General features: G+C 69.2%; 46 protein-coding genes and 4 pseudogenes (1 of these 50 running past the window's edge). 29 read left to right on the top strand and 21 right to left on the bottom strand.

Going from position 1 to position 57671, the window contains the following annotated elements; translation table 11 throughout:
* Window positions 1–957 precede the first annotated feature (957 nt).
* The 5 genes and pseudogenes from ACWD1Z_RS26490 (at window position 958) to ACWD1Z_RS26510 (ending at window position 7674) form a co-directional block, all read left to right on the top strand.
* Window positions 958–1613: pseudogene (locus ACWD1Z_RS26490) on the top strand (class I SAM-dependent methyltransferase).
* 105 nt (window positions 1614–1718) lie between these two features.
* The gene (locus ACWD1Z_RS26495; protein WP_451122088.1) at window positions 1719–2246 is read left to right on the top strand and encodes a phosphatase PAP2 family protein; all 528 of its coding nucleotides are present in this window, start codon (window positions 1719–1721) and stop codon (window positions 2244–2246) included.
* A gap of 512 nt (window positions 2247–2758) precedes the next feature.
* The gene (locus ACWD1Z_RS26500; protein WP_451122089.1) at window positions 2759–3577 is read left to right on the top strand and encodes a DUF2382 domain-containing protein; all 819 of its coding nucleotides are present in this window, start codon (window positions 2759–2761) and stop codon (window positions 3575–3577) included.
* Window positions 3578–4215: 638 nt separating this feature from the next.
* Window positions 4216–4656 (top strand): Lrp/AsnC family transcriptional regulator, encoded by a 441-nt coding sequence (locus ACWD1Z_RS26505; protein ID WP_451122090.1) that lies wholly within the window; start codon window positions 4216–4218, stop codon window positions 4654–4656.
* A 51-nt stretch (window positions 4657–4707) separates the two neighbouring features.
* Entirely contained in the window at window positions 4708–7674 is a 2967-nt protein-coding gene (locus ACWD1Z_RS26510; RefSeq protein ID WP_451122091.1) for an aminotransferase, read from the top strand.
* Between the two features lie 461 nt (window positions 7675–8135).
* Here ACWD1Z_RS26510 and ACWD1Z_RS26515 read toward each other — a convergent pair whose 3' ends face one another.
* Window positions 8136–8645, bottom strand: a complete 510-nt coding sequence (locus ACWD1Z_RS26515) for a DUF4396 domain-containing protein (RefSeq protein ID WP_451122092.1) — start codon at window positions 8643–8645, stop codon at window positions 8136–8138.
* 653 nt (window positions 8646–9298) lie between these two features.
* Here ACWD1Z_RS26515 and ACWD1Z_RS26520 point away from each other — a divergent pair.
* The 8 genes from ACWD1Z_RS26520 to ACWD1Z_RS26555 all read left to right on the top strand — a co-directional run bounded on the left by ACWD1Z_RS26520 (window position 9299) and on the right by ACWD1Z_RS26555 (window position 17173).
* On the top strand, window positions 9299–10192 hold the full coding sequence (locus ACWD1Z_RS26520) for an NAD-dependent protein deacetylase (RefSeq protein WP_451122093.1): 894 nt from the start codon (window positions 9299–9301) through the stop codon (window positions 10190–10192).
* Between the two features lie 734 nt (window positions 10193–10926).
* Window positions 10927–12159, top strand: coding sequence for a tannase/feruloyl esterase family alpha/beta hydrolase (locus ACWD1Z_RS26525; protein WP_451122094.1), 1233 nt, complete (start codon window positions 10927–10929; stop codon window positions 12157–12159).
* A 268-nt stretch (window positions 12160–12427) separates the two neighbouring features.
* Window positions 12428–12988: a DUF2625 family protein gene (locus tag ACWD1Z_RS26530; protein ID WP_451122095.1), complete on the top strand. Its 561-nt coding sequence runs from the start codon at window positions 12428–12430 to the stop codon at window positions 12986–12988.
* 492 nt (window positions 12989–13480) lie between these two features.
* Window positions 13481–13945, top strand: coding sequence for a hypothetical protein (locus ACWD1Z_RS26535; RefSeq protein ID WP_451122096.1), 465 nt, complete (start codon window positions 13481–13483; stop codon window positions 13943–13945).
* A complete protein-coding gene (locus ACWD1Z_RS26540) occupies window positions 13945–14520 on the top strand; it encodes a helix-turn-helix domain-containing protein (protein ID WP_451122097.1) in 576 nt (191 codons plus the stop codon). Before ACWD1Z_RS26535 ends, ACWD1Z_RS26540 begins: the two co-directional genes overlap by 1 nt.
* A gap of 9 nt (window positions 14521–14529) precedes the next feature.
* Complete coding sequence (locus ACWD1Z_RS26545; RefSeq protein ID WP_451122098.1) at window positions 14530–15594, top strand: threonine aldolase family protein; 1065 nt, start codon at window positions 14530–14532, stop codon at window positions 15592–15594.
* 234 nt (window positions 15595–15828) lie between these two features.
* Complete coding sequence (locus ACWD1Z_RS26550; RefSeq protein ID WP_451122099.1) at window positions 15829–16344, top strand: hypothetical protein; 516 nt, start codon at window positions 15829–15831, stop codon at window positions 16342–16344.
* Between the two features lie 223 nt (window positions 16345–16567).
* Window positions 16568–17173 (top strand): dihydrofolate reductase family protein, encoded by a 606-nt coding sequence (locus ACWD1Z_RS26555; protein ID WP_451122100.1) that lies wholly within the window; start codon window positions 16568–16570, stop codon window positions 17171–17173.
* A 302-nt stretch (window positions 17174–17475) separates the two neighbouring features.
* On the opposite strand, the gene ACWD1Z_RS26560 is transcribed toward ACWD1Z_RS26555, so the two are convergent.
* Both ACWD1Z_RS26560 and ACWD1Z_RS26565 read right to left on the bottom strand, forming a co-directional pair.
* Window positions 17476–18594, bottom strand: coding sequence for a fatty acid desaturase family protein (locus ACWD1Z_RS26560; protein WP_451122101.1), 1119 nt, complete (start codon window positions 18592–18594; stop codon window positions 17476–17478).
* A 7-nt stretch (window positions 18595–18601) separates the two neighbouring features.
* Entirely contained in the window at window positions 18602–19657 is a 1056-nt protein-coding gene (locus tag ACWD1Z_RS26565; protein ID WP_451122102.1) for a ferredoxin reductase, read from the bottom strand.
* Between the two features lie 86 nt (window positions 19658–19743).
* On the opposite strand from ACWD1Z_RS26565, the gene ACWD1Z_RS26570 reads away from it, so the two are divergent.
* The 3 genes and pseudogenes from ACWD1Z_RS26570 (at window position 19744) to ACWD1Z_RS26580 (ending at window position 22334) form a co-directional block, all read left to right on the top strand.
* On the top strand, window positions 19744–20883 hold the full coding sequence (locus ACWD1Z_RS26570; RefSeq protein ID WP_451122103.1) for a helix-turn-helix domain-containing protein: 1140 nt from the start codon (window positions 19744–19746) through the stop codon (window positions 20881–20883).
* A gap of 21 nt (window positions 20884–20904) precedes the next feature.
* Window positions 20905–21105 (top strand): annotated as a pseudogene (locus ACWD1Z_RS26575) (transposase); the annotation flags it as partial.
* Between the two features lie 131 nt (window positions 21106–21236).
* Window positions 21237–22334 carry a MerR family transcriptional regulator gene (locus ACWD1Z_RS26580; protein ID WP_451122235.1) on the top strand — a complete coding sequence of 366 codons (1098 nt, stop codon included), beginning with the start codon at window positions 21237–21239 and terminating at the stop codon, window positions 22332–22334.
* Between the two features lie 877 nt (window positions 22335–23211).
* On the opposite strand, the gene ACWD1Z_RS26585 is transcribed toward ACWD1Z_RS26580, so the two are convergent.
* The 3 genes from ACWD1Z_RS26585 to ACWD1Z_RS26595 form a co-directional block, all read right to left on the bottom strand.
* Window positions 23212–24204: a fibronectin type III domain-containing protein gene (locus tag ACWD1Z_RS26585; RefSeq protein ID WP_451122104.1), complete on the bottom strand. Its 993-nt coding sequence runs from the start codon at window positions 24202–24204 to the stop codon at window positions 23212–23214.
* A 140-nt stretch (window positions 24205–24344) separates the two neighbouring features.
* On the bottom strand, window positions 24345–25904 hold the full coding sequence (locus ACWD1Z_RS26590; protein WP_451122105.1) for a PQQ-dependent sugar dehydrogenase: 1560 nt from the start codon (window positions 25902–25904) through the stop codon (window positions 24345–24347).
* A 242-nt stretch (window positions 25905–26146) separates the two neighbouring features.
* Window positions 26147–26818: a lytic polysaccharide monooxygenase auxiliary activity family 9 protein gene (locus ACWD1Z_RS26595; protein ID WP_451122106.1), complete on the bottom strand. Its 672-nt coding sequence runs from the start codon at window positions 26816–26818 to the stop codon at window positions 26147–26149.
* Between the two features lie 285 nt (window positions 26819–27103).
* Between ACWD1Z_RS26595 and ACWD1Z_RS26600 the strand changes: the two genes are divergently transcribed.
* Window positions 27104–28129: a LacI family DNA-binding transcriptional regulator gene (locus ACWD1Z_RS26600; protein ID WP_389420819.1), complete on the top strand. Its 1026-nt coding sequence runs from the start codon at window positions 27104–27106 to the stop codon at window positions 28127–28129.
* Between the two features lie 180 nt (window positions 28130–28309).
* Here ACWD1Z_RS26600 and ACWD1Z_RS26605 read toward each other — a convergent pair whose 3' ends face one another.
* Both ACWD1Z_RS26605 and ACWD1Z_RS26610 read right to left on the bottom strand, forming a co-directional pair.
* Window positions 28310–28972, bottom strand: a complete 663-nt coding sequence (locus ACWD1Z_RS26605; RefSeq protein WP_451122107.1) for a response regulator — start codon at window positions 28970–28972, stop codon at window positions 28310–28312.
* A complete protein-coding gene (locus ACWD1Z_RS26610; protein ID WP_451122108.1) occupies window positions 28969–30258 on the bottom strand; it encodes a sensor histidine kinase in 1290 nt (429 codons plus the stop codon). The genes ACWD1Z_RS26605 and ACWD1Z_RS26610 overlap by 4 nt, the downstream gene beginning before the upstream one ends.
* 303 nt (window positions 30259–30561) lie before the next feature.
* Between ACWD1Z_RS26610 and ACWD1Z_RS26615 the strand changes: the two genes are divergently transcribed.
* Window positions 30562–32049, top strand: coding sequence for an alpha/beta hydrolase (locus ACWD1Z_RS26615; RefSeq protein ID WP_451122236.1), 1488 nt, complete (start codon window positions 30562–30564; stop codon window positions 32047–32049).
* 575 nt (window positions 32050–32624) lie between these two features.
* On the opposite strand, the pseudogene tnpA reads toward ACWD1Z_RS26615, so the two are convergent.
* Window positions 32625–32991 (bottom strand): annotated as a pseudogene (gene tnpA / locus ACWD1Z_RS26620) (IS200/IS605 family transposase).
* A 41-nt stretch (window positions 32992–33032) separates the two neighbouring features.
* Between tnpA and ACWD1Z_RS26625 the strand changes: the two are divergent.
* The gene (locus ACWD1Z_RS26625) at window positions 33033–34241 is read left to right on the top strand and encodes an RNA-guided endonuclease InsQ/TnpB family protein (protein ID WP_451122109.1); all 1209 of its coding nucleotides are present in this window, start codon (window positions 33033–33035) and stop codon (window positions 34239–34241) included.
* A gap of 35 nt (window positions 34242–34276) precedes the next feature.
* Here ACWD1Z_RS26625 and ACWD1Z_RS26630 read toward each other — a convergent pair whose 3' ends face one another.
* Together ACWD1Z_RS26630 and ACWD1Z_RS26635 are read right to left on the bottom strand one after the other, a co-directional pair.
* Entirely contained in the window at window positions 34277–35365 is a 1089-nt protein-coding gene (locus tag ACWD1Z_RS26630; RefSeq protein WP_451122110.1) for a glycoside hydrolase family 43 protein, read from the bottom strand.
* A 330-nt stretch (window positions 35366–35695) separates the two neighbouring features.
* A pseudogene (locus tag ACWD1Z_RS26635) lies at window positions 35696–35868 on the bottom strand (RNA polymerase subunit sigma); the annotation flags it as partial.
* Between the two features lie 585 nt (window positions 35869–36453).
* Here ACWD1Z_RS26635 and ACWD1Z_RS26640 point away from each other — a divergent pair.
* The 6 genes from ACWD1Z_RS26640 (at window position 36454) to ACWD1Z_RS26665 (ending at window position 43140) form a co-directional block, all read left to right on the top strand.
* On the top strand, window positions 36454–36564 hold the full coding sequence (locus ACWD1Z_RS26640; RefSeq protein WP_451122111.1) for a keywimysin-related RiPP: 111 nt from the start codon (window positions 36454–36456) through the stop codon (window positions 36562–36564).
* Window positions 36565–36590: 26 nt separating this feature from the next.
* A complete protein-coding gene (locus ACWD1Z_RS26645; RefSeq protein WP_451122112.1) occupies window positions 36591–38429 on the top strand; it encodes a lasso peptide isopeptide bond-forming cyclase in 1839 nt (612 codons plus the stop codon).
* 27 nt (window positions 38430–38456) lie between these two features.
* Entirely contained in the window at window positions 38457–38711 is a 255-nt protein-coding gene (locus ACWD1Z_RS26650) for a lasso peptide biosynthesis PqqD family chaperone (protein WP_451122113.1), read from the top strand.
* Window positions 38708–39151 (top strand): lasso peptide biosynthesis B2 protein, encoded by a 444-nt coding sequence (locus tag ACWD1Z_RS26655; protein ID WP_451122114.1) that lies wholly within the window; start codon window positions 38708–38710, stop codon window positions 39149–39151. Before ACWD1Z_RS26650 ends, ACWD1Z_RS26655 begins: the two co-directional genes overlap by 4 nt.
* Before the next feature lie 53 nt (window positions 39152–39204).
* Window positions 39205–40947, top strand: coding sequence for an ABC transporter ATP-binding protein (locus ACWD1Z_RS26660; RefSeq protein ID WP_451122115.1), 1743 nt, complete (start codon window positions 39205–39207; stop codon window positions 40945–40947).
* Window positions 40948–41169: 222 nt separating this feature from the next.
* A complete protein-coding gene (locus ACWD1Z_RS26665; protein ID WP_451122116.1) occupies window positions 41170–43140 on the top strand; it encodes a discoidin domain-containing protein in 1971 nt (656 codons plus the stop codon).
* 115 nt (window positions 43141–43255) lie between these two features.
* Here the strand turns inward: ACWD1Z_RS26665 and ACWD1Z_RS26670 are convergent, their stop codons facing one another.
* The 10 genes from ACWD1Z_RS26670 to ACWD1Z_RS26715 form a co-directional block, all read right to left on the bottom strand.
* Window positions 43256–43720: an SPW repeat protein gene (locus ACWD1Z_RS26670; RefSeq protein WP_451122237.1), complete on the bottom strand. Its 465-nt coding sequence runs from the start codon at window positions 43718–43720 to the stop codon at window positions 43256–43258.
* A 184-nt stretch (window positions 43721–43904) separates the two neighbouring features.
* Window positions 43905–45293, bottom strand: coding sequence for a cellulase family glycosylhydrolase (locus tag ACWD1Z_RS26675; RefSeq protein WP_451122117.1), 1389 nt, complete (start codon window positions 45291–45293; stop codon window positions 43905–43907).
* Window positions 45294–45383: 90 nt separating this feature from the next.
* Window positions 45384–47450: a cellulase family glycosylhydrolase gene (locus ACWD1Z_RS26680; RefSeq protein ID WP_451122118.1), complete on the bottom strand. Its 2067-nt coding sequence runs from the start codon at window positions 47448–47450 to the stop codon at window positions 45384–45386.
* Window positions 47451–48382: 932 nt separating this feature from the next.
* Entirely contained in the window at window positions 48383–48955 is a 573-nt protein-coding gene (locus tag ACWD1Z_RS26685) for a hypothetical protein (protein WP_451122119.1), read from the bottom strand.
* Window positions 48956–48974: 19 nt separating this feature from the next.
* Complete coding sequence (locus tag ACWD1Z_RS26690; RefSeq protein ID WP_451122120.1) at window positions 48975–49193, bottom strand: hypothetical protein; 219 nt, start codon at window positions 49191–49193, stop codon at window positions 48975–48977.
* 352 nt (window positions 49194–49545) lie between these two features.
* Window positions 49546–49830, bottom strand: coding sequence for a DUF3253 domain-containing protein (locus ACWD1Z_RS26695; RefSeq protein WP_451122121.1), 285 nt, complete (start codon window positions 49828–49830; stop codon window positions 49546–49548).
* Between the two features lie 221 nt (window positions 49831–50051).
* On the bottom strand, window positions 50052–50429 hold the full coding sequence (locus ACWD1Z_RS26700) for a hypothetical protein (protein ID WP_451122122.1): 378 nt from the start codon (window positions 50427–50429) through the stop codon (window positions 50052–50054).
* Between the two features lie 46 nt (window positions 50430–50475).
* Entirely contained in the window at window positions 50476–50844 is a 369-nt protein-coding gene (locus tag ACWD1Z_RS26705; protein WP_451122123.1) for a hypothetical protein, read from the bottom strand.
* A gap of 118 nt (window positions 50845–50962) precedes the next feature.
* On the bottom strand, window positions 50963–51385 hold the full coding sequence (locus ACWD1Z_RS26710; RefSeq protein WP_451122124.1) for a hypothetical protein: 423 nt from the start codon (window positions 51383–51385) through the stop codon (window positions 50963–50965).
* 123 nt (window positions 51386–51508) lie between these two features.
* On the bottom strand, window positions 51509–54811 hold the full coding sequence (locus ACWD1Z_RS26715) for an AfsR/SARP family transcriptional regulator (protein ID WP_451122125.1): 3303 nt from the start codon (window positions 54809–54811) through the stop codon (window positions 51509–51511).
* 292 nt (window positions 54812–55103) lie between these two features.
* On the opposite strand from ACWD1Z_RS26715, the gene ACWD1Z_RS26720 reads away from it, so the two are divergent.
* From ACWD1Z_RS26720 to ACWD1Z_RS26735, 4 genes are all read left to right on the top strand, one after another.
* Window positions 55104–55769 (top strand): M15 family metallopeptidase, encoded by a 666-nt coding sequence (locus ACWD1Z_RS26720; protein ID WP_451122126.1) that lies wholly within the window; start codon window positions 55104–55106, stop codon window positions 55767–55769.
* Between the two features lie 133 nt (window positions 55770–55902).
* Window positions 55903–56385 carry an RNA polymerase sigma factor gene (locus ACWD1Z_RS26725; protein ID WP_451122238.1) on the top strand — a complete coding sequence of 161 codons (483 nt, stop codon included), beginning with the start codon at window positions 55903–55905 and terminating at the stop codon, window positions 56383–56385.
* A gap of 178 nt (window positions 56386–56563) precedes the next feature.
* Entirely contained in the window at window positions 56564–57439 is an 876-nt protein-coding gene (locus tag ACWD1Z_RS26730) for a C40 family peptidase (protein ID WP_451122127.1), read from the top strand.
* A gap of 91 nt (window positions 57440–57530) precedes the next feature.
* Window positions 57531–57671, top strand: the 5' end (the start) of a protein-coding gene (locus ACWD1Z_RS26735) for a M23 family metallopeptidase (RefSeq protein ID WP_451122128.1). Its footprint extends 630 nt past the window's final position; the window shows 141 of its 771 coding nt (coding positions 1–141); it begins with the start codon at window positions 57531–57533; its stop codon lies beyond the right edge, outside the window.

The raw sequence follows: 57671 nt of genomic DNA on the forward strand, positions 1-57671 counted from the left end.
ACCGACGACACCGCCTTGCCCACCGAACTGACCGCATAGCCTCAAAGACGAGATCACCGAGTGGCCGTCGATACACCACTCCAGCGGACGTGACCTCGATTGCAGCGCCGTTGAGACGCGCGTCATCGGAGATCCGGCGGTGCATCAGTGTCGTATTGCCGGGTTAGCGACCACGGCTTGGCCGACTCGACTCAAGCCGCTGGAGGTATTCGATGCGCTTCCGCGCCTGTTCGGGCGTCTCGTCCTGAGTCCAGGCTTCGCGCTCCTGGGCGGTGCGAGGGCTGGCCGAAGGGGTGTGTCCCTGGTTATCGGTCACCTCGAACCGGCCAACTTGCCCATCCCTGTCATCAGCGTCCTGGTTCGCCGTCGCCGAAAGGATCGGCAGGTAAACGATCCCAACTCCGGCAACGACGCTGACGAGTACAGCTCTTCGGCGCATGGCCACCTCGGTCTGCCTCTGGAACTGAGGAGGGGACAGTCTATCGACGCCAGGTATCTCTTGGCGACACCTGTTAACACGGCGTTCAGGACGTCAAGCAGGGCCAGTTCACTGCAAGTGAAGACAGTTCTGCGTGGCTCTCTCCTGCCGCTAAGCAGGCGCCCGCAGCGGCGGCTACGAGGGTGTCCACCGCTACAGCACGGCACAGGCTGACGCCACGGAATGGCGTGACCGGCTCGAGCAGGCTAGCGGCCAGGACACCAGGAAGAAGGCCCGGACCTCCTCGACAAGGCCAACGGGAGTTGAGCATCCATTACTTCGTCCTGAACAGCCAGCTGCTGCACTGGCTCTGCTTGCCTACCGAAGCACTGCACGGCTCACCCGCGGCGGACGATAAAGGACCGGGCGAATAGGTGTCCTGCAACTCGCTTCCTTGGCTGCGTCCGGCAGTCCGGGAGCGAGTGATCGCCGTTCCGGAACAGGGTGTGCGTGCCGCAGGGACTTGATGGACTGGGGCGATGAAGATCTTGTCGCCTCGCGTCCTGCAGGCTCTTGAACGGTTCAACGCCGCTTACCCCTGGGATCACAATGCTCACTACCATCGCTGGGTCCTGAGGCAGTTGCCGAGACGCTTCAACCGCGCCCTGGACGTCGGTTCTGGCAGTGGTGATCTTGCAAGGCTCTTGGCCGAACGAGCCTGCGCTGTGCAGGCCGTCGATTCCGATCCGGTGATCACAGCCAGGCCCAGAAACTGACGCCGCCCGGGCTCCCCGTCACCTTCACCGTCGCGGATGCAGTGGCCGAGCTTCCTGCCGGCCCTTACGACGTCATCACGTGCGTCGCCACGATCCACCACTTGCCGTTCACCCAGGCGCTCACCCAGTTCCGCCGTCATCTTGCTCCGGGAGGGACCCTTGTGATCGTCGGCCTGTCTCGCGCCCAGACCCCCGTGGACCACCTGCTCGGTGTAGCCGCCATTCCGGCCAACGCCGCCATGGGCTGGCTGAAGAACAAAGGTCATCCCTCGCAACGGCCCATCTCCATGACAGCCCCTACTCGCACAGCGGACATGACCTTTGCCGACATCATCCGTGAGGCCAGAAACGTCCTCCCCGGCGCACAGCTGCGACGACGGTTGTTCTGGCGCTATACGCTTGTATGGAATCAGCTCTGAGTGACCCGTGGCTTCCTCGACCACCCGCCGCCCGAACAACTCCTGCCTCACTTGCCCAGACGGATGATCTTAGTGTAGGCGCGCTGCTGCGGACACTTGCAGGTCATGAAGGTGATAGCAGGGCTTCGTGATGCTGACCGGGTGCTGACCCAGCAGGCCGCCCACCGGATTGGGCCGGGTGCCGGCAGGATGTTGTCGGCGGCCGAGGAGAGCACAAAGCTGTGGTGCGGGGCAGCCGTGGTGATGGCCGCGGCCGGCGGGTGGCGCGGACGGACGGCGGCGACCGCCGCAATGTCGGCCATGGCGCTGGCCCAGCCGGTCTCCAACGGACTGAGCAAACAGCTCGCCGACCGCGACCGGCCACCCGAGGAGTGGTTCCCGCACGATGAGGTCGACGACCGGCCCGAGTCGTCATCGTTCCCTTCCGGGCACACCGCCGTCGTCGCCTTCAGCGCTGCTCTTGCCCCGATCCGGCCGGCCGCCGGGGCGGTGTGTGCCCTGCCGGCCGCCCTGGTCGCCATCGAGCGCGTGCAGTCCGGCGCCCACTACCCCACCGACGTCGCCGCGGGCGCCGCAATCGGCCTGGCCGCTGCCGCACCGGTGCACCGGCCGCCGCGGCTTGTGCTGCGCTAGTGGAGCTGACCGATCCAGCCCTTCGACGGCCACAACAGTCCCGTACAGAAGTGCCCAGCCGCTCCTCGTGCGCGGGCGGAACCTGTCCCGGCCGAGCGGGGCGTAGCTACGGTGCCGGGTGAGGGGTGACGGGCACGGGTCGGTCCCCGATCCCCCGCACCAAGTGCAAGGTCGCGGTCGCAGACCGGATCGCGCCGCCGGGCTGGGCAGCATGCCGGTGGACCCCACCACGCAGCGTGTACGGGTGCAGCGGCGGGCTGCTCGCCGGGAGCACGCCTCGGGTCGATCTCGTAGGGCGTCGCCGCCTCCACCCACCGATCTCGGCATGATGAGAGCTGGCTCTGCGCCGTGGGCGGTCCCGGCCCTTACTGGGTGCTTGGTGCTTCCCGTCGACCTGCACGGCGCCACAGGAGAAGACCCTTTATCGGACGTAATAAGCCAGTTTGGGCGCCTTTGGGATGGTGCACCCGTGCAGGGTTAGCCGAGCGCGACTGAGAAAGGATGAGGTCCCTGTGATCACCCAGGAGCAGATCCCGACCGTGATGGACCACCCGGTTTACGACGCCGACGGCAACAAGATCGGTGAGGCGAAGCACGTCTTCCTCGACGATGTCACCGGCCGCCCGGAGTGGGTGAGTGTCAAGACCGGCCTGTTCGGCATGAACGAGTCGTTCGTGCCGATTCGCGAGGCGTCGGTGGTGGAGGACCACCTGGATGTGCCCTACCCCAAGGACAAGGTCAAGGACGCGCCCAACGTCGACGTCGACGCCGGCGGGCACCTCTCCGAAGAGGAGGAGCACCGGCTGTACGAGCACTACGGCATCGCCTGGGACGAGGCCTGGGAGCAGGCCAACCAGCCCGGCGAGGCCGGCTGGGCCCACACCGGACAGGCCGGGACGACCAGTACCTCCGCGGGGCCAGGCATGTCCTCCGGCACGGGTGGCGATGACGCCATGACGCGCTCGGAGGAGCACATGCACGTGGGCACCGAGCGCCAGGAGGCGGGCCGGGCCCGGCTGCGCAAGTACGTCGTCACGGAAGAGGTGCAGCAGACCGTTCCCGTGCACCGCGAAGAAGTCCGCGTCGAGCGCGAGCCGATAACGGACGACAACCGCGATGCGGCCCTGTCCGGGCCCGACATCAGCGAGGCCGAGCACGAGGTCACCCTGCACGAGGAACGCCCCGTGGTGGAGACCGAGACCGTCCCGGTGGAGCGGGTACGCATGACGACCGAGGAACACACCGACGAGGAAACGGTCCGGGGCCAGGTCCGCAAGGAGGAGATCGACACCGACGGCATCGACGACGAACACGACAGCCGCGGCATGTAGGGCCTGCTGCCAGCCGCGTGTGCAGAGCGTCGGCCCGCCCGGATCCTGCTCGGGCAGGCCGACGCCTGTGTGCCCCCAGATCCCAACCGGCGGGCACATGCCGCCGCAGACCCCACTGGGCGCTGGATCGAGCAGGTGCCCACCGTGGGTGCCATCGCAGCACGGGCCCGCCGGGAAGGGCCTGCGCAAGGGCCCTTCAACGTGTTCGGCGCGGTGCTCATCACCTCTGGACTCTCCTTCACACGCCAGGAGACGCACGAGTCAGCACCCAGCGATGGATCAGCCGCACTGGCTCGGCAGTGCCTTGCCCCCCGCCTCGCCGAGGCCGAAACGGCGGAGACTGCCTACCAGCTCGCCTTGGCGCGGATCGCGATGTCGCGCTCTAGCGGGAGGGCTTCTTTGCGCATGAGGCAGTGGGGCTTTTGCCACGGTCGGCCCACATCTGGGTGATCTCCAATCGGCACCGGCTGGAAATGCCGGTAGGACCGGGAGCGACCGGACTCCACAACGCTCAGGATGACTCGTACGCGGCGCATCGCTCGATTCAATCGCCGCCACACTTGAATCAAGCGCCTCTATCAGCCATGGTGCTTGATACAAGCGCAGTGTCTGCGTTTGCGTGGGCGGAAAGGTGTGGCATGGATGAGATCGACCGGGCCATCCTGCGGGAGCTGCAGGTCGACGGCAGGATCCCGTACGCCGATCTGGGGCCGAAGGTGGGTCTGTCGCCCTCGGCCGCGCGGCTTCGGTTGCAGCGTCTGATCGATACCAAGGCGGTCCAGGTCGTGGGAGTGACCGACCCGATGACCATGGGCCAGCAGGCGATGGCCCTGCTGGGTCTGCGTGTCGACGGCGATCCACGGGCGGTTGCCGACGAGCTGTCCCGACACGACGAAGTGGTGTACACGGTCCTGACAGCCGGCGGCTTCGACCTGTTCGCGGAAGTGGTGTGCCGTCAGCCGCGGGATCTTCTGGACTTCATCAACGACGTCGTACGGCCCGTCGACGGAGTCGCATCCGTGGAGAACTTCCCCTACTTCGGGATCCACACGCACCGCTTCCTGTGGCAGGTCGACTGAAGCAGCCCAGCCTCGCAGCCCCGTTCGCCCGCACCAGCCGAGGAACCCCGCATGCAGCCCAACGAGTCCCGCACGATCGACTTCTTCACCGAGGACGCCCTTCCCGCACCCCGCGTAGCGCCGGCCGAGGCGGAGCGCATCGCCGCCGAGCGCCTCGGTATCACCGCTCGCGCGCAGGCGCTGGGCAGCCAGCAGGACGCCAACTTTCTGCTGTATGCCGGCGATGGGACGCCCACGGCGGTTCTGAAGATCGCCAACCCCGCTTTCAGCGACACGGAGATCGACGCCCAGGACACGGCAGCCGACCTGGTCACCGCGGCCCACCCGCAACTGCGCATCGCCACGGTCCTGCGCGATCCTGACGGCTCTCCACGTCGCACCACGGTGGACACCCAGACCGGTCCGGCCATCGCGCGCCTGCTGCACTACCTGCCTGGCGGCACCCTTTCCGGACCTCGGCACCTGTCACCGGCCAGCGTGGCGGCCATGGGCACGATCGCCGGGAAGGTGAGCACTGCCCTGTGCGGCTTCCGGCACCCGGGGCTCGACCGCGTGCTCCAGTGGGACCCGCAGCACGCCGATCGCGTCGTCGACAAGCTCGCCGGATTCATCGACGAGCCCGACCGGCGTGCCGCCGTTCAGGACGCGACCGCCGAGGCTTGGGCACACGTCCACGACCTTGCCGCCGCATTGCCGTCGCAGGCCGTGCACCTGGACCTGACCGACGACAACCTGATCCGCTCTCCCGGCACCCTTCCGCCCCTACCGGACGGGGTGATCGACTTCGGTGACGTGACCACGAGCTGGGCGGTCGGCGAACTGGCCGTGACACTGTCCTCGCTGCTTCACCATGACGGTCTCGAGCCTCACCATGTGCTGCCGGCCGTGCGCGCATTCCACGCCGTCCGGCCGCTGTCCCGCGAGGAGGCGGAGGCGTTGTGGCCGCTGGTGATCCTGCGCGCCGCCGTCCTGGTGGTCAGTGGGCGGCAGCAAGCCGCTGTCGACGAGGACAACGCCTACGCCACGTCCGCCCTGGACCGCGAATGGCGCATATTCGAACAGGCCACCTCGCTCCCCCTGCCGGTGATGGTCCGCCTCGTCAGGGATGCGACCGGCACGGCAGACGTATCTGCCCGGACCGCACAGGCCGATGCGCCAATACGCCCTCTCCTGCGAGGCCTTGCCGCCGACGACATCACCCTCCTCGACCTCTCCCCCGACGCCGAGTCCATGGACCTCGGAGCCTGGACGGACGCCGGCACCGAGGAGCGGCTGGCTGCCTCAGCGCTCGCGGACGGAGCGGCCGCTGTCGCCACCCGGTACGCCCGTACGCAGCTCACCCGGACTCAGGCGCTGTCCGCGGTGTCGACCCCCACGGTGTCCACCGGAATGAACATCTGGGTCGGCCGGGATGCCGCGCTCCAAGCGCCCGCCGCGGGCAGGGTCCTCGCCGCGGCCCCGGGCCGCATCGAACTCACCTACGGCACGCAGGTTCTGTCGCTCTCCCTCGCCCCCGAAGACCGGCCCGTGGTCAGCACCGGTGCGACAGTGCAGGCGGGCGAGGAGCTCGCCCGCCTCGACTCCGGCACCACCGTCCACGTCGCGCTGCGCGCTGCCGACGGCCCTGACATTCCACGCCTGGTCCGGCACGAGTACGCCCCCGGCTGGCTCGCGCTCACCGCCGACCCCGCTCCCCTCCTCGACCTCCCGGCCGACTGCGACCGTCCCCGCGAGAGGGACCTGCTCGACCGGCGCGACGCCGTGTTCGCCACCGTGCAGGGGCACTACTACGCCAACCCTCCCCAAATCGAGCGTGGTTGGCGCCACTTTCTGCTGTCCACCGAGGGCCGTGCATACCTGGACATCGTCAACAACGTCACGCCGTTGGGTCACGCCCACCCTCGGGTCGAGCAGGCGGTTTCCCGGCAGTTGCGGCGGCTCAACACCAACTCGCGGTTCCACTACTCCTCGGTGGTGGAGTTCACCGAACGCCTCGCCGGCCTGCTTCCCGAGCCCCTGGACACGGTGTTTCTCGTCAACTCAGGTTCCGAGGCGGTGGATCTGGGCCTGCGGCTGGCGATCGGGGCCTCAGGGCAGCACGATGTCGTCGCCCTGCGAGAGGCCTACCACGGCTGGACGTACGCCTCCGACGCAGTGTCCACCTCATTGCAGGACAACCCGAACGCCCTCGCCACCCGCCCCAGTTGGGTGCACACCGTGGACTCTCCCAATGCCTACCGGGGCCGGCACCGCGGCACGGACGCCGTCCGCTACGCACCCGAGGCCGTCGCGGTAATCGACGAGCTGGCCGCTTCCGGCCGCCCGGCAGGCGCATTCATCGCCGAGACCTACTACGGCAACGCCGGAGGCGTCGCCCTGCCCGACGGCTACCTCGCCGGGGTGTACGCGGCACTGCGTCGCCACGGCGGCCTCGCCGTAGCCGACGAAGTCCAAGTCGGCTACGGCCGCCTGGGCCACTGGTTCTGGGGCTTCGAGCAGCAAGGGGTCGTGCCCGACATCGTCTGCGTCGCCAAAGCCATGGGCAACGGACACCCCCTCGGTGCCGTCATCACCTCCAAGGAGGTGGCCGAACGGTACCGCGAGCAGGGCTACTTCTTCTCCTCCACCGGTGGCAGCCCAGTCTCCAGCATCGTCGGCCTCACCGTCCTGGACACCCTGCGCGACGAGGATCTCCAGGGCAACGCGGCACGTGTCGGCGGCCATCTCAAGCGCCGGCTCGAGGCACTGGCCGACCGCTACGGCATCATCGGCGCCGTACACGGGTCGGGCCTCTACCTCGGCCTCGAACTCGTCAGGGACCGCGCCACCTTGGAGCCCGCCACCGAAGAGACCGCCGAACTCTGCGACCGCATGCTCGACCTCGGCGTCATCGTCCAGCCCACCGGAGATCACCTCAACATCCTGAAGATCAAGCCACCCCTGTGCATCGACTCAACCGCTGCGGACTTCTTCGCCGACATGCTCGACGCGGCCCTCGCCCAACTCGGCCACAGCTAAAACCTGGGGCGGCAGCGGCCTCTGTCAGCGTGACCCTGGGTGGTGCTGTGCCTCTGACGGATCTGACGGCACTCAGCGCCTCACCGTGATGTACGCGCGGGGCGGTGTGAGTACACCCCAGGCCCCTGGTAGGGCGCCTGGTTCCGGGGTGCCCGCGCCGTGCATAGGCGGTAAGTACGGGCGTCAAAACGGTGCAGCGCAAGGTGCTGCGCCCGCTCGCCCTGCCCGCCACCACGCCGGAGGCCGTCTCTGACGCGTGGGAGGAGGACACCTGGCAGGGCGGGGGTGTCCGCCAGGAGCTGGTGTCCCGGTCGAGAGGGGTTGTGCGGGCCCTCCCTCACCCGCCGGGAACGAGGCACCGGGCCGCCACCCGCGCGGCGCCATTCCATACGCAGCCTGCAACCGGCGGGCGCAATCGTTCACTGTGCACGAGCCACCCCCGCCGCGGCCGGGCGATGAGGTCAGTGATGGGCATGGACCACTGCATGACCCCGACCACCGCCGATCATCCACTTGTTGACCGGCGTGGTGATCAGGAACGCAACCGCGAAGCCGCCCAGGAGAGCGCCCCAGAACAGTCCGTCCGTCAGATGGGCGTCCATGGCCCCCGGAGTCAGGGCGATGATGGCGTTGTCGACCAGCTCCATAACAGCGATGGAGACCGTGTCGGCCGCCAGTGCGACCTGCAACGCGGCTGTGAGACCGAGGCCGGCACGGACGACGGCGATGAGCGTGAAGGAGTACCCGAATACAAAGGCCAGTGTGATCGCCAGGACCATGGTCTGCACATTGCCCCAGCCCAACGCCGTGCCGATGACCATGCCGAGGACCTCCCCCAGCAGACAACCGGCCAAGCAGTGCACCGTCGCCTTCACCGCGGTGCCCCAGGTCGCGCCCGCAAGGCCGTGGCGCTCCGCGGGTTCGGCAGGGGCAGGGGTCGCGTGCTGGGCCGCATCATGACGAGGGCTCATGTGTTCACCTTTCTCGGTGCCAGGAATTGCCGAGCGCGTTTGCGAGACGACGTCGCGTCGCTGAGGAAGCGCCCTGCGCCCTCACCTCGCAACTCGCGCCGGCACGAGTGCCGAAGCAGACCGGAACGCTACGCCCGAGCAGGGCCAGCCACCCTCCCTTACGCGTACGCCACCTTGACGCTGCGTGCACTTCCAGCGATGCAGCCGGTTAGCCGTAGGCGGGCAGTCCCTGGGTGGGGTCGTCGGGGTGGCCGGGCAAGGCCCGCTCTGCCAGGTGCTCACAGCTGGCGGCCCCCGGCTTCAGCGAAGCGCGCACCCTCGAAAGGTGGACTTGCGCGGGGCGCCACGGCCCCGGTGTCGGTGACAGCACCTGGCTGTGGGCATGACTGATCAGGAGTGCAGGCGTTCGCCAGCGGGCTGGCGTCACACCTCAGCGTGCGGTATCCGCCACGCGCTGCAACTGGCGCTATGCGCCCGGTGGGCCTTGCGGTGAACTGGGCGCGCTTCTGGGTTGCCGGTCGGGCGCCTGTGACGACCCGCATGCAGACGGCTGGGCTCGCTCTCGTCATCCCACCGTGCGTGCGCCTCGCAGTCCACGTGGTCCTGGCCTGGCTGCGAGGGCCGTGCGGTCACGGATTCCGTATCCTGGCGGCATGCGCATGCGCCCCACCCTGAGCTGGGCTCCTGCCGAGGACCTGCCGCCCGGGACCACGGATTTGGCACCGGTCGTCGATGCCCTGAGCACCGGCGGTGTGCTGGTACTCAGCGGAGCGGGCCTCTCCACGGAGTCGGGCATCCCCGACTACCGGGGCGAGGGCGGCAGCCTCGGCCGGCACACACCGATGACGTACCAGGAATTCACTGCCAGTGCCCAGGCACGCCGCCGGTACTGGGCCCGCAGCCATCTCGGCTGGCGCACCTTCGGCCGTGCCCGCCCCAACGACGGCCACCGGGCCGTCGCCGCGTTCGAGCGGCACGGACTGCTCAAGGGTGTGATCACCCAGAACGTCGACGGCCTGCACCAGGCCGCAGGCAGCGACGACGTCGTCGAGCTGCATGGCAGCCTGGAACGGATCATCTGCCTGTCCTGCGGGGCCGTCAGCTCACGCCGTGCACTCGCCCTGCGTCTGGAGGAGGCCAATGCCGGCTTCGAGCCGGTGGCGGCCGGCATCAATCCAGACGGCGATGCCGACCTCACCGACGCACAGGTCGGGGACTTCCGCGTGATGCCCTGCGTGAACTGCGGCGGCATCCTCAAACCGGACGTCGTCTTCTTCGGTGAATCCGTCCCCCCACCGCGCGTCGAACAGTGCCGACAGCTGGTCCGGGAAGCGACATCGCTGCTGGTCCTGGGCTCCTCGCTCACCGTGATGTCCGGCCTCCGGTTCGTCCGCCAGGCATCCCAGGCTTCCACACCGGTACTCATCGTCAACCGGGATGCCACCCGGGGCGACCGGCACGCCCTCACTCGCGTCGCGCTCCCGCTGGGAGCAGCTCTGTCCAGTGTGGCCGACCACCTGAATCTCCCCCTCGACGACAACCGCTGACCTTCATCGCCCCTCGCAGAGCCCAGCCCAGCCTCGCCCGCTCACCCTCCACGCCGGTCCACCGCGACTCGGGATCCTGCGCACACACCTGCTCTGCCTTGCTTGCCCGCGGCCCCGCACCACTGGCAGGTCGCGCGACGTGCCCGTGGAGCCAACCCACCTCGCAATGGGCGTGTCGATCACCGACCCTTCGGGGTGACTGGAGACAGGTTCGATGTCCACCACACCGTGCTCGACAAGGGCGTCCAAATTGTCGTAGAACTACGCCAGTTCATGGACGAGGTCCGTCCCCGCCTATCGCCTCCCCCATACGCTCCTCCCCGGCTCGCACAGGCGACCCTCGCGCCAAGACGTGGCGCTGACCTGACCGTAGGCCCACCACACAACAGCGCCACTCCCGGAAGTCCCAACAATTCCCATGAGTGAGAGCCCTGTTGACAGGCGCGGCTTCCCGGCCGCACGACATCCAGCGCACGGGAAGCGCGGCCTCGCGCCTCCTCGGCCGTTCCCTGCGCACGCGGGGGCGGTGAGCGTACGCGGGTGCGGTGGCGGATCCACATCAGGCGCAGCAAGAGGATGCGAGGTGTGGCCGAAGGTCATGTGCCCTCCGGCTGCGCCCCTGCATGCCTTCTCGTACTTCTCCGCGGGGACTTGCGATTTCTAGATTTCTCGGCGTCACCACCGAGAGATGAGGACCTATGCACCTTCGCTCTGCGGCCATCGTGTCCTTGCTGATGGCACCGTTTTTGGCCGTTCCTGCGGCCGCCCGGACCGGCCCTGCCGACCTCAAGGTCCCCGGCGCCGAGTACACCGTCACCGCCGACCTCGCCGATCTGACGACCACGGGCACACGCCTGACCGGGCACACCGATCCCGCCGACTGGGCGGGCCTGGAGGCCCCGGGTACCACGATCCCGTCCGGGGTTCCCGGCGTCCAGATCGACGGCTACTTCCCCGACACCTCCACCACCAACACCAACCACGGCTGGAATCACGACAGCCAGTTCGTCATCCGGCTGCCCGACGACTGGAACGGAGGGCTCGTCGTCGCGGGGCCGCCGGGACTGCGCGAGCAGTACGCCAATGACCGCATCATCAGCGATCAAGTCCTCGCCAAGGGCTATGCCTACGCGGCCACCGACAAGGGAAACACCGGCCCGGAGATCTACAAGGACGGTGTACGTCCCGGGGACGCCATCATGGAATGGCACCGCAGAGTCACCCAACTCACCCTCGCCGCAAAGAAGGTGGCGGACCAGCACTATGGCCGCACGCCGCACCGCACGTACGCGGCAGGCCTGTCCGCGGGCGGGTATCTCGTCCGCTGGCAGCTCGAACACCGACCCGACCTCTACACCGGCGGACTCGACTGGAACGCCCTCACCTTCACCACGGACGGCGGCCTGCTCGCCACCCTCCCCCCAGCTCTGCGCGCCTACCCACGCTTCAAGGAAGGCGACCGCTCCGCGCACGCCGCCATGCTCGCCGCGGGCTACCCCGCCGGCTCCGAGCGGCAGTGGGAATGGCACCACAAAAACCAGTGGGATCTCCTCCAGCGGGTGATCCGCGAGGAACTCGACCCCACCTACGACGGGCCCGCCCAGGCAGGCACCCCCCTGTGCCCCGAAGGCACCGGGGCCGGCTGCGACACCGACTACGACTTCGCCTCTCGCCCCCGCGCGGTACACAAGGCCGTCAAACGGATCGCGCTCACCGGCAACATCCTGCGCCCGCTCATCAGCATCCAGGGTGACCTCGACGCTCTCACCCCGCCCGCCACCTTCGGTGACGCCTACCACCGCATGGTCACCGACGCCGGCCGCGCCCACCTGCACCGCTACACAACCGTTCCCGGCGGCGCGCACACCGACGGCCTCGTCGCCCTCGACCAGCAGCACCTGCGCCCGATGCTCGACGACTTCACCGCGGCACTGAACGACCTCGAAGCATCCACACGTCCCTCCTGACCACCCCACCTGACCACTTGGGCACAAGCAACACCAGGGCCTGATGAGCACAGCTGTGCTGCGCTCATCAGGTTCTTGCAACGTATGGCCGTTCGCCTCTTGACGGCGAGGTCTGTTGCTCGCTGTATCGCGAAGCTCCTCGACCTCTCCAGAAACACGATCTGCAACTACGTCCCCGGGGTGGAGGGCGGTCGCCTCACGCTCGCTGAGGTGACGAGCACGCCGGACTGCCCCAATCCAGCAGGTCCCAGGACTGATCACCGGCGCGATGGTCCTCCATTGTGGAGGCCTGGTGCTGGATGGAGGCTGGCTGCGCATCTTCCGGGGCAGGTCTTCGCATCTGAAGACCACCCTGCCGATTCTTGCTGCGGTGAACCGTTTTCCCGCCACCGTCGACCCGACCTGGCGCCCGCAGGACGGTCTCGTGGTCGGACAGGACGTGCTCGGGGGCGTCTTCGCACTCAACACCCACGATCCGGCCGCGGCCGGGCGTCCCGGAGCACCCGGACAGATGACGTATTTCGCTCCAGATTCCCTGGAGCGGGAGGCCATGGACATGGGCTACGAAACCTGGCTGACCTGGACTCTCTCCGACCGGCTGGCCCACTTCTATGGAGGGTTGCGCCGGCCCGGCTGGCGACAGGAAATCGCCAACCTCCCGCCTACTGAGGGGATTACGGTCTATCCCTTCCTCTGGTCAAACGAAGCCCAGGAGAATCTCGCAACAACCACGCGCGCACCAGCCCCTATGGCTGAACTCCTCACCATGAGCCAGGACTTCTGCCAGCAGATGGGGCTCCCGGCACCGGGCTTCCTCGGGACTGTCTGACAAACGTCTGCTGGACCCAGCCTGCGCGCAGCGCTGTTGCCGGATGCGGTGCACCGGCATCCGGGGGAACCCTGGCCGGGTCTCGCAGTCCCGGACGTTTCGGCGCGCGTGCAGTAGCCATGGTGGTACTGGAGCTCTCCCCCCGGCCACTGCGGCGTACCGGGGTGCCGATGACGACCAGGTCGACGCCGTCAGCGACGGCAACAGGGTGGGCACCGCGCGGGTGGACACCGGCCAGGCTGACTCTGGGTAAGGCATCCACCGTGACGTGAACCATGCCCGAACCGATGCTCACCACGCGTCGGTGGTTAGCCACCTCCCCTCCCCGAAGGGCACGTAGTGGCCCAGGGGGGACACCGACGCCGCGACCGCCATGGTCATGACTGTTGGCATTCGGTCTCGAACCTCGCGGTTGGATGCCGGGGCGTCTGGATGGCGATCACAGCGTTCGTTATAGTGAACGTAGAGTTCATCGACCATAGTGAGGGTGGCATGCAGACCCCCGCCTACTACGCGGACACATACGAGGAGCAGGCCCAGACCAAGGTCGCTGCAACAGGCGAGCACGACGACGCGGCGTGGGTGGCGGTCGAGCACTGTCTGTTCCACCCCCAGGGTGGCGGCCAACCGGCCAACAACCACTTCCCCGGCCAAGCCCGGATCGAGTTCACCGCGCCGACGCCAGACGCCCGCCTGGACACCCCGGAAGGCAGGGAGGCGGCCACCGAAGCCCTGAGGGCGGAAGTCGCCAAGGCTATTGCTGATGACCTGCCCGTGACTTGGGAGAAGGACACCGAGGGACGTCGTGTCGTACGCCTGGCCCACCTGCACTCGGCTCCGTGCGGGGGAACCCACGTGCGTAGCCTCGGCGACCTCGCCGACGTCGTGCTGCCGACACTGAAGGTCAAGAAGGGCCGCATCCGCGTCTCCTACAGCGCCACCCACCGGGAGCGGTGATGACGCCGCCACCGGAAGATCGCCGGCCCGCCAGCAGCACCGCGATCGCGGTCGGCGCGCAGATCCGCCAGCGCCGCGAGCAACGCGGCATGAGCAGTGCCGAGCTGGCCCGCAGGGCGGGCCTGGGCAAGGCGACTCTGTCGAAGCTGGAGGCCGGGCGAGGAAACCCGACGATCGAAACCCTCGACGCACTCGCGATCGCCCTGCGCATCCCATTGACCGACCTCCTGGCCCGCGACACCGACCCGGGGCCGGTGTTCGTACCCGGCACCGACCTGGCCGACGGCGAAGTGGGCCGCGAACTGCTACGCCGTATCAGCAGCGGCAACAGTCTGGAGATCTGGCGGCTGCGCATGCCCCCCGAAACACACCTGGACGGTGTGCCGCACGCGACCGGCACCATTGAGCACCTGCTCGTCGCCTCCGGTCACCTCACTGCCGGACCCGTCGACGCCCCCATCGACCTCCACCCCGGCGACCTGCTGGCCTTCGCGGGAGATGCCCCGCACGTCTACCGCACCGGCCCCGAGGGAGCCGACGTCACCGTCGTCATCGCCTCCCCCATCACCACCTGAAAGACACCCATGCCCATGAACGTCCTCTCCTCCACCACGTCCCAGCGGATATTCACGAGCGACAACACCGCCGGCGCCTGCCCGGAAGTCGTCCAGGCCGTCACCGCCGCGGCCGCCGGCCAAGATCTGCCCTACGGCGCCGACCCGTTCACCGCCAGCGCCCGCGTCCGCTTCGCCGAAATTTTCGAACGCGAAGTCGACATCCTGCCCGTCTCCACCGGGTCCGCGGCCAATGCCCTCAGCCTGGCCGCCCTCACCCCGCCCTGGGGCAGTGTGCTGTGCCACCGCGACAGCCACATCAACACCGACGAGTGCGGCGCCCCGGAGTTCTTCACAGGCGGGGCCAAGCTTGTTCCCCTGTCCGGCGACGACGCGCGGATCAACCCTGCCGAGCTGCACACGGCCGCGACACGCAAGACCGGCGACGTGCACAGCGTGCAGCCCTCTGTGCTCAGCATCACCCAGGCCACCGAGACCGGCGCCCTATACCCCCTCCACGAAATCCGTGAGCTGAGCCGCATCGCCAAGGAGGCGGGCCTGCGCGTCCACATGGACGGAGCCCGCTTCGCCAACGCCGTCGCCGCCCTGGGCTGCACCCCGGCCGAGCTGACCTGGCGGGCAGGCGTCGATGTCCTGTCCTTCGGGGCGACCAAGAACGGCGCCATGACCGCTGATGCCATCGTCGTCTTCGACCGAGCCCTCACCCCGGAACTGTCCTTCAGGGCCAAGCGCGCCGGCCAGCTCACCTCCAAGATGCGCTTCCAGTCCGCCCAGCTCGACGCCTACCTCACCGAGGGCCTGTGGCTACGCAACGCCGCCCACGCCAACACCATGGCCGAACGTCTGGGCAACGGGCTCAAGGCCATCCCCGGCGTCGAACTGCTGCACGCCGTCGAGGCGAACATCCTCTTCTGCCGCCTGCCCCAGCCGGTCATCGACCAGATCCTGGCCGAAGGATTCACCTTCTACCACGACCGCTGGGAGCCGGGTGTCTGCCGCTTCGTCACCTCGTTCTCCACAACCGAGCACGACGTCGACGCCCTCCTGGAGGCTGTACGCCGCCTCGCCAACTGATGTCCCGCAGCAGGTACTTCTCATCCTCAGCCGTTGAAAATGACTCCAGCCGATGCTTGTTGCCAGTATTCCGGCATTACGGGGTCGTCCTTTGAGGCATTGGAGCGAACCGCTACGTCCGGGCTGATGCGTATCCATGTGCACTTGTGGAGATAGCACTGGCCGCTCAACGCTGCGAGGCCAGAGCTGCGTTACCCTTCCACCAGTCGCGATCACACCACGTCGAGGGCGTGCATGACAGCGCAGGGCGAGGCAATCCTGGCCGAACTCAACTCCCTTCCGGCTCACGTGCGCGCGGACTACATCCGCATCCTTGAGACGGTCGTGCGGGTCGTTCCCAGGGCTTGGACCCGTCGCAGAGGCGTCCGGCTGCAGTGGCTCACACTCGGGCACGGCGACGATGACGTCGTGGTACAGGTCGACTCCGGCGAACTGAGCCAGCACGTCGACTGGGACGGTCCTCGGTCCGCCCGATCGTTCTCCGGTGCCCTGGGGGAGAAGCTGGGAACGAACCAGTGTGCCGCTCTGGTGTATGGGAACGCTGTCGATTCGCGCACATGGGGTTGGATTCTCCCGCTCCTGGTGAGGCAGTTGCCCCGGCTGGACACGGCGGTGATGGTCGATGTGAAACACCGCACGGGGGCCCGAGCCACGTTCGTCTTCCCTGTCACGTACCGGCGCTTGCTCGTCCGACGCCTACGGTTCGAGGAGGACGTCTGGGCGATCCTTCAGCGCGCCAGGACCGGGTGACGGGTGAGCGGAGCGGATGCTGGGTGCCTCGTGGATGCATGGTGACATGAAAGCGGAGCACTCCCCCGCCGGGCACCCCACGGGATCCTGAGCTCGCGCTTCGCCGCTCCGCCGACCTGTTCGGCGCGGCGTCATGGGTCTTCTCGTTACTCCACGGCGCGGCCGATGAGTTTGTGGCTCCCGGACGGTCCAAGCTCGTGACAGCCTAAGAAAGGAAACCGCCATGTCGGAGCTTCTCGTCGACTTCATCACCTCCCTCGACGGCTACGCATCGGGAGAGGGTTGGCCCGGGTTTTGGGGGCTGGAGGGTCCGGAGTACCTCGCGTGGCTCGGCGAGCAGCCCGAGGCCACCTACCTGATGGGAGCGAACACCTACCGCCTGATGTCGGGCTTCGCTGCAGGTGAGGTCCCGGCTGGCCAAGACGAGTTCAGGCCCGAGGAAGAGGCATCCGTGGACGAGCTCACGCAAGCGTCCAAGGTGGTGTTCTCCTCCTCGCTCGAGGAGCCACTGACGTGGGCCAACTCCGCGCTCGTCCGCGACGACGCCGTCGAGGCGGTCCGCGCCATGAAGTCGAGTGGCTCGGGGCTCCTCAGCACGATCGGCAGCCTCAGCCTGTGTCGGTCCCTGCTACGAGCCGGACTCGTCGACCGCTTCCGGGTCGTGATGTTCCCGGTGATCACCGGAGCCACGGGCGAGGAACGCATCTACGACGGCTATCCGGACGTGGCCCTGGAGATGATCGATCACCGCACCTTCGACGGGCGTACCCAGCTGGTCGAGTACAAGCCGCGCGTGCTCGAGCATCCGCCGCTCCACGTCCCTGCGTGACGTTGCCACGGCCCCGGCCGGCGCCGGCGCCCGATCGCGCCGTGAGTGCAGCACCGTCCAGCCCCCGTCGACGGGGGCCAGTGCCCGCCGCCCGTGCCCCTTCGGCTCCCCCGCCCCGCTGCCGGCTGCGCGCCGAGCCCTTGGCGCACGGCCAGGCAGCGCAGCCGGAGACGAAGCGGCCCGGATCCCGTGGCGTACGGTCCGATATCGCGGGATCCACCGTCCGCAACGGGATCTGACCCAACCCGGCGGTGCAACCGGTGCAACCGGTGCAACCGAAAGGTCTGAACCAAGACCGGGGATCAGGCCGCGACAAGCTCCTGCTCGCGATCCGGCGCTGTGACCTTGGGCTTCTTGTTCGGAAGCGAGAGCCGGACGACCTTGCGCCACGCGGAGAACACCTGCTTGGGCAGCGGTCCGGTCACGTACTCCAGCTCGTACTTCTCGAACAACGCGCGCACCTTCACCGCGACCTCGGCGTACCGGTTGCTCGGCAGGTCCGGGAACAGGTGGTGCTCGATCTGGTGCGAGAGGTTGCCGGTCATGAAGTGCATGGCCTTGCTGCCGCTGATGTTCGCCGAACCCATCATCTGGCGCAGGTACCACTGGCCGCGCGTCTCGCCCTTGATCGACCGGCGCTCGAAGACCTGTACGCCCTCGGGGAAGTGCCCGCACATGATCACCGAGTGGGACCAGAGGTTGCGGACCAGGTTCGCGGTGAACGTGGCGGCGAGCGTGGTGAGGAACGACGGGCCCGACAGCGCCGGGTGGATCACGTAGTCCTTGAGCACCTGCTTGCGGATCTTGCGGCCCACGGCCTTGGCCCGCGCGCGGAACTCCGGGTCCTTGCGGCGGCGCTTGTTCAGGTTCTTGCCCAGTTCCAGGTCGTACGCCGCGATGCCGTACTCGAAGAAGCAGGCGTTGATGAAGTTCCACAGCGGCTGGCCGAGGTGGAAGGGGTGCCACTTCTGGTCCTCGTCGACGCGCATGATGCCGTAGCCGAGGTCGTTGTCCTTGCCGAGCACGTTGGTGTACGTGTGGTGCAGCTCGTTGTGCGAGTGCTTCCACTGTTCGGCCGGCGAGACGTGATCCCAATCCCAGGTGGAGGAGTGGATCTTCGGGTCCCGCATCCAGTCCCACTGGCCGTGCAGGACGTTGTGGCCGATCTCCATGTTGTCCATGATCTTCGCCACGGACAGCCCGGCGGTGCCGATCAGCCACGCGGGCGGGAAGAACGAGAACAGCAGCACGCCCCTGCTGGCCAGCTCGAGCTTGCGCTGCGCCGATATGACCTTGCGGATGTAGGCGGCGTCTTTCTCACCGCGGCTGGCGATCACCTCGTCGCGGATCGCGTCCAGCTCGCGGCCGAGCTCCTCGATCTGCTCCGCGGTCAGGTGGGCGGTGGGGTCGATTGCAGTCAAGGTGTTCCTAACGTTCGATGTCACAGGGGCCCGCGGCGGCGGACACGCAGGTCTGGATGAGGACGCCCGGTTCGGCCTCGGTGATGTCGCCGGTGCGCAGGTCGCGGACGGCGCCCGCCTTGAGCGGCGTGATGCAGCCGAAGCAGATGCCCATGCGGCACCCGGAGGGCATGAGCACGCCGGCCTCTTCGCCGACGTCCAGCAACGGCGTTGCGCCATCCGCGTCGACGGTCTTGCCGGTGGCGCTGAAGGTGACCTCGCCGCCGTCGCCGGCGACGACGATGCTGGGGCGGAAGCGTTCGGTGTGCAGGCGCTCCTGGACGCCGTGCTTCCTCCAGTGCTCTTCGGCGGCGTCGAGCAGGCCCGCGGGCCCGCAGGCCCAGGTCTCGCGCTCGGCCCAGTCGGGCACGAGTTCGTCGAGACGGGCGATCTCGAGCATGCCGTCTGTGTCGGTGTGCACCTCGGTGAGCTGCAGCTTCTTGTCCGCGGCCAGGTCATGCAGTTCGTTGCGGAAGATCACGTCGTGCGGCTGGGGCGCGCAGTGGACCATGACGACGTCGTCGAATTCGGTGTCGCGCAGCATGCCCATGACGGGCGTGATGCCGCTGCCGGCCGTCAGGTAGAGCACCTTTGCAGGCTTTGCCCGCGGCAGCACGAAGTCACCGGTCGCCTGGTCGAGCTGGATCAGCGTGCCCGGTTTCGCCCTGCGGACCAGGTAGTTGCTGACTTTGCCGTCCGGGATCGCCTTCACGGTGATCGTGACGCGACCGTCCTTGCGGTGAGTCGGTGAGGTGAGCGAGTAGGCACGCCACAGGCGCACCCCGTCGACATCGACGCCGATCCGCACGTACTGGCCCGCTGTGTGGCCGCGCCAGCCCCGTCCCGGTCTGATCACGATGGTCGCGGCGTCACCCGTCTCGGGGTGCACGGCCTCGATGCGCCCCCGCAGGTCAGCGCCCGCACGCAGCGGGCTGACCAGGTCGAGGTAGTCAGACGGCAGCAGCGGCGTGGTGACCATCTCCAGTAGTTTCCACGCCCTGCTTCGGAGGGCTGTACTCGTCATGGCTCCAGCTTGCTGCGCCTCAAGGCGTAAAGTCCTGACCGCAGGACGTAAAGCTGATCGGCTGAATTGTTCGTAGGGGATAAAAAGTGAGCCATGTGATCCGGAGGGCCAGTGAACTGGCCCTGGATGAGACGACGGTCACAGCACTTCGGGCAGCGCTGAAGTCCACCGCCGACGAGGTCGTCCAGGCGATCATCGACGAGGTCCCTTCGTACGCCAACGCCCTCTCGGGCCATATGGGCGCCACCATCCGCCGAGCTGTCCGCACCGCCCTGGGACACTACCTGGATCTCGCGAGCGGGAACGCCACGGGCGACGACGGCGGCGACGCGGCCTACGAGCTGGGCCGCGGCGAGGTCCGCGACGGCCGTTCGATGGACGCCCTGCTCAGCGCCTACCGCGTCGGTGCCCGCGTGGCCTGGCGATGCCTGGCAGCGGGGGCCGTAACCGCAGGTCTGCCCGCCGCCGACGTCGCCAAGTTCGCCGAGCTGACCTTCGCCTACATCGACGAGCTCTCCGCCGCGAGCGCCGCGGGCCACGCCGACGAACTGGCCGCTCGGGGCAGGGATCACGAGCGCCACCTGGAGCACCTGGCTCGCGACATCCTCGCCGGTGCGAGCCCGGACGTACTGCTGGTCTCTGCTCAACGGGCCGGGTGGCAGCCCCCGGTTTCGCTGACCGCGGTCCTGCTGCCCGCCGCCCAGGCCCGGCCCGCCTATCGCGCACTCGATCCGAGCACCCTCGTCCTCGATGACCTGCCGGACGCCACCGGTGTACTGCTCGTCCCCGATGCCGACCGATCACATCTCTTGCGGCAACTGACCGACCGCAACGCCGTGGTCGGCCCGGCCCGGCCATGGTCTCGTGCGTCCGCCTCGTACGCGCGAGCCGCCCGCGCACGCTCTCTTTCCTCCGACATTCGCGACACCGAGGACCACCTGCCCGAGCTGGTGCTGAGCGCCGACATGGACGCGTTCGCGGACCTGCGTGCCCGAGCCCTCGCACCCTTGCGGACCTTGCCCGTCGCGACCGCGCGGCGGCTGGAGGAGACGTTGCGGGCGTGGCTGCTGCATCAGGGCAGGCGGGAGGAGGTGGCGGCGGAGTTGTTCGTCCATCCCCAGACCGTTCGGTACCGGATGACGCAGCTGCGGGAGCTGTTCCCGGATCTCGCATCGCCGCAGCGGGTCCTTGAACTGACGCTGGCGGTCGGTCTCCGGGGGAGCTGACGCGTACGTCGACCGGCTACGTGCGCCGCCCAGATCGGGCTCTTCCTCGCCTACGCATCCGGCCGGGGACGAACGCTGATCGACCGGCGCCCGTACCTACCCGCGTCCTGGACGGACGACCGCGAGCGGTGCCGGCGGGCAGGCATCGACGACAGCGTCGCCTTCGAGACGAAGGTGGCGGGTAGCAGGCGCTCAGGACTCCGGCGCCGCGTTGCAGACCGGGGCATCGATTAGACCAGGGCATCGACTTCACTCGTTCGCACGCCGGGCAGCGCGGGAGCGGCCGTTGTGCGGCTCTTGACCCTCACCTGACGTCAGGCTGCATAGTCGAAGCCGTGGAGGATCACTGGACCGTGGGACGCGTCGCCGAACTTGCCGGCGTGAGCGTCCGCACGCTGCATCACTATGACGCGATCGGGCTCGTGCGCCCCTCGGCGCGGACAGCGGCCGGGTACCGGGCCTATGCGGCGGATGACGTGCAGCGGCTCAGACAGGTGCTGGCCTACCGGCGACTGGGCTTTGGCCTGCGGGAGGTGGCAGCACTGGTGGACGATGCGTCCACCGACGTGGTCGCGCACCTGCTCCAACTGCGCGGCCTGCTGCTGGAGCGGCGTGATCGCGCCGACGCCATGGTGGCGGCCATCGACAGCGAGCTTGCCGCACGGGCGAAGGGCTGGACGGTGACACCCCAGGAACAACTCCAGATGCTTGGTGCACAGCTGTACGACGCCATCGGCGGCGCCTACACCGCGACACGGCGCGCCGATCCCCGGATCGCCGCGCAGATCGTGAACGCGCTCGGAGACGCGCAGACGGTGCTGAACGTCGGCGCCGGCACCGGTTCCTACGAGCCCGCCGACCGCGACGTGATCGCCGTGGAGCCCTCGACGGTCATGCGCGGGCAGCGGCCTGCCGGATCGGCGCCGTGCGTGGCCGCCGCTGCGGAACACCTGCCGTTCGAGGACCACGCCTTCGACGTGGCCATGGCCGTCTCCACCGTCCACCACTGGGAGGACCCCATAGCGGGGCTGTGCGAGATGCGGCGCGTGGCCCGCCGCATAGTGGTGCTCACCTTCGACACCGACGAGCCCGGATGGCCAGAGCGGTTCTGGCTCACCCGCGACTACCTGCCGGAATTCGCCGACGTCCTCGCGGGATTTCCCTCCCTTGCCACGATGGCCGACGCGACCGGAGCCCGCGCCGAGCCGGTACCCGTCCCGTGGGACTGCGCCGATGGCCTGTTCGAAGCGTATTGGCGCCGGCCGTCGGCCTACCTGACCGACCACGTCCGCCGGGCGATGTCGGTGTGGACGAAGGTCGGACCGAAAGCCGAGCAGCGGGCGGTACAAAACCTCAGCGACGACCTCGACTCCGGCCTGTGGACCGAACGCAACCGCAACCTGACGAACCTCCAGACGGCAGACCTCGGCCTGCGCCTGCTCACATCCTGAACCACACACCAGTCACGGCCCCTCACCCGGAGCCCCGCCCAACAGACGGCGGTGCCTTACGGATTGCCAGAGCGAGCAATGCGCCACCGGCTGCGATCCGCCAGACACGCACAAAATGCTGGGCACCATGGTTCGGGACCCGTCTTTTGGTGCCGCGCCTTGTGGCCCGCCCTCGGCAGCGCACAAACCCCTACCGGACCGTGCCCGCTGATGCAGCTTGCAATCAACCAGCCGGTGAATGCCGACGAGAGATGGTGGCCGCAGGAGCAGTGGCCTGATGTGGCTCTACCTGGTGGAGCTGTGCCAGCGCGAGCCGGCATGTTGCCAGCTCGCGGTTGCGTTGAGACTCCGCCGGGATCTTTGCCAAGGCGCGGTGCGCCCTCTCCTCGGCCGGGGCGAACTCCCCGTTGCAGTGGAGGATGATCGCCGCGAGAGGGTTGACCTCGACCGGTCCGTAGAACGCGGTCCGCCGGGGGCGCTCGTCTTCGGTTGCCTTCCCGAGTGGGATCCAGGCGTGCGAGAACCGCCCTGCCGGGCCCGGTGGTTCAGGTCGCATCAACTCCGCCTCCCCGCCCTCCGCCCCCGCCGCCTCCTGAGTAGCTGCTCGTGGTCCCCCGAAAGGCGTCGGCCTCGCCGGTGCCGAGACGTCCTGGACGATCCGCGGTGAGCCGATGCCTGGAACAGCTGGCGTGCGGCTGGGCGGCCATCGGGCACCGGTGGTCAGACGTCCGCGACAACCGGATCGCGTGATCCTTACGGGTGAGTGGAGGGCGGACCAGGCGGCAGGCGTCGGAGAACTGATCGAAGCCGCGCAGCAGCCGGCCGCCTCCCCCCGTCGGGGTCACAGACGCCGGCCGCTGGTCACGCCGTCGCGACGTCAGCTGCCCGTCGTGACGGTCCCCTCCGTCGAGAACGCTCCCCAGGTGCCGTCCGACAGCCGGGGTCTGATCCTCACGTCATACGTCTTGCCTTCTTCCGTGCCCAAGTAGACGGTGTGCCTCGCCCGTCCCTCGGGTGCGTCGTCATCCGCGGCCAAGGTCGTCACGAACACCTCGTCGAGGTAGACCTGGTACTCGGCCTTGAGTGCGTCCGTCCGGGGCGACGTCCATGACAGGTCCAGGTAGTACGCCTTGTCCTTCGTGTTCTTGCGCACCGAGGCCCGGAAGTCCTCGGGCTCCTCCCCTCCGCCGCCCCCTTTTCCATCGGTGGTCAGTCGTAGAGGTGCACTGGCCGGGGAGAGGTTGTCCGCCGCGTCCCTTGCACGGACCGTGAGGACGTAGTGGGTGTCCGGGCGGAGGCCGGTGAGGACGGTCCTCGTCTCCTCGCCGTCGACCGTGTGGATTTTCGCGTCGCCCTGGTAGATGTCGTACGAGACGACTCGCTGGTCGTCCTTGGAGGCAGTCCAGCTCAGGTAGGCGGCTCGTGAGCCGTTGGCCTTCCCTCGCAGCTGGCCGGGGCGGGTCGGCGGTTCGCCGTCCTCCGTGGGCGCGGCGGGGGTGGTGACGGCGACCTTGCGGCTGGGGGTGGAGTGGTTGCCGGCGGTGTCTCGGGTGCGGACGGTGAACACGTAGTCGGCGGACGGTTTCAGGCCGGCGATGTCGACCATGGTGCGGTCCGCGTCGACCTCCTTGACCTTCTTCCCGGCCTGCAGGACCTCGTACGCCTCCACGGCCTCGCCGTCCTTGGCGGCCTTCACCCGCTGCCACATGACGTGGACGGTGGTCGCACTGCTGGACTGCGCTGTGACCCCGGTCGGGGCCGCGGGGGCCGGCCGCTCGTCATCGCTGCCGCACGCCGTGAGCGCCAGCAGCGTGATGGAGCAGGACAGGAGAACGGCGGGCCGGAGCCCGGGTGTTCGGGACTCGGGCATGGCTTTCCTCCGACGCCGGAGAGAGGACGAGATCATGTCAACCTTCCGGACCCGCGCGATCTGCGGAGATGACGGGAGCAGGGGCAAAGAGGGCGGGTGGGCCCGGCGTTGACGGCGCGGCGGGCCCACGTGCGGACCGTTCAGCGGCCGATTGCGCAGGCGTCCCCGTTGAGCGTGAACCGCGGCGGCGGCGAGGAGTCACCGGTATGGCTGGCGAGGTAGCCGAGGGTGATGCGCGCGCCGGGAGCGATCGTGCCGTTGTGCGAGGCGTTGGTGGCCGTGACCGTGTTGCTTCCCTGTGTCAGGTCGGTGTTCCAGTCGGAGGTGACGGTCTGCCCGAGAGCCAACGGGAACTTCAACGTCCAGCCGTTCACCGGGGTGTTGCCGGTGTTGGTGATCGTCAGGTCGACGGTCGTGCCGGTCCCCCAGCTCCGCACGGTGCGATCCACGCGGCAGGTGGGTTCCTCCCGCGCGAAGGACACGCGGTGCAGGCCGCCGGGCAGGTCGTTGACGACGTAGAACTCTCCGTCGACGGTCACGCCGATCGCCGTCACCTGGGTGGGCATCTCCCCGATCTCCGCCTCCTCGTAGCCGCCTGCACCGTCGGGGCGCAGCGCCCAGACCGTGGACGAGCAGTAGTCGGTGGCGATGTACGTGCCGCCGACGAGGCCGGCGTACTTCTGGCCCCGGTAGACGTGACCGCCGATGACCGAGCAGCCGCCGGTGTACGGGGAGTAGGTGAAGACGGGTTCGGTGTGCTGCTCGCCGGGTACGCAGTGGCCTCCCTGGAACTTCTCCAGACCCTCGTAGCAGGACCAGCCGAGGTTCAGTCCTCCCTTTCCGGCCGGGAGGTGGTTGACCTCTTCCCATCGGCCCTGGCCGACGTCGCCGATCCACATCGAGCCGTCGGCCTCGTCGAAGGAGAACTTCCACGCGTTGCGCAGCCCGTACAGCCAGATCTCGTCACGGGCGCCGGGGGTGTCCACGAAGGGGTTGTCACTGGGCACGCAGTAGGCGAGCCGGCCGCAGCTGCGGCTGACGTCGATGCGCAAGATCTTGCCCAGCAAGGTGTCCAGGCGCTGCCCGGCGCGCAACGGGTCGGCGGAGCCGCCTCCGTCACCGATGCTCCAGTACAGGTTGCCGTCCGGGCCGAACGCTATCTGTCCGCCGTTGTGGTTGTTGAACTCGGCGTGTGGCTGGGAGAGCAGGGGCTCCAGGCGGGAATCGTCGAGCCGGTAACGGGCGAGCGTGACCGCGCCGTCGGGCAGTGCCGTGTACACCAGATACAGCTGGTGGCTGTCGGCGAAGTCCGGCGCGAGGGCTATGCCGAGCAGACCGCGCTCGTTACCCGATTCGTCCACGGCGGACCTGATGTCGATGAGCGGGTCCCGCGCCAGACCGGTGCCCGGGTGGTAGACGCGTACGGTGCCTGACTTCTCGGCGATGAACAATCGGTCCGTGCCGTCGTCGGGGGCGACAAGGGCGATGGGCCGCCGCAGGCCGGAGGCGACCTGGGTGGTGGTCGCCCGCAGCGACGGCAAGGGGACGGCCGAGGGGTCCGCCGCCGTGCGCGTCGGCACGGTGTCCGCCGCCGCGGACGGGGCCGACGAGGGCGGGGCCGACGCGGCGGCGGACAGCGGGGTGAGGGTGCTCAACAGAAGGGCCAGCAGGAGCGGCCCGGTCCAGCAGCGTCTTGGCATGTCGGCTCCAGGTATCAAAACGCTCGTCAGGTGGTGGTGTTCGTATTCGCAATACGGAAGGACGCGGCCCGGTGTGCGTGTCCCGTCAGACACGCACACCGCGGCGGACGCCCCCCTCGGGGTCGGTCAGGCAGCCCTGATGTTCCGGGCGGCGCGTGGGTATGTCAGGGCACGGTGGTACGTCAGAGCACGGTGTCCCGCCGGACGGGAACTCGTCCGGCGGGACAGCCCATGGGGCAGACTCAGCGGAAGTTCACGTCACTGCACAGGAAGTACGTCTGGTCCATGTGCGAGGCCTGCCAGATCGTGTAGACGACGTGGCGACCGCTGTACCCGGACGTGCTGACCGGGATCGAGTAGTTCTGGCTGGGCGCGTACTTGCCGGTGCGGGCCACCAGCTGGAGGTCGCTCCAGCGCAGCTGCTGGGTAGCCGGGTCGAAACCCTGCCGGCTGACGTAGACGAGGAAATAGTCCGCGCCGTGGCTGGCCTGGTCATACAGCTTCACGGTGAAGTTGCTGCTGATGTCCGCGGTCTTCCAAGCGCCCACGGTGTCCAGGGAGTTGTAGCGCCCGCCCTCGGTGCGGCCGCCGCTGCACAGCTGGCCGTCCGGGACTGCTGCCTGGAAGTTGCCGCCGGATCCGTTGCGGTACAGGCCGTTCCAGTTCCACATGGCGTTGGGGTTGGCCTGCCACGCCTGCCAGCACATGGGGTCTTGCTGGGCCATGGCCGGATCCATGTGGTTGCTGCCCCATCGTTGCCAGCAGCCGTAGTTACGGCTCGCGGGGTCGACGACCGAGCCGTGGGCAACGGCGGTGCCGCTCCAGGGGAGCAGGCTGAGGAGCAACGCCGCGAAGAGGCTCAGAACGAGCGTCGAACGGCGCCGCACCCTACTGGTGTGATCATGACAATTCACGGTCTCCTTCTTTCCCGTGGGGGGATACCGGGTCTCGGCGTGGATAGAGCGATTGGGAGCGCTCCCACCACTCCAGACTGAGTGCCGTAAGACGAAGCGGCAACATTCATTTGCGCCACTTCCGCGCCACCTGGCGCGAACCTTCCACTGCCGAGCCCTCCCGTCCCGACGGTGTGCCGGCGTCCCGGACGTGCGCCAGGCGTATGTCCGCAGGCCGGAGCCGGTCGATCACGGACGACCAGGGCCGTAATATTGGGGTCTTCTCGTGGGTGGGGGGAGAAGTACATGGGCAAGCAGCGCCCCGGCGCGGGGCCGACCTTGGAGGAGGTGGCCGCGCTCGCCGGTGTGGGGCGGGGCACCGTCTCCCGCGTCATCAACAACGTGGCAGGGGTGAAGGAGTCGACCCGCCACGCCGTGCAGCGCGCCATCGCCGAGCTGGAGTACGTACCCAACCTGGCGGCCCGGTCGCTGGCCGGGCGTCGTACGGACGCGATCGCTCTGGTGATGACGGAGCCCGACTGGCGCAAATTCGCCGAGCCGTTCTTCTCGGAGACCATTCGATCCGTCGGGGACGCCTTGACCGACACCAGGATGCAACTGCTGCTCACCCAGGTACGCACGAACGGGGAGCGGAAGCGTTTCGTCGAGTACGCGCGTGGCGGCCGGGTCGACGGCGTGCTGCTGATGTCCGTGCACGCCGAGGACCCCCTGCCCGACATGCTCGCGGACGCGGGCGTGCCCACCGTCATGCTGGGCCGTCGCTCGGGCGACGAGAGCATCACCTACGTGGACGCGGACAACGCCGGGGGCGCCCGCAGCGCCGTCACCCACCTGCTGAACAGCGGCCGCAGAGCGGTCGCGACCATCACCGGGCCGCTCGACATGTACGTCGCCCAGTGCCGGTTGCGCGGCTACCGCGAGGCGCTGGACCGCGCGGGCCTCGACGCGAACCCGTCCTGGGTCGCCGAAGGAGACTTCACCGAGCAGAGCGGCCGCACGGCGATGGCGGAGCTCATCGCGCGGGAGCCGGGGATCGACGCCGTGTTCGCCGCGTCGGACAGCATGGCCGCCGGAGCGCTGGACGCCCTGCGCGCGGCGGGCCGCCGAGTGCCGCAGGACGTCGCGGTGATCGGATTCGACGACTTCCTCCTGGCGCAGCGTACGGACCCCACCTTGACGACCGTGCGCCAGCCGCTCCAGGAGATCGGCCGGACCATGGTGCGGCTGCTTCTGGAGGAGATGGAGGACTCGGGAGTGGCCTGGCGGCATGTCAGCCTGCGCACGGAGTTGGTGCTGCGCGGCTCCGCCTGACCCGCTCGCACCGCGTCATCACACATGGCGACTGCCGGGCCGGCCCGCGTCCCGCGTACGCCCTTCATGCTGAGCGTCGAACTGCTACCTCTCTCCCCGATTTGTCCCTCACGGGCACAGACGCCTCCCGGGAGCGCTCCCAGGACCTTCGACCGCTCCATGAGAGCGCGCGTGCCGGCCTCACGCCGGGTGGATGAGTCGGCTTTCGTAGGCGAAGATCACGGCCTGTATCCGGTCGCGGAGTTCGAGCTTGTGCAGTATGCGCCCCAGATGGGACTTCACGGTCGCCTCCGCCAGGTACAGAGTGGCCGCGATCTCGGTGTTGGACAGGCCGCGGCCCACCTGGACCAGCACCTCGCGCTCACGGGCGCTGAGCCGGCTCAGCCGCTCGTCGCGGACGGCGCTGCTGCCGTCGGGGATGTGCGGGCGGAAGTTCTCCAGCAGCCGGCGGGTGATGCGCGGGGAGACCACCGCGTCGCCCGCGGCCACGCTGCGTATCGCGGTGAGCAGTTCCTCGGGCCTGGTGTTTTTCAGCAGGAAGCCAGAGGCTCCGGCGTGGAGTCCGGCGAAGGCGTATTCATCGAGGTCGAAGGTGGTGAGGATCAGTACTCTGCTCTGCGGGGAGATCCGGATGACCTGCCGCGTCGCCTCGATCCCGTCGGTCCCGGGCATCCGGACGTCCATGAGGACGACATCGGGGCGCAGGTCCCGGGCGAGGCGTACGGCCTGGATGCCGTCCGCGGCCTCGCCGACCGGTGCCATGTCGGGCTGGGCCTCCAGAACCGTGCTGAAGGCCATGCGGAGCAGCGCCTCGTCGTCGGCGATCAGGATGCGGATCGTCATGCGGACGCCGCTCCGTCGCTGCCGAGGAAGAGGCGGGTATGGACTCCCCAGCCGCCGCCCGGAAGCGGTCCGGCCTGCAACTTCCCCCCGTAGGCAGCCGCGCGCTCGCGCATGCCGGGGATACCGTGACCGGACAGTACCGCGCCGGGAAGTGGCGGGCAGGGGCCGCTGTCGGTGACGTCCACGGTGACGGTCTCGGTCGAGCACCGTATCCGGACCTTCGCGTGTGTGCCGGTGGGTGTGTGCTTGAGGGTGTTGGTCAAGGCTTCCTGTACCAGGCGGTAGACGGTCAGTTGTGCGGTTGCGGGCATGTGGGTGTGGCCGCCCTGGACCTCGAGTCCGGTCGGCAGCCCGGCGGCGCACATCTGGTCGGCGAGGGCCTCCAGTTGCGCGATGCCGGGCAACGGATGGCGCTCCGCGTCCGGGTCGCCGGCCCGCAGAATGCCCAACGAGCGCCGCATGTCGGTCAAGGCCTGCCGGCCCGTTTCGGAGATCTGGAGCATCGCGGTGGTGGCCTTGTCGGGCGAGCGGTGCTGCGCGTAGACGGCGGCGTCGGTGAGCGCGACCATGACGGACAGGTTGTGGGAGACGATGTCGTGCATCTCCCGGGTGATGCGTGTCCTTTCCTCGGCTACGGCCAGCCGCGCCTGCTGGTCCTGTTGCTGCTCCAGGCGTGCGGCCCGTTCCTCCAGGGCCGCGAGATAGGCGCGCGTGGTGCGCACGTTCATACCCAGGACGGCCGCGGCGACGACCATCGCGGTCACCGCGACGAAGGGCGTCAGGAACGCTCCCCCCGTCGCCCAGCGCAGGCAGGCCAGCAGAGCCCCGCCCTCCACGATGGCACCGGCGACAAGCGTCCCGCACCGACCCGAGTTGGCGGCCACCGTGTAGAGAGCCACCAACAAGGCGATGCCCGCCGGCAGTTGGACGTCCATCAGCCACTGGACGAAGGCCGCGGCTGCCACGGCGCCGAACACCGCGAGCGGGGCCCGGCGCCGCCACACCAGGGGCAGCGCAAGGGCGACGGTGAGGGCCACGGCCACCGGGAGCTCCTGCGGGGCGCGCGTGGTCATGATGTTGAGCAGGAGCAGCGCCAGTAAGAGTGAATCCCACACCATGGGTGGCAGCCGGAGGCGCCAGCACCGGGCGGCTCTTCCCACTCCCGCCGCTCGTACGGAGGCCAGGTCGGCGTACCTCGTCAGGCGTACGGCCGTCCTCGTCCGCCGCACTCGGTCCCGGCGGCAAAGCGGGTGGGCATTGCCCGGCTCTGAGGCCGCCTCGGTCATCACACGTCCCTGTCGATTTCAGCGTCACACTGCCCCTGCCGGGGCCGCCACCGCATACAGCCGGAGCCGGTCGGGTCGGGTCGGCTCGGGTACGGGAGCTTGAGCCCCGCGCTGCCCGCACGTACCGCAGCCCTGTCACGGTAGGCCGCGGTCCAGCGGAAACGCATGAGTCCACCGTTTGAAAAAATCGCGCGGAAGTACGACCACAGGAGGAGCCCAGCCACCCCCCACGGTCGCAACGCCGATCACTTGGGCATGCCTCGGATTGCGACTCCGGTTGTACGCGACGGCGCCCCAAGGGCGATGTGGCAGTGCGTGCCCCGCGCCGAGCATGGCCGGGTGACCGAGAACCTCATGGGACTGCACATGTCCCTACTGGAAGTCCTTGTCCTGCTGGGTGCCGTCGCACTGGTGGTGGCGCGCTGGCTTCCCCCTGCCGTCCGCCCACGGGCCACGATCACGGCGGGGGCGGTGTTCCTGCTGTCCGCGGCCGGGCTGAGCGTGGTGGGGATCCGCTGGCAGTTGCTGCCCGTACTCGCAGGCGCTGCCGTTGCGTTGCCGTTCGCCCTCTCTCCCCTGCTGCGACGCCGTACCGGCCGACCGGCGTGGCGGGCCCGGTGGTGGCTGGCCCTGCCCGGGTCGGTGGCCTGCGTCGGCCTGATCGCCACGGGTCCGGTGGCCGCCTGGGCCTTCCCCGTACCCGAGTTCCCCGAGCCGTCGGGCCGTTTCGCGGTCGGCACCCATGTGGTGCAGTGGACCGACCCACGCCGCCCCGAGACCTTCACCGCCGATCCCCGTGACCGGCGCACGGTCGTGGTCCAGCTCTGGTATCCCGCGCAGAAGAGCGCCGCAGGCGCGCAGCGGGCCCAGTACCTCGGCCGCACGGAGCACGAGGCCCGCACCGTCTCCGACGCCCTCGCCCGCTCGGTCGGCCTGCCTGGCTTCCTGGTCGACGGCATCCCACGGGCCCACACCCACGCGGTCTTCAACGCCCCGGTGGCCGACAGGGGCGGACGGTTCCCGGTTGTGCTGTTCTCTCCGGGATCGGGCGGAGTGCGCACCCAGAACACTGCCTGGGCGGAGGAACTGGCCAGCCACGGCTATGTGGTCGCCGCCCTCGACCACCCGTACGACTCCGCCGCCGTCGTCCTCACCGACGACCGAACGATTCACACCAGGACCACCTCCACCGGCGACCGGGACAAGGACAACAAGCTGGCGGCCGATTGGACGACTGTTCGGGGCGCCGACCTCAGCTTCGTCCTCACTCAGCTGGACCGTCTGGGCCGAGGTGAGATCGCCGGCCCGCTGACCGGACGCCTGGACACCGGCCGGGTCGCGGTCACCGGCCACTCCATGGGTGGTGCCGCCGCCCTGCAGGCAGCCCGGCAGGACCACCGATTCGACGCCGTCATCGATCTGGACGGTTACCCCCACGGCCCCACCTCCCCCTCCCTCCACCAGCCGACGCTGGCGCTCACCCAGGCCATCACCCCCGCAACGGACCCGCAGTACCTACCCCGCCTCACCAAGGCCCTCAAGCTCAACACCGCGACGAGCTACCGGCTCACCATCCCCGGCGCCGCACACCTCACCTTCATGGACGGCCCCCTGTACCTGCCCCCGGTGCCCTCGATAGTCGGCTCCCTGGGCCGCGCCGAGAGCCCCCGCGTCGTCGCCGCAACCACTCTCGCCTTCCTGGACACCACCCTGCGGCACAAACCCGGTGACCTGCCCGGCGCTCTGTCTGCCTACGGCGACCTCAGCGTCTACCGCCCGGGCAACCGCTGATCGGCTGTGCGGCGACAGCCGACGGCACGGCCGCTTCCCAGCTGGAGTGCAGTCTGCGTGCGCCCCCCCCTGGCGTGCTGGTCCGCAGCGGGGTTCTTGGCGGCTCGAGTCCCATCAATCCGATGGTGACAAGCGGGAGTCGACCGACCAGCAGTCGACCGCCCGACAGAACCTCGCCCTGGGCGAGGCCGTGATCGACGACCCGGTCGTCTCAAGGAGCACACGGCTACCTCCAGCCGTCTCCACCCCCTGCAACGCCCGAAGTTCAGCGACTTCCTCACATACGCGCGGCCGGGCGAGCGAGACCTCCAGCGCGAGCTGAGCTACGACCGACTGCGGGCCGCCGAGGCCCAGGGCAACAAGGGCGGACGCCGCCCGGCCGGAACAGCCGCGAAGGCCACCATCGTGCGTGCCGGTTACCTAGGCTCCGGGCGGAGGACCAGCTGCTCCGAAGAGGCTTGGCTACCGGGTCTATTCGCAGTGCACCGGGCTTCAGCCCGGTGGTGAAGCGAATCTGAGAACTGCTCTGACCTCAGCGGTGGGCACAGATCCGTACTGTTCGCTCTCAGCCCGGGTCAGAGCGGGCGGTTCTGTTGCTCGATGTACTGTTTGACGATGCTGAGCGGGGCGCCGCCGATTGTCCCGGCGAAGTACGAGCCGGACCACAGGTGCTGTGCCCGCCAGTAGTGGCGGACGAGGTCGGGGCACTCCCGGAGCCTGCGCGAGGACACGCCCTTGAGGGAGTTCACCAGCCTGAACACGGCGACCTTCGGCGGGAAGTTCACGAGGAAGTGGACGTGATCGGCCTTGCCGTTGAACTCGCCCCAGCTCGGCCTCGAAGTCCTCGCACACGGCGCGCATGATCTGCTCGCAGCGCGTCAGGTGCCGGTCGGCGAAGACGCTGTATCGGTACTTCGTCACGAAAACCAAGTGGACGTGCATGCGGAAGATGCCGTGACGAGCAAGTCTGTATCGTGATCCGCGTGCAGCTTCGGTACAGCTTCCGCTTGTACCCGGGCGCCGGTCACCGTATGGCGTTGGCCAGGGCGTTCGGGTGTGCGAGGGTGGTCTACAACGACGCGCTTCGCGCTCGGGAGAGGGCGCGCAGCGAGGGCCTGCCGTTTCCGAAGACCGGCGACCTGTCCAAGGCGCTGATCACCGAGGCGAAGAACACCCCGGAGCGGGCGTGGCTCGGTGAGGTGTCGGCGGTTGTCCTTCAGCAGTCTCTGCGGGACCTGGACAGCGCATACCGGAACTTCTTCGATGGACTGAAGGGCAAACGCCCCCGCATGGGTGCGCCCCGGTTCAAGTCGCGTAAGGACACCCGTCAGGCCGTCCGCTTCACGGCGAACGCCCGCTGGTCGATCACGCCGGGCGGGAAGCTGCGCCTGCCGAAGATCGGCGACCTCAAGGTGAAGTGGTCGCGCACGCTGCCGTCGACGCCATCCACGGTGACGGTGCTCAAGGACTCGGCGGGCCGGTACTTCGCGAGCTTCGTCGTGGAGAGCGGTTCTGAGGAAGTCCTGCCCGAGGTCACGCCCGAGCTGGGCCTCGATCTGGGCCTTGGGCACTTCGCGGTGCTGTCGGACGGGACGAAAGTCGACAGCCCTCGCTTCCTGCGCCGGGCCGAGAAGCGTCTGAAGAAGGCACAGCGCGCCCTCACCCGCAAACAAAGGGGTTCCAGCAACCGGAACAAGGCCCGGTTGACGGTCGCCCGCGCTCACGCGAAGGTGGCCGACGCGCGCCGCGAGTTCCACCACCAGCTCTCCACGAAGCTGATCCGCGAGAACCAAGCGGTCGCCGTTGAGGACCTGGCGGTGAAGGGACTCGCGCGCACGCGCCTGGCCAAGTCCGTGCACGACGCCGGATGGTCGGCGTTCGTGAACATGCTGGAATACAAGGCCGCCCGGTACCGGCGGACCTTCATCCGGATCGGCCGCTTCGAGCCCACCTCTCAGGTGTGCTCGGCGTGCGGCGTGAAGGACGGCCCCAAGCCCCTTAACGTCCGTGTGTGGACCTGCGGGGCCTGCGGGGCCGTCCTGGACCGGGACCTCAACGCGGCGGTCAACGTCGCCAAGGCGGCCGGACTGGCCGTGTCAGGCTGTGGAGCGCAGGTAAGACGGGCACCCGTGCCCGCACCGCGCAGCGAAGCAGGAACCCACTCGACACCGCAGCCTTCAACAGCGCGGTAGGCGGGACTCTCCCCCCTACAAGGGGGGAGAGGATGTCAATCGAAGAATTTGAGGCTCCAGCCGGTGTTCGTGTTGGCACCGGGTACGTTGGCTCGGCTGTAGGTGGTGTTGCCCCACCAGGTGAACGTGCCCGTGTACCAGTACCGGTTCTCCCACGTGTACGGGGTCCCCTTGGGCACCGCGTGGAACATGAGGGGGAATCGGGGGCCGGCGGGCGGGCTCGTGTTGATGTCGCCGTCGAGGAGAACGAAGCTGTGGTGGCCGGGCCCGTTGACGTGCAGGGTGGGGTCCCATCCCGACATCATCGTGGCGCGATGAGAGCCGAAGAGACAGCCGTTGGACTTGTACCAGTCCCATACATAGGTGGGGTCGCCGCCGGCCCGCAGCCGGAGATCGGCCAGGCAGTACTGGTCGCTCCAGCTGCCGTTGGCCGAGTAGGCGATGTGCAGTTGCCCGTTCGGGTCCTTGATGGGCTGGGGGCCCTCGTTGATGAACGGGTTGCCGACCACCCGTTCCCAGGGCTCGCGCGGCTGCGAGATGACGTATCGCGCGCCCGTGGGCGTGGTCGGGCTGCTCATGCGGGCGATGTAGAGGTTCTGCTCGACGTTGGTGTCACCGGCCCAGCCGGACCAGACGAACCAGCGCTGCCCGTTGAAGGTGAACAGGGTGCCGTCGATGGCCCATTTGTCGTCCGGCAGGGCCAGTTTCGTCGCGGGGGTGTAGCCGGTGTCGGGGCTGGCGGAGCTGATGACGTACATCCGGTGGGCCGGTCCTCGACCGGCGGTGAAGTAGATGTGGTAGCGGCCGCCGTCGCGCACGATCTCCGGGGCCCAGACCTCTCCGAGGCTGCGCGTGTCCGACCACACCCGGCGGGCGGGCGCTGAGGCGAGCGCCTCCGTCGAGGGCGCCTGCCGCACGGCGATGCCGTCACCGACGGACTCCACCGAGACGTAGGTTCCGCCGACTCGCAGCACGCTCGGGTCGGCGGCCCGCAGGCCCGTCTGGCCCGTCTGGCCCGTCTGACCTGCCTGGGCGGTTCCGGTGGACGAGAGCGACAGTACGGCGGTGAGCGCGCCGGCCAATAGGAGGGCGGCAGCGGTTTTCAGGGAGCGAGGTGGGGTCATGGTCCCGTTCCGTGGTCGGCCTCCGCTTCGACGCCGCGCCGACGCGAGGCGGCGGCGTGGGGACGGCGTCCGGTCAGGACCGCGTCGGAGGAGGTGGGGGCGATCCTGGCCGTCGGCACTCGGCTGCACCATCGATTTACATCGATGCAAACCGCTTTCCCAGCATCGCGATGGAGGCTGAGCATGTCAACGCCTCGTGCAGGCGCGGTCGTTGTACAGGCCGACGCACCGGCCCGGCTCTATCTCGGCCCAGCCGGGCCGCCGGCGGAGCGAGGCGGTGTCTCATTGTCCACTGCGGTGCCGCGAAGCCCGCAAGGTGCTGGGCAGTGCACTGACGAGCTGGTACTCGGAGGGGGCGTCCAGCAGCGCCGCCTTGTGATCGCGGGCAGCCGCGGCTTCGGCGGACCGCTCCCGGTCGACCGCATGGTGATGCGCCAAGGTCAGCTTGCAGTTGATCGCCGTGCCCCGGTCCGGGCGGCACCGCGGCGCGCGGTACGCCACACCATCTCCGGACATAATCCGTTACCCGGGGAACCGTCGAGGTGCGAAAAAGGCCGTTCCGGCTTCGCGGAATTCCGCGCGAGCGCCCTCGACGTACTCCCAGCCGCCGAACGACTCCGCCCCGTACCCCCACTTGCCCCTCCTACGCCGTATCGACGATGCGGGCAGAGCATCCCAGCCATTCGGGCAACAAGAAGAAAGAAGGGTAGCGCGAGTGCGAGAGCCGAGTGCGCCCCGGCGGCTCTGCCCGAATGTCCTCACCCTGCCCATGACGGGGGGTCACCCAGCGGCTGCGGATTCGCCGTTCGGAACGTTTTTCCGCGCCCGATCGGACACCTTTCCCATGTTGTGCAGCTTTTGATTGAACACAAAAGGAACGGCGCGACGACCCGACCGCCAGCGAATTTACATATTGTCTCATTTATCCCTCGCACCCTTGTCATGCCATCCGGTTCTGCACCTAGCTATGTGGTGCGCCCGCTTCCGCTCGGGGTTCCGGACGAGCCCTGGGCAGGCCGGCGGCGCACCGGAGATCGGTGTGCCGCCGGCAGGGAGGCGGTCGTGGATCCCGCACCTAAGGAGACGTCATGAAGAAGGCTTACGAAGCGCCGACGCTCACCAAGCTCGGGACGTTCCGGAAGAAGACCGGGCTCCTGCGGAGCTCGGGCAACGACCGGCTGATCCTGAGCAAGAACTGAGGACCGACGGTTTCTGACCTGACGTCATGACTGAACTGCACGCAAGTGCGGGGACGGGCCCCGGCGACGCGCACTTCACGGTCTTCACCGACCGGGAGGACGCGGCCGCCGTGGCCCGCTCCTTCGCCCACCCCGGAACCCGAACCCTCAAGCACCCGTCCGGCAGGCCCTGGCTGGTCGGTCAGTGGGACGACCAGGAGATCGTCACCGCGCACGCCGGCCGTGCTTCTCTCGCCGTCCTCGGCTGCTGTCCGGTCGATGCCGCTGAACTGGAGCGCCGCGCCGGGCGGTTGCGTGATCTGGCGGAACTTGACGCGCTCGCCCGCACCTTGCCCGGCAGCTTCCACCTCGTCGCCGCACTGGACGGGCAACTCAGGGTGCAGGGCACCGCGTCCGGGCTTCGGCTGATCTTCCACGCTGCCGTGGACGGTGTACAGGTGGCCGCCAGCCGCGCCGACGTCCTCGCTGACGCGATCGGTGCCCAGCCCGACGTACAAGAACTGGCGGTGCGGCTGCTGTGGCCGGCCCCCTATCCGCTGTTCGAGACCTCGCTCTGGCGTGAGGTCACGGCGGTTGCCCCTCAGGACGCGCTGATGGTCGCAGCGGACGGGCGCAGTGCGCGCCACTCGCGCTGGTGGACACCACCGGAGCCGGTCCGCACGCTCACCGACGGTGCCCCGTTGGTCCGCGCGGCCCTCAGCGAGGCCGTCGACGCCCGCACCCGCCAGGGCGGCGTGGTCAGCTGCGACCTGTCCGGGGGCCTGGACTCCACCTCCATCTGCTTCCTGGCCGACCGCTCCGCGGCCCGCGTGGTGGCCAGCACGTGGCCGGGGCGCGATCCCGCCGACACCGATCTGTACTGGGCCGAGCAGGCGGCGAAGCACCTGCCGGACGTCGAGCACGTGGTGTGGGACGCGGATGCCTCGCCGCTGGTGTACGACGATCTGCTGAGCATCGACGACCTGCTGGACGAACCGACCATCGGGGTGATGGACCGCTCGCGGGTGCTGCACCATCTGCCGGCCATGGCCGAGCGGGGCAGCCGGCTCCACCTGACCGGCATCGGCGGCGATCACGTGGCCTGGTGCTCGGAGGCCTACTATCACCGACTGCTGCGTACCCGGCCGCCGTTCGCGTTGCGGCAGCTGCGCGGCTTCCGGGCCCTGTGGCAGTGGCCGCTCGGCGGCACGGTCCGCGCGCTGGCCGACGCACGCCCGTACGGGAAGTGGCTCGCAGACTCCATCGGTCACCTGCGTGACCCGGTCCCCGCCACCGTGACCACCAGTCTCGGGTGGGGCATGCCCCCGCGCCTGTTCGACTGGGTCACCCCCGACGCCGAGCGGTTGGCGCAGCGGGCGCTGCGCGAGGCGGCCGCGACCACCACGCCGTTGCACCCGGACCGCGGTCTGCACGCCGACCTGGAACAGATCCGCGCCTGCACCCGCATCATCCGTCAGTGGGACCGCATGGCCGCCCGCGTCGGCGTACCCATGGCCTCGCCCTTCCTCGACGACCGCGTCATCGAGGCGTCCCTCGCCGTGCGGCCGAGCGAACGCGTGTCGCCCTGGGAGTACAAACCGCTCCTGACCGCGGCCATGCGGGGCATCGTGCCCGAGGGGTGTCTGCGGCGCACCAACAAGGCCGCCGCTTCCATGGATGCCGCGGAGGGACTGCGCCGGCACCGCGCCGACCTGCTGGCGCTGTGGGAGGACTCCCGGCTGGAGCAGCTCGGCCTCGTCGACGGACACGCGCTGCGCCACCTCGCCCAGCGGCCCTCCTCCCCCGGGCTGCGCGACGCCATCCTCTACTCCACCATCGCCGCCGAAGTATGGCTGCGTGGCCTGTCACCAGCCCGTACCCGCTAGCCCGCTACCGGAAGGCAGTCACCCACCATGGCATTGCGGTTCGGCCCCGATGTCTCCACCGCGGAGACCACCTACGGCACGGTCCTGCTGGATCAGCGCAGCGGGAACTACTGGGAGCTCAACCCCACCGGCACCCTGGTGGTGAAGACGCTCCTCGAGGGCGGCGAGGAAGCGGCGGCCGTCGAGGCGCTCGTCACGGAGTTCGACATCGACCGGACCCGCGCCGAGCAGGACGTCACCGCGCTCGTGCAGGAACTGCGGAAGTCGGGGCTGGCCACATGACCACACCCAGCGCCCTGGAACGGCCCACCGGAGTTCCCTTCACCCGGCGCCTGGCCGCCCGTCTCGTGCTGCCGCCCGCCGTCCTGTTGTCGCTGCTGCCTCCGCGGCGGATCCGCGCCGTCCTCGGGGTCGTACGCCGCGGAGCTCCGCCGGCCACCGCTGCCCAGGCCAAGGACGCCCGGGACGCGATGTGCGGGGTCAGCCTGCTGTGTGCCGGGCCGAAGGGCTGTCTGCCGCGCTCCTTGGGCGCTGCCCTGCTGTGCCGGCTGACGGGCAGTTGGCCTACGTGGTGCACGGGGGCGAGCGTGGTTCCTCCCTTCAACGCGCACGCCTGGATCGAGGCGGAGGGCCGGCCCATCGGGGAAGGCGCACCCGACGGCTACTTCACCCGGCTGCTCACGGTGGGCCCCGTCGAGTCGAACCGGCCGCCTCGCCCATGACGGGTACGCAGGTGGGGTCGCCGGATCGTTCGACCCGGGCCGCGGTGGCCACCATGTACCGCCTCACCGCCGGGCACCGAGCCTCCGTCACGGTGGCCACCTTGCTCACCCTCGTGGCCTCCGGCCTCGGGCTCGCCCAGCCCCTCGTCGCCAAGCAGGTGGTGGACGCGAGCGGCCACGGGCGGGCGTTCTGGCCGCTGCTGATCCTGCTGGCCGTGCTGTTCATCACCGAAGCGGCCACCGGCGCCATCGGCCGCTTCGTCCTGGAACGCATGGGCGAGGGAGTCGTACGGCAGCTACGCCACGGCCTGGTCGCGCGGCTGCTGCGGCTGGAGATGCGGGAGTACGACCGCCACCGCGGCGGTGACCTGATCTCCCGGGTGACCGCCGACACCACCCTGCTCAGGGAAGTGGTCTCCCAGGCGCTCGTCGATCTCGTCACCGGAGTCCTCGTCGCCGCCGGCGCGGTCGCCCTGATGCTGTGGATCGATCCTCTGCTGCTGCTCCTGGTCGCCCTGACCGTGGCGACCGCGGCCGCGGTCGTGGCTTCGCTGCTGAAGGGCATCCGGGCCGCCTCCGAGCACATGCAGAATTCCGTCGGCGCGATCGCCGCCGACCTCGAGCGCGCACTCGGCGCTCTTCCGATGGTGCGGGTGCACCGCGCCGAGGACCGCGAGGCACAGCGCATCGGCGAGCGCATCGAGTCCGCCCACGAGGCGGGGGTACGGACGGCGAAACTCGCCTCGGTGATGAGTCCGGCCGTCGAACTCGCCGTCCAGGGCTCCTTCCTGCTGGTCCTGGTCATCGGTGGACTGCGCGTCACCGGCCAGGCCAACTCCCTCGGCGAACTCGTCGCCTTCCTGCTGTACGCCTCCTACCTCGTGCTGCCCCTGTCGTCGGTCTTCCGGGCGGTCGGCCTGATCCAGCGCGGCATGGGCGCCTACCAGCGCATCGAGCAGGCCCTCGCCCTGCCCATGGAGCGGTCATCGGCCGAGAGGCCGGTGGTGCGGGCACGCACACGTGAGCGGGCGGCCCGGCCGAGCGTCCCGTCCGAGGAGCCCGTCCTTGCCCTGCGGGATCTCACCTTCGGTTACGACCCCGGCCGGCCTGTCCTGCGCGGCGTCACCCTCAGCGTGCCGTACCGGTGCCAGACGGCTCTGGTCGGCCGGTCGGGTGCGGGGAAGAGCACCATCTTCGCCCTGGTGGCCAGGTTCTACGAGCCGGACTCCGGCGCCCTCCTCTTCGACGGGCGGCCCGCCGCCGAACTGACACGTGCCGAGTGCCGCGAACGTATCGCCGTCGTCGACCAGAACACCCATGTCGTCCACGGCACCCTGCGCGACAACATCACCTACGCCGCCCCCGAGGCCACCGAGGCGGAAGTCCAGCGCGCCGTCGAACTCGCCCAGCTCGATGACGTCGTACGCCGCCTGCGTGGCGGCCTGTCCGGCATGCTCGGCGAACGCGGCAGCACCCTCTCGGGAGGCGAGCGCCAGCGCGTCGCCCTCGCCCGCGCCCTGCTTGCCCGTCCGCGGCTGCTCCTGCTCGACGAGCCCACGTCCCATCTCGACGCCATCAACGAGACCGCGCTCACCAGGGTGATGAAGGACATCGCCCAGGAATGCGCCCTCCTGGTGATCGCACACCGGCTCTCGACCGTGCAGCACGCCGACCAGATCGTGGTACTGGACGAGGGCCGCACCACCGCTTGCGGACGCCACGAAGAGTTGCTCACCAGCAGCCCCACCTACCGCGAACTCGCCGCCGGACAAATGCTCCGCCCGGCCGCCCGCTGACCCTCCCCCGTGACAAGCACCGGAGGCCGTCTGCTCCGCATACGGGTCCCGAGAGGGCCGCAGAAGCGCCTCCTTTCAGAAGATTCGCGCCTTCTTGCAACTGAAGAGCAATCTATTGCGCTTACGTGTCCCTGACAATACGCTCCGTGGCACCGCTGCACCCCGTCGACATGGACGATCCAGTCGGCAGACCGGGAAGCGGCCGTAGCCGGAGGAGACCAGATGGGTGCTACACGGCGCACGATTCTGCGAGCGGCAGCCGCGGCCGGGACCGCCGGAGCGACGGGACTGGGACAGCTCACGCTCGCCGGCCCTGCCGCCGCGGCGAGCCCGCCCGGCGACGTGGTCGGCAAGGTGACCGTGGGGTACCAGGGGTGGTTCGCCTGCGTCGGGGACGGCGCACCGATCAACGGCTGGTGGCACTGGGCCCAGAACTGGGGGCAGTCGCCTTCCCCGGCCAACAAGGCCATCGTCGCCTGGCCGGACGTACGCGATTACCCGACCACCTACCGCACCGCCTTCGGCCACCTCGGCAACGGTCAGCCCGCGACCCTGTTCTCCTCCTACGACCAGTCGACGGTCGACGTGCACTTCCGCTGGATGAAGGAGTACGGCATCGACACCGCCGCCCTCCAGCGCTTCAACCCCACCTCAGGCGAAGGCCCCACCCGGGATGCCATGGCCGGCAAGGTGCGCAGAGCGGCCGAAGCCCAGGGCGTGAAGTTCTACATCATGTATGACGTCTCGGACTGGACGACCATGCAGAACGACATCAAGGCCGACTGGACCACCAAGATGCGGGCCCACACGGCCTCGCCCGTCTACGCCCGGCAGAACGGCAAGCCGGTGGTCTGCATCTGGGGCTTCGGCTTCGACGACGCCCAGCGCCCCTTCATCCCGGCTCAGTGCCTGGATGTCGTCGACTGGTTCAAAGCACAGGGATGCTACGTGATCGGCGGGGTGCCGACCTGGTGGCGGACGGGCGACCGGGACTCACGACCGGGGTTCTCCGGCGTCTACCACGCCTTCGACATGCTCTCGCCGTGGATGGTCGGCCGTATCGGCGACGTGAGCGACGCCGACAACTTCTACAACGTCGCGACCGCTCCCGACCTCGCCGAGTGCGCCGCGCACGGCATCGACTACCAGCCGTGCGTGCTGCCCGGCGGTGTCACCGAACGGCAGCGCGCCCACGGTGACTTCATGTGGCGGCAGTTCTACAACATGGGCCGGGCCGGGGTGTCGAGCGTCTACATCTCCATGTTCGACGAGTACAACGAGGGAAACCAGATCGCCAAGACCGCCGAGTCCCCGGCGTGGATACCGGCCGGTTCGGGCTTCCTTGGCCTCGACGAGGACGGAACCGCCTGCTCCGCCGACTACTACCTGCGTCTGACCGGCGACGGCGGCCGCATGCTGAAGGGGCAGGCTCCCGTTACCCCCGTCCGGCCCACCCCGCCGGTGGTCGGGGGCGACACCACACCGCCGACCGTTCCGGGGAACGTCCGGGTCACCGCCGTAACCGATGCCACCGTGACGCTGGCCTGGACCGCGTCCACCGACGACGTCGGCGTGACGGGCTACCGCATCCGCCGGATCACCGGCGGCACCGCCACCCCGCTCGCCACCGCCGCCGCGAACGCCACCCAGTTCACGGTCACCGGGCTCACCGCCTCGACCTCCTACACCTTCGACATCCAGGCCCTCGACGCAGCCGGCACCGTCTCCCAGCCGTCAGCCCAGGTCACCGCCACCACCCAGGGCTCCCCAGACGTCAACCTGGCGCTGAACCGGCCCACGACAGCGAGCAGCTTCACGCAGTCGTACAGCTCGGGCAACGCGGTGGACGGCAACCCGCACACGTACTGGGAAAGCGCCAACCACGCCTTCCCTCAATGGCTCCAGGTCGACCTGGGCACCACCAAAGGCGCCCGCCGTATCGTGCTGGCCCTCCCCCCGGCCACCGCCTGGGCCACCCGCACCCAGACCATCACCGTCCAGGGCAGCACCGACCACCAGACCTTCACCACCCTGCTCGGCGCCTCCCCGTACACCTTCGACCCGTCCACGGGAAACACCGCCACGCTTTCCCTCCCCAGCGGCACGGCAGCCCGCTGTCTGCGCCTGATCTTCACCGCCAACACCGGCTGGCCAGCCGGCCAGGTTGCGGAATTCCGGGTGTACGGCGCCTGACGCTCCGCTGCATGAGCGAGCGCCTTCGGGGGCCGGTGGGATGGGCTCGGCCGGGGTGGACAGCAAGCCCACCCCAGCCTCACCGTGCCGCGCTGATCAGCCCTCCAGCAGCTTCCTACCGATCATCGGAGGTGTCTGTGCCCTTGCTGCCGTAGCCGGACGCGCCGCGTGAAGAGCGGCCGGAGGGCATGTTGGCGCCTGCGGCTGCCGCAAGGGCCAGCAGACAGGCGATCACACCCACGATCACGTTGTTGGTGATGGTCCGTGTGGTGGACACATCGCCCGCGACCACCCACGGCGCGACGATCGTCCACGCTCCGAGCGCCGCGGCGGCCCAAGCCATGCTGTGGGTGCGCTCGTAGGCATTACCGAAGCCGGCCATGAGCAGGGCGTAGGCGATGCCCACGATCAGGTTGGTGACGGCCAGGGTCGAAAAGCCGTTGAAGCCCGCTATCCAGGGCGACGCCGCCAGGTACAGTCCCGTGACCACGCCCAAGGCCTCGATCGCCTGCGCGCGCGGTGTGATGGCTGCCCGCTCGTGCCGCGCCCGCATCTCCAGGATGTCCGGGTGTGACTCCATGCTCGGTCGAGTGAAACTCATGATCGCCTCCAGTGGGGTGTCGACCGACACTCCGTCTACCCATAAAAATGCATAAAATCATCCTCAAGCTACTAATTCCCACAAACAGGACGTCTCACATAAACCAGTCGATCTTGTGCTGCGGCGAGTGGGGGCTCCGGCAAGGCCGGAGCCCCCGATGGGGTCAGCTGGTGGGGAAGGTGTCCGGGGTGCTGATGCGGCTCTTGAGCAGCGCCCCCGATTCCGTCAGCACACCGCTGCTGCTGTAGTCGGTGCCGTTGCAGGTGCCGGGCTTGAACGCCGCACTGCCCTCATTGGCGTCGGAGTAGGTCCAGTTGGCATAGCCGATCTTCAACTGGTCCAGCAGGTCCAGCCAGGCCGTGGAACTGGCGCGGTCGACCGCTCCCCCGCCGGTGTAGGTCACCGTCCCGAACTCGGTGACGAACAGAGGCAGCTTCGTGGCCGCACGGCTCACCGTGGCGCGGTAGTTGTCCTTGTGGCTGGCGGCGTAGAAGTGGAACGCGTACATGATGTTGGTGGCGTTGACCGGGTTGTTGATGATCTCCGTCTCGTTGGAGCCGTCCGAGACGCCCAGCGAGGACCAGCCGCGGGTGCCGACGATGATGACGGCGTCCGGGTCGGCGGCCCGGATGACCGGGATGACCTGCTCGGCGTAGCTCTTGATGGCCGCCCAGCTCACGCCGTTGGGCTCGTTGGCGATCTCGTAGATCACGTTCTTCTTGTCGGCGTTACGGGCGGCGACGGACGCGAAGAACGTCTTGGCCCGCTCCAGGTTGTAGTTCGGGTCGCCCGGCGTCAGGGTGTGGAAGTCGATCATGGCGTACATACCGCGCGCCTCGGCCATGTCGACCAGGCTGTTCACCCGGCTGGTGAAGCCCGCCGGGTCGGTCTCGTAGCCGCCCTCCTGCACGTACATGGCGATGCGGAACAGGTCCGACTTCCAGTCCTTGGCCAGCGCGTCCAGGGAGGCGTTGTTGTAGCACTTGTTGAACCACTGGATGCCGTGCGTGCTCATGCCGCGCAGCTGGATGGGGCGGTTGTACTGGTTGCACAGGTACACGCCGCACACCTTGAGCTGCCCGTTGATACCGACCGGGGTACCGGTGGGCGGGTCGGGATCCGGGTCCGGCGGGGGCTCCTCGCCACCGACGGAGCCGGTGCAGGCCACGCCATTGAGCGTGAAGGCGGCGGGCTTCGGGTTGGCGCCCGTGAACGTTCCGGTGAAGCCCAGGTCGGCGGCGCCGCCGGTGGCCAGGGTGCGGTTCCAGTCGACGTTGGTGACGCTGACCGCGGAGCCGGACTGCGACCAGGTGCCGTTCCAGCCCTGGGTCACCTTCTGCCCGCCGTCGGACCAGGTCCACTTCAGGGTCCAGCCACTGATGGGATCACCCAGGTTGGTGACCTTCACCCCGGCCTGGAATCCACCCGACCACTGGTTGGTGATCGTGTAGTCGACCTTGCAGCCCGTGGCGGCCGCCGCCGGGGGGCTGACGAGAACGGTGAGGCCCAGGACCATCGCGCAGGTCGCCAGTAGGGCCAGTAGACGTTTCACACTCTCTCCTCGTATGCCGATAGAGCTTGAAATGGGAGCGCTCCCAAAACAGGGTGGGGATGTGTTCCGCCCTGTTCGCTGTGGGGCGGGTCAGGCCGGGGGCGTGCCCCAGGCCAGGGCCGTGCCCATGTACGCGGGAACGGCCGGTGCGTCGGTGTACGTCGTCGACGTCGTACGGCTGTAGTCGTTCGTCTCGTTGAAGTTCGACCAGTCCGCCTTGCTCATCCGCAACTGGATGTCACCGGTGTTGCCGCCGGCGGCCAGCGAGCCGCCCGTGAAGCTCACCTCCAGATAGGCGTCCGCGCCCGAGACGGCTGTCGCCAGCGGCACGACCCGCAGCTTGACCTGTGCGCAGCCCACGGCCGCGTAGTCGCACCAGGCGCTCACGGAGGCCGATCCGTCGCGTGTGAAGTAGTAGCGGACCGTGACGGCGTCGAGTTTCACGGCGGAGCTGCCGGTGTTCGCGACCTGGAGCGAGGGCCGGATGGCGTTGTCCGTCGCGGAGCTGTCGTTGTTCTTGTACCGCACCTTCACGGCCCCGGACGGGGTGTCCGACGACTGCGTGGTCACGTTCAGCGCCGCCGAGGGAGCGGAGACGTTGCCTGCCGCGTCCCGGGCCCGCACGGTGTAGCTGTACGCCGTGGAGGGCGAGAGCCCGGTGTCGGTGTAGGTCGTGCCGGTCACCGGCGCCGCGTTCACCTTGGTCGTGCCCCGATAGACGTCGTACCCGGTCACCCGGGTGTTGTCGGTCGACGCCGTCCAGGACAGCGAAACGCTGGTGGAGGTCTTGGCGGTGCTGGCCAGGCCGGTGGGGGCGGTGGGCGCCTGGGTGTCCTCGGGGTCCGTCGGCCCGTCGTACACGTCGCTCAGGCTGATGCCGGTGGTGCTGCCGGTACCGCCCAGCGGAACCTCGTGGTCGAGGCTGACGAACTTGCCGCCGTGCTGCCAGAGCGCAGGCTTGAGCAGAGCGTATTTCTCCTCGTCCCAGGACTTCCAGTCGCCCAGCAACAGGCCGCCGGTGTCACCGGAGTTGGGGTTGAGGCACCAGAACGTCTGGTGAATCCGGTGCTCGACGATGAGGTCCCGCAGTGCGGTCATCCACTTCTGGTTCGGGCCGCCGTCGAGGAAGCCTCCCCACTCGCCGATCACCAGCGGGGCTTTGTTCTCCTTGTGCAGGTAGAGCCAGTTGGGGTCCCAGACGTCGCGTTCGAGCGTGGTGCGGTTCCAGTCACCGCTGAACCAGGGCTGCTGGTGGACCAGCGGCCCGTAGTCGTGCGGGGAGTACACCAGCTGGTCATTGTGCGCGCCGAGGTCCACGGGATGGTCGCGGACACCGCGCAGGTTTCCGCCCCACCAGGTCGAGTGGTAGTCGGTGGGAGTGGTGGAGGTCCAGCTCACACCGGCCTTGGGATAGATCTCGATGCCCTCGCAGAGCACCAGCAGGTTGGGGTTGATGGCGAGCATCCGCTTGCCGGCGGTCTCGCACACGTGCTTGAAGTTGTCCTGGTCCGTCGAACCGTCCCACTTGGCGCGCGGGGACGTGCCGGCCGTGCCGTGCGGCTCGTTCTTGACGTCCATGGCGACGAGGGTGTCGTCGTTCTTGTAGCGGGTGGTCACCCACTCCCAGGCGGTGTAGAAGTCCTCGGAGGTGATGGTGCCCTTCCACCACACCGGGTAGACGTGGCCGGAGTTGTCGGCCTCGGCGCTGTGCACGTCCAGCATGACCTTGATGCCGTACTGCTTGCACAGGGCGAGCCAGTGGTCGAAGACCTGCAGGGAGCTCTTGCCCGCGATCTCGGGGTTGGCGTAGGCGTTGACGCCGCTCGGGACGGCGGCCTGGCCGTTCTTCCACTCCAGAAGGAGCTGGGTGGAGATGGGCACGCGGACGATGTTGATGCCGCGGTCGGCCATCGACTTGGTGATGTCGGTGATGTTGCCGGACCACAGTCCGTGGAAGACCCGTTCGCCGGCGTTGAAGCCGAACCAGTTGGTGCCGGTGAGCCAGACCTCGTCGCCGTTCGCGTCAACGATCTTGTTGCCCTTGGTGTGCAGCCAGTCGTCGCCGGGTGCGGCGACGGCCGCCTCGCTGCGCGCGGGGGCCGGGCGCTCCTCTGCCCCGAGCGCCGGGCCGGTCCCGAACAGCAATCCTGTGGTCAACGCCGCAGCGAGCACCACCGAGATGCGCCGCAATGGCCGACTGCGGCCCCGTCTTGATGACAGTCCCACGATGTCCCTTTCTGTCGCACGGCCAGAACAAGAAGCACGGAACAGCGATGGGAGCGCTCCCAAAATTGCGCGCTGTTCATGAAGCCAGGTGCCTTGAGGGCTGTCAACCTTTTGAACCAAAGCGGCCAACTTGCTTTGTGGCGGGGGGTGTGGCGGCAGGTGTGGCTGCGGCTGTCGGATGAGCGGCGGGGGCTGCTGGTGACGGCCGTGGAGGAACGCGGTCTGGGGCGTGGGGAGTTCGGGCTGTCGCGGGGGCGGTCGCAGTTCAGCGAGCTACGGTCCGCGTGATGCGTTCCGTGGCGTCGTTCAGAAGGGGGTACGCGGGTACCCGCCGCGCGCTGGTGCTCATGTGAGGCGGCGCACTGCCTACGTGCCCCGCGTCCGTTCGGTGTGGCCGCTCCGTGGTTCAAGCCGCGGGAAGTATCTCGTTCCGAGTCCGCGCGCGGTGGGTCGTGGTGGGTCGACCCCCCTGTAGAGCAAGCGCTGTCTGGCCGGGCGACTAAGGGTCAGCTTCCACCGCGTTCGGGACCACTGCGGCCGGGTGGGTGAGCAACTGGTGCGTGCGGCGATGCCGGTTGCGGGCAATCGCATGCCGGTCGCGGTCGGTGTTGGCGTCACATGCACGCTGGTCCGACTGCCAACCGGCCCCTTGCCCATGGCTTCAAGACATCAACGGGAATCTCAGGCAGCACAGACCCACGGGCCTCTCTGGCCGACTGCAGACGCTGCCCGGGGATGCGCGGATCATTGCGGGCTCGGCGCTGTCCTTTGAGCCACAGCGTGGCGTGGGCAGCTCCATACGCCGCTACACCTGGTCGTACCGGTTGGACAGGACCACGCGCCCGGCATGCGGCGGTGACGTGTCATTCCGAGGCGCGAAGCGAGGACGCGCCGCTGGTGGCGCCGCTGGTGGCGCCGCTTGGGGCCCGCTCTTCAAGTGCCGCGCGCATGGTGAGCAGTCGGCGGTTCTGGAGGTTGCTGTAGTAGATCATCCACCCGATGAACGCCACGCTGAGCACGGCCAAGCCGATGGTCTGCCGCAGTCCCTGAGTGAGAGCGGTCCCCACGGTGACCGTGGTGAAGAGCGCGGCGAGGAAGATCAGTGCGCCCACGCGGTGCCGGGTGCGGTGCAACCGCTGCGCGACCAAATCACGCATCGCGCTCTGCTCTCGCGGGTCCCGCGGCACGTCGCCCGTGCGCAGCTTTTGATCCAGGGACACGAGGTCGTTCGTCTCCCCACCCGCGGCTCGCTTCTCCTTGCGGCGCGTGATCACCAGAATGCAGATTGCACCGATCGACGTGATGGCGGTACGCAGCACCACGGTCCCGAACGAGCGCCCTGGGTAGAGGAGCATGACCAGCACACTGGCGGCCAGGATGGACAGGGCTATCTGTGCCCACAGGTGCCCCGCCAGGAAATCCCGGATCCGTTTCATGCCCTGCCTCCTTCAGCTGTCAGATCCGCTTCCTGCGCTTGTGACCGGCGAGCACCATGGCGCAGGCGGCCGCCAGAAGGACCCAGGCGACCGCGCAGTAGGCCCAGGCCGTCGTCCCGCGTGCCGCTCCGACCGAGCTTGCGGCCGCCCACAGCGCGAGGACGACACACAGGCAGGTCCATGCGATGTCGGCGAGCCGGACACGCAGCTGGGCACGCTGAGCGGTTCCGCGTTCCAAGGTGCCGAGCCTTCGTTTCGCGGTCTTCTCCCGCCATTCCACGAGCCGTCACTCCCCTCGTCCGAAACTGGACTTGTTGAATACCCGGGCTCTGCCACCACACGCACCCAAACGGCACCCGCATACGGAAGTTGACCCTCCAGATGACGGCCCTGACATGGCCGCCGGGCAACACAGCCGCGGACAGCCACGCCCCTGGGCGCGAACATCTCTTCCCTGGTTCGTGGAGCGGACCTCGGACACTGCGGCGGAGTCGGTCAGCAGGTGAAGAGGCCCGAGCGGTCCGTGCGTGAACCCGACGCAGCCGCGTACCGGACCCGAGGTGTGTCGGCGCGCGGCGGACCGCGGTGGGTCAGCGGACCCGGCGGATGCGGATAGGTCCGCGGGCCGTCGCCGGCGCGACCGGGCGGCCCTTCTGGGTGATCTCCACCAGCCCGGCCGTGACCAGTCGGCGGGCCGCACGGCGGGCGGGTTCCATGAGCGCCCGCCAGCCGTCGTCGTCCCCCTCGTACACCGCCCGTGCGGCGTCGGAGGGGCAGATGGTCGCGGCCGGGTCACGACGCTCCAGCAGCTCCAGGATGGCGCGTTCCAGGCGCTGGTCCAGGCGCTGGTTCGATTGCCGTTCGGCGTCGCTCACTCCCCCAGTATCGCCACGCCTCGGTGGCACGGCCACCACGACACCGCGGCCGATCGGTGACGGCGGTGCCGCTGCCGTTCGAGCCGATCGAGAACGCCGTCGACTATGCCGACCAGGTCCCATGCCGTGTCTCGTCCCGGACACGGCCGCGCCCCCGGGCATCCGTACAGGACGGAGGCCTCGGGGGCGTGGAGCGCGGGGGAACGGGTGAGGTGAGTCGGTCAGCAGACGGGGATGCCGGGAGCCGGGTCGGCGCCCACGTTCACGTTGCCGCCCCACATCCACACGTTGCTGTAGATGTGGCCGATGTCGTAGTCGATGACGGTGCCGTAGTACCAGACGTTGGTGCCGTAGTTGCCGACCGTCACATACTGGCCGCGCGTGTAGCAGGCGATGCCGGCCTCGGTCACCTTGGTCGTGGTGCCCCAGATCCGGCTGCTGGTGTTGGGGGCGTCGCGCAGGTTGCTGTTCGCCTGCACGGTGGCCGCGTAGCCGTCGGCGCTGGAGGTGGCCTCGGCGGTCCCTGCGGCGCCGAGCAGGGAAAGCGCCGCGCCGAGCGCCAGCCCGGCAGCCGCGGTAGACACACTTCGCCTGGTCATGGGCGTACTCCTCGGTTCGGTGTTGGACTCAGCGGAATCAGCGGCATCAGCAGGGCGCGACGTCGGGGGACGGGTCGGTGCCGACATTGACGTTGCCGCCCCACAGCCACACGTTCTTGTAGAAGTGCGCCGGTGTCGCGTCGTCATCGAAGACGTTGCCGTAGTACCAGACGTTGGTGCCGTAGTTGCCGACCGTCACGTGCTGGCCGCGCGTGTAGCAGTGGATGTACGCCGTGCTCAGGAACTCGGTGGTGCCGACGAGTCGGCTGTTCGTGGTGGCGGCCTCCCGGATGTTGCTGCCGGCCTGGACGGTGGTGTTCACGCCTTGCGCGGCGGCCTCCGCGCTGCCTGCCGTGCCGAGCAGGGAGAGAGCCGCGCCCAGCGCCAGTCCCACTGCCGCCAGTCTGGATCGCATCGCCATCGTTTTCCCCTTTGCCGTTCTGCCGTGGATGCTTGCTGCTCGGCTCTGTGACGGAAGGGGCGGTGCGTCCGTATGACAGTGTCGCGGGCCACCTTCGTGAAATTGCTTTCTGTCAGAACGCACAGTCGCTGACGCCTGCCAGGTGCTCGTCCCCCGTGATGTACACGTTGTTCACCCAGCCCCACTGCCCGCTCGGTGACTTCAGGTAGGTCCACCACCTGCTGCTGTAGCCCGAGTCGCTGATGGGCTCTCCCTGCTTTTGGCAGTAGGCGGTCACGGCGGTCTGGGACACCGTTGCCACGACCTGGCAGTTCTGACGGGAAGGGTAGGTCTTGCACTGCTCGAAGGGCGCCCCCGAGGCGGCATTGCGGACGTTGACTCCGCTCGCCCACACGTGGACCTCCGTGAAGTCCATCGCCGCCGCCTCGACAGCGGCGGGCTGCGCGGTCGCGGTCGCGGGACCTGCCAGCGCCGCGGCGGCGACGAGGAAGGCCGTGGTCAGCACTCTGCGCATGCGTGGGGACGTGTTCGTCATGGTGGAGACCTCTTTTGGCGGTGGTCGCGGGCGGCGGGTGCCGCGCCGTTCACACCAGCGACGAGGGGTGGTCGCCTGTCGTATGAGTACGGCGCCCGCATCGCTTGTCGTACGGCGGCTGCCTCAGTGCCCGGCCGCGTCCCGCGGCTCCAGCGCTTCGCGCGTGCCGAGCCGGTGGAAGATTTCGTACGCCTCTTGCTCGAACTCGCGCCCCGTTTCGGTCTCGCCCTGGGCCAGTGCGGCGCGGGACAGGTCCCGCAGGGTGCGGGCACGCCACAGCGGCAGTTGCAGCTGGTCCCACAGGACGAGGGCCTGTCGCAGGGTCTCGGTCGCCGTCTCCCAGTCGGACGCGGCGAGGTGCCACTCGCCGATGGTGCGCAGGACGAGGGCCTCGCCGAACATGTCCTGACGCTCGCGGGTGATCTCCAGGCACCGGTCGAGCCGCTGCCGGGCCTCGATCATCCGGCCCTGCCGGAACTCGACCTTGGCCAGGGACTGGCTCGCGTACATGATGCCGTAGGCGTCGTCCGTCTCCTCGAAGATGGCGAGGGACTGCCGCAGGAGGGTCTCGGCAGCCGCCAGGTCACCCCGCGCCCGGTGACACAGGCCCAGTGAGCGCAGCGCGAGCGCCTCGCCGTGCCGGTCCCAGGCGGTGACGTAGAGACGGTGGGCGCGGGAGAGGGCTTCCCACGCCTCGTCGTCGCGGCCCTGTTCCCGATGGACGTACCCGATGCCGTACAGCACATGGGCCATGGACGACGTGTCCTCCGGCTCCCGGTACTGTTCGAGCGCCGAGGTCAGCAGGGGCAACGCCTCGTCGAAACGGGCCTGTTCGCGGCGGGCCGCGCCCATTCCGGCCCGCGCGTCCGCGCAGCCGATGCGCACGGATCGCTCCTCGAACAGCCGCAGCGCCAGGGTGAAGAACGCGTGCGCCTCGTCGAAGCGGTCCTGCTCCAGACGGAGTTGGCCGAAGCCGTTCAGCAGCCATGCCTCACCCTCGACGTCCCCGCCACGCCGTACCGCCGCCAGGGCCACGTCGTGGGAACGGGACCAGGCGTCGAACTGGTTGTAGAGGGCCACGGAAGCGGCCATGAGGGTGGCGGCGAGTTCGCGGGCGGCGTCGAACATGCCGTGGTCCGCGCAGTGGATGACGGCGGCCAGCAGACACGGCTGCTCAGCGGCGAACCAGGCGGCCGGCTCCTCCGTCAGGTGGGCCAGCGCGTCCGTCGGTGGGGGCGACGACCCGTCCGAGACGCGGGCGGCCCAGCCTCCGGTCCGGTCCGAACCGCCCGCGGCGCGTACCGACCCGTCCACGCCCCGCACGGCCGCCCCACCAGCGACCTGCGCCGCCCCGTCCTCGCCGCGCCCCGCCCCCTCCGCGCCCCGCGCCCACCCGTCGACATCCCCCGCCTGCCCGCCCGCGCCCCGCGCCAGCGCGGCCGTCGTGGTGACCGAGAGGAGGCGGGACGCGCCGCCCGGTCCGTGGGCCGCCGCGACGCGGGCCATGTCCAGCCAGCGGGCGACCAGTCGGCGGACCGCCGTCTCGCGTTCCTCCCTGGACTCGTCGGCCAGGCAGCGCTCCCGGGCGTACTCGCGGGCCAGGTCGTGGATGCGGTAGCGCGTTCTGCCCGTCTCGTCGGTGGCCACGACCTCCACGAAGTGGCAGTCCACGAGTTGTTCGACCGCGTCCTCCGCGTCGTCCTCGCTCACGTCGAGGAGTGGCCCGGCGACCCACGCGGCGAAGTCGGGCAGGTCCATCAGGGCCAGACGGCGCAGGGCGCGCTGCTCCTGCTTGTCCAGGTCCGCGTAGCCCAGTCCGAGGCTCGCGCGTACTTCCAGGTCGCCCGCCTGCAGTTCGTCCAGTCGGCGGCGTTCGTCCCTCAGGCGCGAGGCGAGCCGTGCCGGTGTCCAGTGGGGGCGGGCGGCGAGACGGACACCGGCGATCCGGACGGCGAGCGGAAGCCGGCCGCACAGCGCGACGATCTCGGCGGCCCGCTCGGGTTCCAGGGCGGGCCGGGCCGGGCCGGCCACGCGGGCCAGCAGGTCCAGTGCCTCCGTCTCGGACGGCACCCCCAGATCGAGGTGGGCGGCGCCCTCCAGCGCCATGAGCCGGCGGCGGGCGGTGATCAGCACGGCCGAGCCGCCGCCCGGCGGGAGCAGCGGGCGCAGCAGGGACTCGCTGACGGCGTTGTCGAGGATGAGCAGGACCCGGCGGCTCGCGATGTGCGTGCGGTACAGCCCGAGGAGGTCCTCCTCGTCGCGCGCCGGGCTCTCCGGGTCCACCCCGAGGGCGCGCAGCAGTCGGGTCAGGGCGTCGGCGGTCCGTACCGGTTCGGAGTCCGAGGCACGCAGGTCCACGAAGAGCTGTCCGTCGGGGAAGAGCGCGGCGGTGCGGTGGCCCACGTGGACGGCCAGGGCGGTCTTGCCGGTGCCGGACCGGCCGGAGATCACCCCGATGGGCGGCGCGGTGCGCAGTGGGTTGCGCACCTCTTCCAGAAGGGCGGTCGCCCAGGCCGTCTGTTCGGTACGCCCTATGAAGTCGGCCACGTCCGGCGGGAGTTGATTGGGCGCCGGATGACGGGTGTCGTCGTGGGACCGCTCGGAGGGGCGGGTCGCCGGTGTGTCCTCGTGCGTGCGCGGGGGAGCCACCGCCGGTTCGGGGGTGGATTCCTTCCCGGCGGGCGCGGCTTTTCGGGCAGCCGGTGCTCCCAGCACCGTCGTGTCCGCGCGGAGCAGGGCCTGGTGCAGCGCGCGCAGGTCCGGGCCGGGGTCCACGCCCAGTTCGGTACGGAGCAAACGGCGGCCCTCGTCGTAGCAGCGCAGCGCGTCGGGCATCCGGCCGGCGCGGAACAGGGCGGTCATCAGCTGGCCGCGCGGGCGTTCCCGGAGGGGGTGGGCGGCGACGTGGGCGACGAGTTCGGAGATGAGATCCGTACGCCGGTCCAGGTCGAGTTCGGCGGAGAAGCGGAACTCTGCGGCCTCCAGCCGGAGTTCCCTCAGGCGCATGGCCTCGACGCGGGCGAAGGACTGACCGAGCCCTTCCAGGGCGTCCCGGCCTCGCCACAGGCGCGATGCCGCTTGCAGGATCTCGACAGCCTCCTCGGCCCGCCCGTCGGTGGCCGCCCTCCGGCCGGCCGCGAACGCCTTCTCGAAACACCGGGCGTCGACGGTGGAGGGCGGGAACTCGGCGACGTAGCCCGGGGAGCGGGTGCGGATGGCCTCCGCGCCCTCCGTACCGGCCAGGGACCGGCGCAGTCCGGAGACGTGCGAGGCGACGAGGGCCCGCGCGGTGGCGGGTGGCTCCTCCTCCCAGACGAGATCGACCAGCCGCTCGACGGAGAGCACTTCACCGAGATGCACGACGAGAGCCGCGAAAATCGCGGTCGGTTTGGCGCCGTTCAGCGCGATCCGGTGTCCCCCGCTCACCACCTCGAACGGACCCAGAAGGCAGACGTCCACCGTGTCCCCCGATTTCGCGTTTCCGCAGTCAGGGACAACTTATCGGCCCCCGGGGACCCTCACGCCGGAAACCGGAGGGCCGGTTTCAGGGTTGACCGATGTGGCGTGCGGGGTGGCCGGAACCCGTCGGGTCTTCCGGTGCGGGGCGGCCCGTTCCGGGCGCCGCATGCGCCCGGTACAAGGAGCCCGTTCCGGGCGCTGCATGCGCTCTGCAGAAGATCTGCATCGATCCTGCATCGCCCGGCTCAACGCTGTGAGCGTGACGGACATCATCCTGCTCTCGGACCCCCGGGTCGCCGCCACGCGTGTCACCGAGAACGGTGAACCCCTGGTCGACGCCCGGGAGTTCGCCGCACTGCGGGTCGACATGCGGAAGACGGACGACGACGGCTCGTACGCCCATCTCAGGGCCGACGTACTGCGCCGGCTCCTGCTCGCCCAGGACGCCCTGCCCCCGGGCATCCGCCTGCTGATGGTGGAGGGCTTCCGGCCACCCGCTCTGCAGCGCCGCTACTTCGAGGAGTACGCGGCGACGCTGCGCGCGGCGCATCCGGACGCCGGAGCGGACCGGATCCGCGAGCTGGCGAGCGCGTACATCTCGCCCCCGGAAGTCGCCCCGCACGTCAGCGGCGGCGCGGTGGACCTGACGCTGTGCACGGACGACGGTGCCGAACTGTCCCTCGGCACCGAGGTCAACGCCACCCCCGAGGAGAGCGAGGGCGGCTGCCGCACCGCCGCGCTCAACATCGACGCCGACGCCCGTGCCAACCGGGCGGCGATGGGCCGGGCCATGACGGCGGCGGGGTTCGTCAACTACCCCACCGAGTGGTGGCACTGGTCGTACGGGGACCGGTACTGGGCGCTGCTGACCGAAGCGCCGACGGCCAAGTACGGTCCCGCCTCCCTGAGGCCAACCACAGTCTGAGACAGCCGGACCCGGGGGAAACACCGTGGAGAACACCTGCATCGCGACGACGCTGACCATGTCGTCCAAGACCTCCGACACTACGACGCCGAGCACGAACAGGGGCACGAACACGGCGGCCTTCGCCGGCCACATGACCGCCGCCGAGTTCGACAAGGCGTTCACCGCCGTGATGCCGAGGCTGCGGCGCAGGCTGCTGGCCCTGACCGGCAATCCGCACGACGCCGACGACCTGCTCCAGGAGACCTACCTCAGACTCTCCCGCCGGGCACGTGCCCACACGCTGACGCGGCAACAGCAGCCGTACGCCTACACCTGCGCGGCAGCGCTGAACCTGCTGCGCGACCTGTGGCGGCACCCCTCGCGTCAGGAGCGCTGCACCGACCGGCTGCCGGAACACGGCTGGGACGGCGGCTTCGCGAGCCGGGAGGCCGAGGCGGTGACGGCCGCGCTGCTGCGCGGGCTGTCTCCCAAGGAGGCGGCGGCCGTGATCCTGGTCGACATCGAGGGCCTGACCCACGACATGGCGGGGGAACGGCTGGGCGCCCACCGCGGCACGGTCCAGCGCAACCGTATGCGCGGCCTCGCCAAGATCCGCGCCGCGCTGGACACATAGAACGCATTGGGCATATAGGACGTGTTGGACACATAGGACGCGTTGGACACACAGGAACCGACCGCCGCACCAGCCGCCTCCTCCGCGACGGCAGCACGAGGCAGCCCGACCAACTGCCGGAATCCGCCGACCCGTACAGCACCCGCGCACATCGCACCGACCACACCAGGGGGAACCCATGCGCCGCACCAACCGCACTCTCGCGACCGCGGGAGGACTGCTGCTCGCCACCGCATTGACCTGTACCGGTACGGCGATGGCCGCCTCGTCGCCGGTCTCCTCGACGGCCGTGGCCGCCGCCGACTGCCGTCCCCTGGCGGATGCGCCCGCCCAGGCACAGGCGATCGTCAACGCCGCGTGCTCACAGATCGGGGTGCCGTACTCGTGGGGCGGCGGCTCCGTCCACGGGCCGACGTACGGTCAGGACTACCCCGGCGGCGGCCCCGGCGCCCACGACAGCCAGGTGAAGGGCTTCGACTGCTCGCACCTGGTGCAGTACGCGGCGTGGCAGGGAGCGGGCATCGCCCTGCCCGAGGGGACGTGGAACCAGGCCAAGTGGAGCGGTGCCACCGCCCGGTTCACCCGAGCCCAGGGGATCGCTCCGCTGCAGCCGGGCGACCTGCTGCTGTGGGGGTCGGACCCGGCCAACCTCGGCAGCGTCCACCACATCGCCATCTACCTCGGCAACGGCAAGATGGTCGAGGCCCGGGAGTCCGGAACGCTCGTGATGGTCAGCGACGTACGGCTCAACTCCCAGTACGCGGGCGCTCTGCGCATCGCCGGCGGCGAGCAGCCGCCCGCGGGCACCAAGCGGTTCATGACCTGGGGCACCGATGTGAGCCTGCGTCCTGATCCCAGCACCCGGCAGCCTCCCGTGGGCCGGCTGCCCGGCCCCACGGCCGTGGACGTGCTCTGCCAGACACACGGGGAGTCGATCACCGCCGAGGGCTACACCAACGACGCCTGGTCCTACCTGCCGAAGTACAAGGCCTGGATCTCGAACATCTACATCAACGACCCGGCGGCCTGGCTGCCCGGGGTTCCCACCTGCTGATCCACGGGGTCGGCACGCCGCATCCCGCACACACCTGACACCTCGCACCCGACATCCCTCACCCGACATCCCTCACAGAGGAGACTCCGCCATGCGCACACTCAAGCGCAGCAAGTCCATCGGCCTGTTCATCGCCACGGTCGCCGCGGCCGGGCTGGTCCCGCTCGCGGCCGGCACGGCCGACGCCGCCCCGGTCGCCGCGGCCGCGGCCGCCGGTTCCTGCCCGGCCGCC

This window comes from Streptomyces sp. NPDC002784 (assembly GCF_053592135.1).

What these genes read in the sequence shown, in the direction of transcription:
- ACWD1Z_RS26495 (WP_451122088.1), top strand. Translation starts at nt 1,719, where the DNA reads ATGAAGGTGATAGCAGGGCTTCGTGATGCTGACCGGGTGCTGACCCAG.
- ACWD1Z_RS26505 (WP_451122090.1), top strand. Translation starts at nt 4,216, where the DNA reads ATGGATGAGATCGACCGGGCCATCCTGCGGGAGCTGCAGGTCGACGGC.
- ACWD1Z_RS26510 (WP_451122091.1), top strand. Translation starts at nt 4,708, where the DNA reads ATGCAGCCCAACGAGTCCCGCACGATCGACTTCTTCACCGAGGACGCC.
- ACWD1Z_RS26515 (WP_451122092.1), bottom strand. Translation starts at nt 8,645, where the DNA reads ATGAGCCCTCGTCATGATGCGGCCCAGCACGCGACCCCTGCCCCTGCC.
- ACWD1Z_RS26520 (WP_451122093.1), top strand. Translation starts at nt 9,299, where the DNA reads ATGCGCATGCGCCCCACCCTGAGCTGGGCTCCTGCCGAGGACCTGCCG.
- ACWD1Z_RS26525 (WP_451122094.1), top strand. Translation starts at nt 10,927, where the DNA reads ATGGCACCGTTTTTGGCCGTTCCTGCGGCCGCCCGGACCGGCCCTGCC.
- ACWD1Z_RS26530 (WP_451122095.1), top strand. Translation starts at nt 12,428, where the DNA reads ATGGTCCTCCATTGTGGAGGCCTGGTGCTGGATGGAGGCTGGCTGCGC.
- ACWD1Z_RS26535 (WP_451122096.1), top strand. Translation starts at nt 13,481, where the DNA reads ATGCAGACCCCCGCCTACTACGCGGACACATACGAGGAGCAGGCCCAG.
- ACWD1Z_RS26540 (WP_451122097.1), top strand. Translation starts at nt 13,945, where the DNA reads ATGACGCCGCCACCGGAAGATCGCCGGCCCGCCAGCAGCACCGCGATC.
- ACWD1Z_RS26545 (WP_451122098.1), top strand. Translation starts at nt 14,530, where the DNA reads ATGCCCATGAACGTCCTCTCCTCCACCACGTCCCAGCGGATATTCACG.
- ACWD1Z_RS26550 (WP_451122099.1), top strand. Translation starts at nt 15,829, where the DNA reads ATGACAGCGCAGGGCGAGGCAATCCTGGCCGAACTCAACTCCCTTCCG.
- ACWD1Z_RS26555 (WP_451122100.1), top strand. Translation starts at nt 16,568, where the DNA reads ATGTCGGAGCTTCTCGTCGACTTCATCACCTCCCTCGACGGCTACGCA.
- ACWD1Z_RS26565 (WP_451122102.1), bottom strand. Translation starts at nt 19,657, where the DNA reads ATGACGAGTACAGCCCTCCGAAGCAGGGCGTGGAAACTACTGGAGATG.
- ACWD1Z_RS26585 (WP_451122104.1), bottom strand. Translation starts at nt 24,204, where the DNA reads ATGCCCGAGTCCCGAACACCCGGGCTCCGGCCCGCCGTTCTCCTGTCC.
- ACWD1Z_RS26590 (WP_451122105.1), bottom strand. Translation starts at nt 25,904, where the DNA reads ATGCCAAGACGCTGCTGGACCGGGCCGCTCCTGCTGGCCCTTCTGTTG.
- ACWD1Z_RS26600 (WP_389420819.1), top strand. Translation starts at nt 27,104, where the DNA reads ATGGGCAAGCAGCGCCCCGGCGCGGGGCCGACCTTGGAGGAGGTGGCC.
- ACWD1Z_RS26605 (WP_451122107.1), bottom strand. Translation starts at nt 28,972, where the DNA reads ATGACGATCCGCATCCTGATCGCCGACGACGAGGCGCTGCTCCGCATG.
- ACWD1Z_RS26610 (WP_451122108.1), bottom strand. Translation starts at nt 30,258, where the DNA reads ATGACCGAGGCGGCCTCAGAGCCGGGCAATGCCCACCCGCTTTGCCGC.
- ACWD1Z_RS26615 (WP_451122236.1), top strand. Translation starts at nt 30,562, where the DNA reads ATGTGGCAGTGCGTGCCCCGCGCCGAGCATGGCCGGGTGACCGAGAAC.
- ACWD1Z_RS26630 (WP_451122110.1), bottom strand. Translation starts at nt 35,365, where the DNA reads ATGACCCCACCTCGCTCCCTGAAAACCGCTGCCGCCCTCCTATTGGCC.
- ACWD1Z_RS26640 (WP_451122111.1), top strand. Translation starts at nt 36,454, where the DNA reads ATGAAGAAGGCTTACGAAGCGCCGACGCTCACCAAGCTCGGGACGTTC.
- ACWD1Z_RS26645 (WP_451122112.1), top strand. Translation starts at nt 36,591, where the DNA reads ATGACTGAACTGCACGCAAGTGCGGGGACGGGCCCCGGCGACGCGCAC.
- ACWD1Z_RS26650 (WP_451122113.1), top strand. Translation starts at nt 38,457, where the DNA reads ATGGCATTGCGGTTCGGCCCCGATGTCTCCACCGCGGAGACCACCTAC.
- ACWD1Z_RS26655 (WP_451122114.1), top strand. Translation starts at nt 38,708, where the DNA reads ATGACCACACCCAGCGCCCTGGAACGGCCCACCGGAGTTCCCTTCACC.
- ACWD1Z_RS26660 (WP_451122115.1), top strand. Translation starts at nt 39,205, where the DNA reads ATGTACCGCCTCACCGCCGGGCACCGAGCCTCCGTCACGGTGGCCACC.
- ACWD1Z_RS26665 (WP_451122116.1), top strand. Translation starts at nt 41,170, where the DNA reads ATGGGTGCTACACGGCGCACGATTCTGCGAGCGGCAGCCGCGGCCGGG.
- ACWD1Z_RS26670 (WP_451122237.1), bottom strand. Translation starts at nt 43,720, where the DNA reads ATGGAGTCACACCCGGACATCCTGGAGATGCGGGCGCGGCACGAGCGG.
- ACWD1Z_RS26685 (WP_451122119.1), bottom strand. Translation starts at nt 48,955, where the DNA reads ATGAAACGGATCCGGGATTTCCTGGCGGGGCACCTGTGGGCACAGATA.
- ACWD1Z_RS26700 (WP_451122122.1), bottom strand. Translation starts at nt 50,429, where the DNA reads ATGACCAGGCGAAGTGTGTCTACCGCGGCTGCCGGGCTGGCGCTCGGC.
- ACWD1Z_RS26705 (WP_451122123.1), bottom strand. Translation starts at nt 50,844, where the DNA reads ATGCGATCCAGACTGGCGGCAGTGGGACTGGCGCTGGGCGCGGCTCTC.
- ACWD1Z_RS26710 (WP_451122124.1), bottom strand. Translation starts at nt 51,385, where the DNA reads ATGACGAACACGTCCCCACGCATGCGCAGAGTGCTGACCACGGCCTTC.
- ACWD1Z_RS26725 (WP_451122238.1), top strand. Translation starts at nt 55,903, where the DNA reads ATGACCGCCGCCGAGTTCGACAAGGCGTTCACCGCCGTGATGCCGAGG.
- ACWD1Z_RS26730 (WP_451122127.1), top strand. Translation starts at nt 56,564, where the DNA reads ATGCGCCGCACCAACCGCACTCTCGCGACCGCGGGAGGACTGCTGCTC.